Here is a 57479-nt window from a genome sequence, read left to right on the forward strand (position 1 = left end):
GCAGAAGAACGGCGTGATCTCCCGCGCCATGGGCGACGCGCTGGCCTTCTGCCCGCCGCTGATCGTCGAGAAGCAGCACATCGACACGATCGTCGAGACCACCGCCCGCAGCCTCGACGAATTGCAGGCGAGCCTCTGAGAGCACGCCCTCGCGCGCATGTGACAGGCGGCCCCGCATCCGATCCGGCGCGGGGCCGCCTGCGTATGGGCTTGTGTCAGGCGGCGTCGGCGAGGGGCTGCGAACGGCGCAACAGGTCGGCCAGCGCCTCGAAGTCGCGGCGGCGGGCGGTCGACGGGCGGAAGGCGAGGGCGATGGTGCGGTAGGGCGTCGGCGCCTCGAAGGGCAGGATGGCGATGCCGCCGCTGCGGGTCTCGTCCGGAATCGCCATCTCTGGAATCAGCGTGGCTCCGAGCCCGCCCGAGACCATCCGCAGGATCGTCGTCAGGCTGGTGGCGCCGAGCCCGGCCATCTCGCCGGCATCGGCAATGCGGCAGATGTCCAGCGCCTGCGCCCGCAGGCAGTGGCCTTCCTCCAGAAGAATCAGCCGCTCGTTGCGCAGCGCCGACAGCGGCACGGGCTGCGGCAGGCGCGAGGCCTCGGCGGCCGGCAGCGCCAGGTAGAAGCGGTCCTCGAACAGCGCGATCGATTCGAGCAACGGGTCGTCCAGCGGCAGCGCGACGACAGCGCAGTCGATCTCGCCGACCGCCAGATCTGCGACCAGCCGGTCGGTGACGCTCTCGCGAATCTCGCATTCGAGGCTCGGATACTCGCTCGCCAGGGCCTGCAGGAAGGTCGGCAGCACGTAAGGGGCGACCGATGCGATCATGCCGAGGCGCAGCCGGCGCGACAGCAGCGTCTCACCACTGGTGGCAAGGCTTTCCAGCTCCTGCATCTCGGCCAGGATGCGCCGTACCCGGGCGCCAATGAGCGCGCCGTCGCTGGTCAGGGTGACGCCGGAGGACGCGCGCTGGAACAGCGGGCCACCGAAGAACTCCTCCATCTGGGCGATCTGCGCCGAGAGGGCTGGTTGGCTGATGTTGAGGCGCCTGGCGGCCTGCCCGAAATGCAGGGTTTCGCTGAGCGTGTTGAAATAGCGGAGCTGTCGGATCGTGATCATGCGCGATAGGATAAGCTGATCGAGACCGCTTGGAAATACGATTGGAGATTATCGATCGCATCCCTATTATCGCTCTGGAAGAATTCCAAACATGGCGAAGGGAGGCCTCACATGGCTGATCGCGAGAGATTGACGACAACGGCTGGCGCGCCGGTGTCCAGCAACCAGAACTCCAAGACGGTCGGACCGAGGGGTCCTGTGCTGCTCGAGGATTTCCAGCTGATCGAGAAGCTGGCGCATCAGAACCGCGAGCGCATTCCCGAGCGCGTGGTCCACGCCAAGGGCTGGGGTGCCTTCGGCACGCTGAACGTCACCGAGGACGTTACCAAATACAGCTGCGCCAAGGTATTCCGTCCGGGTGCGAAGACCGACATGCTGGCCCGCTTCTCGACCGTCGCCGGCGAGCAGGGCGCCGCCGATGCCGAGCGCGACGTGCGCGGCTTCGCGCTGAAGTTCTACACCGAAGAAGGCAACTGGGACCTCGTCGGCAACAACACCCCGGTGTTCTTCGTCGGCGACCCGTACAAGTTCCCGGACTTCATCCACACGCAGAAGCGCCACCCGCGCACCAATCTGCGTTCGGCGACCGCCATGTGGGACTTCTGGTCGCTCTGCCCGGAATCGCTGCATCAGGTGACGATCCTGATGTCCGACCGCGGCATCCCGACCGACCCGAGCCGCATGAACGGCTACGGCAGCCACACCTTCTCGATCTGGAACGACCAGGGCGAGCGCTTCTGGGTGAAGTTCCACTTCAAGACCCAGCAGGGCCATGCGCACTTCGTCAACGAAGAGGCCGAGAAGGTCATCGCCAAGTCGCGCGAGAGCTACCAGGAAGCCCTCTACGGCATGATCGAGGACGGCCGCTTCCCGAAGTGGACCATGTACATCCAGGTCATGCCCGAGGGTGAAGAGGTCCAGTTCGAGGAGAAGACCGGCTGGAGCGCGTTCGACCTGACCAAGGTCTGGCCGCATGGCATGTACCCGCTGATCAAGGTCGGCGAGATGGAGCTGAACCGCAATCCGGAGAACTATTTCTCCGATATCGAGCAGTCGGCCTTCAACCCGTCCAACGTCGTCCCGGGCATCGGCTTCTCGCCGGACAAGATGCTGCAGGGCCGTCTGTTCTCCTATCCGGACGCGCATCGCTACCGGATCGGCACGCATTACGACGCGCTGCCGGTGAACAAGCCGAAGAGCCCGGTGCATCACTACCACCGCGACGGCGAGATGCCGTTCGGCCTGCGCACCAACCCGGACGCCTATTACGAGCCGAACAGCTTCGGCGGTCCGGTCGAGGATCCGAGCGTCGAGGAGCCGCCGCACCGCTATGCGGGCCAGGTGGGTCGCTACGATTTCCGTGGCGAGACCGACCATTACAGCCAGCCGCGGGCGCTGTTCGAAATGTTCGACGCCGGCCAGCGTGAGCGGCTGTGCGCCAACATCGCCGGTGCGATGCAGGGTGTGCCGCAGTTCATCGTCGACCGCCAGCTGGCGCATTTCGACAAGGTGCATGCCGATTACGGCGCAGGCGTCCGCAAGGCGATCGAAGTGCAGACGCGCGATGATGCCGAGGCGAGCCTCAGCACCAGCCACAGCGCTGCTGCGGAGTAACCGGACGCGATCGTTCGTGACATGAAACTCCGGCGCCGTGTGCGCCGGAGCGAGAGGGCCGGGAGCGATCCCGGCCCTTTTTGCTTGCGGGGTTGCCGTCGCGTGGTGCAGGACTGCGCTCAATCCGCGAGGCACTGCGACCGAAGACGACCCGTCGAACCGACGGGTCGTCGGCCGGCCATTCGGCCTTCGCACGGAACGCCCGGCATCGTCCGGCAAGACACAGCAAGGATATCACCATGCGCCTGGGCGGCAGGATGGCAGCGGCCATCGAGATTCTGACCGATATCGAGGCACGGCGCCGGCCGGTGGCCGATGCGTTGAAGGACTGGGGGCTTTCGCATCGCTTCGCAGGTTCCGGCGATCGCGCCGCCATCGGCAACATCGTCTACGACGTGCTGCGTCGCAGGCGCTCGCTGGCCTGGCGCATGGAAGACGAGACGCCGACGGCCATGGTCTTCGCCGCCGTGCTCGACAGCAAGGGCATGGGCATCAAGGACATGGCCATCGCGCTGGATGGCGACCGCTTCGCGCCCCAGATGCCGTCGACCGACGATTTCGCGGCCTTCCGCACACGCGAGCTGAGCGCGGCGCCCGGCGCCGTGCAGGCCGACGTGCCGGACTGGCTGGCCGACCGGCTGGAGGCGGCCTTCGGCGAGGCGTGGATCGCGGAGGCCGCGGCCCTGTCCGACCGCCCGCCGCTCGACATGCGCGTCAACACGCTGCGCGCCGATCGCGACAAGGTCGCCAAGGCGCTGACGCCGTTTGCGGCGACAGCTACGGCACTGGCGCCGCAGGGTCTGCGCATTCCGCCGATCGCAGGCGACGGACGCCATCCCAACGTGCAGGTGGAGGCCGGCTTCCAGAAGGGCTGGTTCGAGATCCAGGACGAGGGCTCGCAGATCGTCGCGCTTCTGGCGGGTGCCGCGCCGGGCATGCAGGTGCTGGACTTCTGCGCCGGGGCCGGCGGCAAGACGCTGGCGCTGGCCGCGTCCATGGAGAATACTGGCCAGATCCACGCCTATGACAGCGATCGCCAGAGGTTGGCGCCGATCCACGACCGGCTGAAGCGGGCCGAGGTCCGCAATGTCCAGGTCCATGCGCCGCGCGACGACATTGGCGAACTGGAAGGCCGCATGGATCTGGTGCTGGTCGATGCGCCCTGCACAGGCACCGGCACGTGGCGTCGTCGCCCGGACGCCAAATGGCGGCTGGCCGAACGCCAGCTCGACAAGCGGCTGGAAGAGCAGGACGCCGTGCTCGACGCGGCGGCGCGCTTCGTCAAGCCCGGCGGCCGGCTCGTCTACATCACCTGTTCGCTGCTGCCCGAGGAGAACGGCGCCCGCGTCGCGGCCTTCCTGGAACGTGATGCGGGCGCAGAGTTCAAGGTCGCCGATGCTGCGGGACGCTGGGCCGAGGCCCTGCCTGAGGCGCCGAAGGCTTATCACGCCAGCGCGCTCGGCGACGGCACGACGCTGACGCTGACGCCGCGTACCACCGGCACCGACGGCTTCTTCTTCGCGGTCCTGGAGCGTCGCTGATGCGGGGCTATGTGGCTCTGGCGCTGTTCCTCGCCCTGACCGTGGGTGGCGGCGCGCTGGTGGGTGCGGCGACGGCGCCCGGTGAATGGTACCAAGCGTTGCAGAAGCCCTGGTTCAATCCGCCGGGCTGGGTCTTCGGACCGGCCTGGGGCATGCTCTACGTCCTGATCGGCATCGCCGGCTGGCGCGTCTGGCACCGGGGCGAACTGCAGGCCGCGCGCGTCTGGTGGGTGCAACTCGGCCTTAACTTCATCTGGCCGTTCCTGTTCTTCGCCGCACAGATGCCGGGCCTTGCGCTGGTCGAGATCGTCGCGCTGTTCGCCGCGATCTGCGGCTTCGTCGCCTATACCTGGCGCGAGGATCGTGTCTCGGCACTGCTGTTCCTGCCTTATGGCGCCTGGGTGGCCTATGCGACGCTTCTCAACGCCGCCATCTGGTGGTTGAACTGAGCGGATCATCGCCGGGCGCGCACGCTCGGAGCACCGGACGGACGGCAGCATGAGCGACTACGACCCGACGAAGATCGACGCCGCGACGGAAGAGCTGGGCGGCGCCCGGGTGCTGTTCGTCATGGCGGCCTCGGCCGAATACGGCCCGGCGCTGCGCCGCCGCATCGCACCCCTGATGACCGGGGTCGGGCCGATCGAGGCGGCGCTCGGCACCGGCATCGCCCTGCATGCGCTGACACTGGCGGGCCATCGCCCGGACCTCGTGGTCTCGCTCGGCTCGGCAGGCTCGCGCACGCTCGAACAGGGCGAAATCTATCAGGTCTCGTCGGTCGCCTGGCGCGACATCGACGCGTCGCCGCTGGGTTTTGCGAAGGGCGTGACGCCGTTTCTCGACCATCCCGTCCACACCGCCCTGCCGACGCCGGTGCCGAGCCTGCCGACGGCACGGCTGTCGACGGGGTCCGACATCGTCTCGGGTGCGCGCTACGACGCGATCGACGCCGACATGGTGGACATGGAGACCTTCGCGGTCCTGCGCGCCTGCCAGCGCTTCGACGTCAAGCTGGTCGGCCTGCGCGGCATCTCCGACGGTGCAGGGGACATGCATCACTACGACGACTGGACGACGCTGCTGCATGTCATCGACGAGAAGCTCGCCGATGCCGTCGACCGGCTGGAGATCGCGCTCGATTCGGGACTGCTGGACGTCGGTTCGTCCTGACGACCGCCCGGTCCGGGGATCGGCTTCCCCGAGCCGGGCGACGATCGACCGGATCAGGCGGCCTTCTTGTTGACCTTGACGTCGGCGAGCTTGGACAGCTTCTCGTCGGTCGCCTTTTCCTGCTTGAGGGTTTCCTGCAGCTTTGCGACGGCGTCCTTGTGGCCGAGGGTGCCGGCCCAGGTGATCAGCGTGCCGTAGCGCGCGATCTCGTAGTGCTCGACGGCCTGGGCGGCGGCGACCATCGCGGCGTCGAGGGTTTCGGGATCCTCGACCTCGTCCATCAGCTCGGTCGCCTCGTCGATGATGCCGATGATCGCGTCGCACTTCACGGCACGCGGCTTCTTGCCAAGGCTCTCGAACACCTCCTCGAGCCGCGTGACCTGCTCCTTGGTCTCTTCCAGATGGGTCTCGAACGCGGCCTTCAGATCCTCGCTCGCCGCCTTCTTCGCCATCTTGGGGAGAACCTTGGCGATCTGTTTCTCGGCATAGTAGATGTCCTGCAGCGTGTGCAGGAAGAGGTCGTCCAGCGATTTGACGCTCATGTCAGTTGCTCCGGATCGCGGCATCAGTACCGCGGCGCCAGAACGGCCCTGCAGGACCGGCGTTCCGCCTGCCGGGTGCGTAATGCACAGGTGGCTACCGATGCGTCAGCCGCATACGGGCAATGCCGCGCGAGGTGCTGGACATTGCCGCCGTGCTTTTCTAAAGCCTCGCCATGACAGCGCACCCCGACACCGTCCTCATCGTCGACTTCGGCTCCCAGGTCACCCAGCTGATCGCGCGGCGCATCCGCGAAGCCGGCGTCTATTCCGAAATCGTGCCGTTCCAGTCGGCTGCCGAAGGCTTTCGCCGCCTGTCGCCGAAGGCCGTGATCCTGTCCGGATCGCCGGCCTCGGTGACGGACACCGATGCCCCGACGGCGCCGATGGAAATCCTCGAGGCGGGCGTGCCGGTGCTCGGCATCTGCTACGGCCAGCAGACCATGTGCGCCCAGCTCGGCGGCAATATCGAAGGCGGCCTGCACCGCGAGTTCGGCCGCTCCTTCATGGAGGTCAAGAAGGCCTCGCCGCTGTTCGAGGGCATCTGGGCCGAAGGCACCCGCCATCAGGTGTGGATGAGCCATGGCGACAGGGTCACGGCGCTGCCCGAGGGCTTCGAGATCATCGGCCAGTCGTCAGGCGCGCCCTTCGCGGCGATCGCCGACGAGGCGCGGCGCTTCTACGGCGTGCAGTTCCATCCCGAGGTGGTTCACACCCCCGACGGTGCCCGGCTTCTGTCGAACTTCGTCCACCGCATCGCCGGCCTGTCCGGCGACTGGACCATGGCGGCGTTCCGCGAGCAGGCGGTCGAGGAAATCCGCGCCAAGGTCGGCGACGGCAAGGTGATCTGCGGCCTGTCCGGCGGTGTCGATTCCTCCGTCGCGGCGGTGCTGATCCACGAGGCGATCGGCGACCAGCTGACCTGCATCTTCGTCGACCACGGCCTCTTGCGGATGAACGAGGCGGACGAGGTCGTCGCGATGTTCCGCGACCACTACAATATCCCGCTCGTCCACGTGCAGGCACAGGACACCTTCATCGACGCGCTGGAAGGCGAGATGGACCCGGAGGTCAAGCGCAAGACCATCGGCCGGCTGTTCATCGAGACCTTCGAGGCCGAGGCCAAGAAGATTGGCGGCGCCGATTTCCTGGCGCAGGGCACCCTCTATCCCGACGTGATCGAGAGCGTCTCCTTCACCGGCGGCCCGTCGGTGACCATCAAGTCGCACCACAATGTCGGCGGCCTGCCGGAGCGCATGAACATGCAGCTCGTCGAGCCGCTGCGCGAATTGTTCAAGGACGAGGTGCGCCTGCTCGGCCACGAGCTCGGACTGCCGGCGCATTTCGTCGGCCGCCAGCCCTTCCCGGGGCCGGGCCTCGCCATTCGCTGCCCGGGCGGCGTGACCCGCGAGAAGCTCGACATCCTGCGCCAGGCCGACGCGATCTATCTCGACGAGATCCGCAAGGCCGGTCTCTACGATGCCATCTGGCAGGCTTTCGCCGTCCTGTTGCCGGTGCAGACCGTCGGCGTGATGGGCGACGGGCGGACCTACGAATTCGTCTGCGCACTGCGGGCCGTCACCTCGGTCGATGGCATGACCGCGGATTTTTACCATTACGACATGGACTTCCTCGGCAACACCGCGACCCGCATCATCAACGAGGTGCGCGGCATCAACCGGGTGGTCTACGACGTGACCTCGAAGCCGCCGGGCACGATCGAATGGGAATGATGCCGCGCGCCTGACCGGGCCGCGATCGCCCGGGCCGGCGGACACCAGCCGACAGATGGACGAGACCATGACCGGAGCCAGCGCCGCCGCAACAGGCCGGCCGAGCACCAATACGCTCGGCATGGGGATCATGCTGTTCGGCATTTTCCTGTTCATGGTCAACGATACGCTCGGCAAATGGCTGGTCTCGACCTATTCGGTCGGCCAGGTGCTGCTGATCCGCTCGGTGGCGGCGTTGATCATCCTGGCGCCGTTCCTCGCGCGCACGGGGCTGAAACCCTTGGTCAGCCTGGAACGTCCCGGCATGCAGGTGCTGCGGGTGATCTTCGCCACCGTCGAGGTGCTCGCCTTCTACGGCGCCGTCGCCTATCTGCCGCTCGCCGACACCATGGCCTACTGGCTGGCCGCGCCGATCTATGTGGCGGCGCTCTCGCCGATCTTCCTGAAGGAGCGCGTCGGCATCCGGCGCTGGACGGCCATCGTCATCGGCTTCATCGGCGTGCTGGTGGTGCTGCAACCGTCGCAGGCGAGCCTGACCGCGCCGGCCTTCATCGCCATCGGCGGCAGCCTGACCTTCGCGCTGATGATGATCACCGCGCGCAGCCTGCGCGGCACGTCGGACAAGGCGCTGGTCTTCTGGCAGACGGTCGGCGCGCTCGTCGGCGGGGCGATCCTGGCGCCATTCGGCTGGGTGACGCCGGACCCCCTGGATCTGGGGCTGCTGGCGATCCTCGGCGTCGTGGCGATGGCGGCGCATATGTGCGTGACGCGGGCATTCAAGCTCGGCGATGCCGCCGACATCGCGCCGCTGCAATACACCATGCTCGTCTGGGCGATCCTGTTCGGCTACCTGGTCTTCGGCGACGTGCCGCGGCTGACCATGCTGTTCGGCGCGGCGATCATCATGGGGGCGGGACTGTTCATCTTCTTCCGCGAACGCCAGCTTGCACGCCGCGTGAGCTCGGCCCAGCCGGTGACGCCGGGCTGATCGCCCGGCGTTTGACGAGCCGAGGCGGGCCAACCGGGCCCGCAGGCGGATCAGCCGCAGCGGACCTGCGTGACCCGGTTGGCGTTGTCGGTTTCCATATTCAGCCGGCCGGAGACGAACTCCTGGGTGACCGGCTGGTTCGGATACAGAACCCGCACGGTCTCGGCGCCGGTGGCCGCCTTTGCCGCTTCCACCGTCTCGACATTGGCGATCTCGCCGATGAGATACCGGGCCGCTTCCGGATTGCAGCTGCCGATGGCCGGGCCGCCCGGCGCCAGTCGGCCGTTCGTGCCGGCAGTGCCGCCGCCCGGCATCGGAGGCAATGCGGTCCCGCCGCCCATGCGGCCATCCGACTGCGCCCTCAGGCCCGCCGGATCGAGGCGCTCGGAGGCGCAGCCGGCCACCAGCAGCGCGGCGCTCGTCAAAAGGGCGAGGGATATGGGGCGCATCATCGAAACATCCTTCATCATGTTCTTGCTCGGGCAGCGTCGAAGACCCGCCCGATTCTGGTCGATTCGCCGCAACCCTAGGGCAGGCACCGGCAGGGAAGGAAGCGGCAAGGCGGCGAAAACCGCGAAGTCGGCGGCAGGATCGCGTCAGATCGGGACATTTCTGCTAGTCTTCGACCGGCGCGCACGTCGTGCTCGCCGGTCCGCAAGAGGGAAAATTTCACATGGCCATTCTCATCCTCGGCCTGGTCATCTTCCTCGGCGTGCATTCCCTGCGGATCGTCGCGGAGCCGACGCGCGACCGGCTGCTGGCGCGGTTTGGCGAGAACCAATTCAAGGGCATCTACTCGGTCCTGTCGCTCGTCGGGCTGATGCTGATCATCTACGGCTATGGCGCCGCGCGCATGACGACTGTGCTGCTCTACGCGCCGCCGCCGGGCCTCGGCCATCTCGCGCTGCTCCTGGTGCCGGTGGCCTTCGTCCTCGTCGCCAGCGCGTATCTGCCGACCGGGCGGATCAAGACGGCGGTCCGGCACCCGATGGTGCTGGGCGTCGGCCTGTGGGCGCTGGGGCATCTTCTGGCCAACGGTATGGTTGCCGACGTGGTGCTCTTCGGCAGTTTCCTGGTCTGGGCGGTCCTCGATTATGCCAGCGCGGTCCGCCGTCCGATCCCGGCATCGGCGGGGAGGGCGCCCAGCCTGCGCGGCGATCTCCTGGCGGTCGTCGTCGGTCTCGGCCTCGCGGCGGCGTTCATCCTGTGGCTGCATCGTTGGCTCTTCGGCGTCGCGCCGATCGCTTAGCGGTTCATCACGGTGCGCACGCCCTTTCACCTGCGGCAAAAATCGTTAGAAGACCCCAAGTGTTCTTGCGTGCCGGGCCGATGGTCCCGGCGACGGCCGGTTTTCGAAGAGTGGATGGATGAGCGACGACAGTTTCTTTCGCGAAGTCAGCGAAGAGCTTCGCCAGGACAGGGTGAAAGCCATCTGGACGCGGTTCGGGACCTATATCCTGGCCGCGGTCATTCTGGTGGTCGTCATCACCGCGGCCGTCGTCGGCTGGGACCGGTACCAGACCGCCCAGGCCAACGCCTCGGGCGATGCCTATCTCGCCGCGCTGCAGCTGGCGCGTGACGGCAAGCCCGACGAGGCGATCACCGCGCTCGACGCGCTGGCGGCCGACAGCTACGGCGCTTATCCCGATCTCGCCCGCATGAGCATCGGCGGCGTCTATCAGGCGCAGGGCAAGTTCGACGAGGCGGTCGCCGCCTTCGACAAGGTGGCGGCGGATGCCGGCGCGCCCGATGCGTTGCGCGACATGGCCGCCGTGCGTGCCGCCTATGTGCTGGTCGACCATGGCGCGCTCAGCGACGTTCGCAGCCGTGTCGAACGGCTGACCGGCGACAGCGAGGCCCTGCGCTTCCCGGCCCGCGAAGCCGTGGCGCTGGCCGCCTGGAAGGCCGAGGACACCGAAACCGCGACGATGCTGTTCCAGCAGCTGGTCGACGATCCCGGCGCACCGAACGGCATCATCAGCCGCGCACGGCTGATGCTCGACCTGATCGCCGCCGGCAAGCCGATGCCCGAGGGCACCGTGATGCCGGAGGAGATCGGTGCTGCGACGGCGCCTGCAACCGACGCCGCTCCGGCGGACGCAACGGCGCCCGTCGCGGGCGTTGAAACGACCGCCCCGGAAGCTACGCCTGCGGCGCCGGCGACCGAGGCGCCGGCCGCTGCCAGCGACGGTGCCGCCACCGAGGGTGCAGCGAGCGGGGCTCCTGCGAGCCCGGATGCGGCTACGGACGCCGCGCCGGCTGCCCCCGCCGCCGACCCGGCGCTACCCGAGGGTGCTGCCGCACCGAGCGTCGCCGTTCCCACGACCGGGCTCGGCATCGCCGATCCCGCGGCCACCCCCGAGGCTGCTGCCCCGGAACAGGCCGAGCCGACCACGACCGACGCGCCGCAGAACGCGCCGGCCGCTCCGGCGCCAACCAGCGCCGACTGAACCGCTGCGGCGTCGTCGCCTGCGGCCGGGTTCACCCGGCCCGGACGTTGCCGCAAACCGATCGGATCGGGGCAGAGCTCGCACGTGACACACGGCCGGCGCCCCGATCGCAACCGGCCCCGGCTTCGTACCGGTGTGCCCCATCGCTCCGGAGGAGCGCGGAGACCGTCATGGTCACCATCGCCATTATCGGCCGACCCAATGTCGGCAAGTCCACCCTGTTCAACCGCCTCGTCGGCAAGCGTCTGGCGCTGGTCGACGACCGGCCCGGGGTCACCCGCGATCGCCGCACCGGCGACGCGACGCTGCTCGACCTCGATTTCGAGGTGGTCGATACGGCCGGCCTGGAAGAAGCCGGCGCCGACACGCTGGAAGGCCGGATGCGCACCCAGACCGAGACGGCGATCGCCTCGGCCGATCTCTGCCTGTTCATGATCGACGTGAAGGCCGGCGTCATGCCCCAGGACAGGGCCTTCGTCGAGATCATGCGCCGCACCGCCGGCAAGGTGATCCTCGTCGCCAACAAGTCGGAAGCCCGCGGGGCGGAAGCCGGCATGCTCGACGCCTTCGAGTTGGGGCTGGGCGAGCCGATCGGCATTTCCGCCGAGCATGGCGTCGGCATGGGCGAATTGCGCGACGCTATCCTCGAGGCCTTGGGCGAGGAGACCTTCGCCGACGACACGCCGGAGCCCGAGGAAGCGCTGGTGGACGTGCCGGTGGAGGATGACGAGGTCGAGCCCGTCTACGACGCCACCAAGCCGCTGCGGATCGCCATCGTCGGCCGTCCGAATGCCGGCAAGTCGACGCTGATCAACCGGTTCCTCGGCGAGGACCGGATGCTCACCGGCCCGGAGGCCGGCATCACCCGCGACTCCATCGCCAGCGAATGGGAATGGCGCGGCCGCACGATCAAGGTCTTCGACACGGCCGGCATGCGCCGCAAGGCGAAGGTCCAGGAAAAGCTGGAGAAGCTGTCGGTGGCCGACGGCCTGCGCGCGATCAAGTTCGCGGAGGTGGTGGTCGTCGTGTTCGACGCGACGATCCCGTTCGAGCGCCAGGACATGTCGATCGTCGATCTGGTGATGCGCGAAGGCCGGGCGCCGGTCATCGCCTTCAACAAGTGGGACCTGATCGAGGATCGCCAGGAGGTGCTGGCCGACCTGCGCGAGAAGACCGACCGTCTGCTGCCGCAGGCGAGGGGCATCCGCGCCATCACCGTGTCGGGCGAAACCGGCGAGGGCGTCGAGCGTCTGATGAAGGCCATCGTCGATACCCACGAGGTCTGGAACAAGCGGATATCGACGGCGAAACTGAACCAGTGGCTCGACCGTATGGTTACCAGGCATTCTCCGCCCGCCGTCGCGGGGCGCCGGATCAACATAAAATACATGACGCAGGTCAAATCGCGTCCGCCGACGTTCATGATCTCCACGAGCCGCCCGGATGCGCTGAACGCGTCGTATACGCGCTATCTTATCAATGGGTTACGCGAAAGCTTCGGGCTCTTCGCGGTGCCGATCCGCCTCGGTTTGCGCAAGCCGGACAATCCCTACGCCGGAAAACGCAAGCGTCCGTCTTGAAATCGCCATCGTCTGTTAACCAAGAAACAAGGTTAATGGGGGACGTTGGGTGACGCCCGTTGTATGACGCAGGCTTGATGGGGGAATGATGACGGCTGTTGAACAGCACGCGGGGACACGCCTGCAGAAACTGTCGAAGGCTCGCGCGGCCAAGGCCGTGGTTCTGGCCACCGGCTGTTTCGCTTCCCTCGCGATGGTGACCAGCCCGGTCGCCCGTCAGGACATGACCAGCCTTCTCGGCGGCTCCGGTCATGCAAACCAGTGGCGGGCCTATTTCGTTCCATCGAAAATCGGCACCACGGAAACGGCGGCCATCGCCTTCGCCGGTTCCGATCTGCGCGAGCCGATCCCCGCCGGCCTGAAGCTGCCCGAGGGCATGGAAGCCGTCGCCGCACCGCGGATCGAGGCGGCCATCGCCAAGCCCGAGGAAACCCGGATCATGCGTGAGGACAAGGGCGCCCGCGTCCTGTCGCTCGTTCCGGCCAGCAACCTGCCGCCGCGCGGCTTCTCCGCCGGTTCGATCCTCGAGCGCCAGTCGCTGCTCGGATCGCGCGTCGTCGGTGGCCAGGAGCGCATCCGCACCGCCTTCTCCAAGGTCACCCAGACGACCAAGGAGGCGATCACCGTCGCCATGAACTTCCAGCTTCAGGGCCCGCCGAAGATCCCGGGCGCTAAGACGCTGACGCCGAACGACAAGATCATGCTGGCCTCGCTGAAGCCCTCGGCCGGCGACACCAACGCCCTCGGCTACGCACCTTCGACGGGCAGCGCACGGACCTCCTCGCTGTTCGAGACGATCCTCAAGGATACGCCGGAAGCCTTCATCCCGCCGATCGGCGACAAGGACCATGCCTGGGCGGCAACGCCGCTGCCGGCGGAGACCATGTCGAAAAAGGAGCAGAGCTGCCTTGCCAATGGCCTCTATTTCGAGGCGCGCGGCGAGAGCACCATGGGGCAGGCCGCCGTGGCGCAGGTCATCCTCAACCGCGTCCGCAACCCGGCCTTCCCGAACACGATCTGCGGCGTCGTCTACCAGAACAAGAACTGGCGCAATCGCTGCCAGTTCTCCTTTGCCTGCGACGGCGCACGCGACCGCGTGTCCGACAGCGGCTCCTGGGCCAAGGCCAAGCGCATCGCCGAACAGGTCACGCGCGGCGAGATCTGGATCAACGAGGTCGGCTCCGCGACCCATTACCACGCCAATTACGTCCGCCCCCGCTGGGCCGACGCGATGGAGCGGGTCGACAAGATCGGCAAGCACATCTTCTACCGCACCTTCAACGGCGGCTGGTAAGCGACAGGGTCTTCGCGAAGGCCTGCTCGCCGCGGCAGCCATGACCGCGGTCCTGCGCTGGGAGGATTGTCTCCGCGGCGAGGTTTTCGACCCGAACCATTCCCCTTGGCGAAGCGATGCTGTAGAGCGCCGTTAAGACAGCGGTACGGTTCGGGGAAGACATCATGGCTCAGAACAGCAAGCGACTTCTGGAAATGCTGAGCGCGCAGCCGGTGGTTCCGGTGGTCGCCGTGGAATCCGCCGCCGAGGGCGTCGCGCTGGCCCGTGCGCTTGCCGCCGGCGGCCTGAAGGCGATCGAGGTGACCCTGCGCACCCCGGCCGCGCTGGAAGCGATCATGGCGATCGCCAGCGAAGTTCCGGAGACGCTCTGCGGCGCTGGCACCGTTCTCACCCCCCGCCAGTTCGACCGCGCCACCAAGGCCGGTGCGCAGTTCATCGTGTCGCCGGGGGCGACCATGGAACTCCTCGACGCTGCGCGCTCGTCCGAAGCGCCCATGCTGCCGGGATCGGCGACGCCGAGCGAGCTGATGGCAATGCTGGAAGAGGGCTACGAGGTGCTGAAGTTCTTCCCGGCCGAACAGATCGGCGGAGCGGCGTTCCTCAAGTCGATTTCGCCGGTGTTTCCGAGCCTGCGCTTCTGCCCGACCGGCGGCATCTCGATGAAGAATGTCCGCGACTATCTGGCCCTGCCGAACGTCATCTGCGTCGGCGGCTCCTGGGTCGCGCCCAAGGCGGCGGTCGAGGCCGGCGACTGGGATGCGATCACCGCACTCGCCCGTGAGGCCGTCGCGCTGCGCAGCTAGCGCTTGCGCCGTTGCCGTGTGACCCGGCTTCGCAAGGCGGGAACGGTCCCGGCTCATCGCGCCGATGATCGCACGGGACCTTGGCAAATCATCTTGACGCGGCAGCGTCCGGCGAGCATTGTCCCGCCAGCGCGGGCGTAGTTCAGTGGTAGAACGCAAGCTTCCCAAGCTTGATGTCGTGGGTTCGACCCCCATCGCCCGCTCCAGCCGCATCAGCACCTGTCCCGACATCGTTCCTGCCGCGCCGGCTGCTTTTTCGCAGTCAATTCGGCCGTCGAGCGCATGAAGCGGGTCGCGACGTAAAACGCCAGCCGCGAGGGCTGGCGTCTCGGGATGTCGGGGGGCGGCGTCGCCCGTTATCTGAACAGGCTGAGCGCAATGTCCGGGGTCGAATTGGCCAGCGACAGGCTCTGCACGGCCAGCTGGCGCTGGGCCTCGAGCGCACGGTAGCGGGTCGAGGTCTCTTCCATGTCCGCGTCGACCAGCCGCGAGATGCCCTGTTCCAGCGTCTGGGTGACGGTCCGGGTGAACTCCGTCTGCATCTCCAGCCGCTTGCTGATGGCACCGAGGACGGCAGCCCCGGACACGACGCGCTGCTGCATGGTGTCGACCTGCTGCAGATAGTCCTCGATCGCGTTCGGATTGGCGGCCACGTCCACGTCGAGAATGCCGATCGCGGTGAGGGGCTCGATGTTCACCTGCAGTCCGCTGACAACCATGCGCGACTTGGTGCCCGCCTCACGATTGGCTGCCGGATCGAGGCGCAGGACGATGTCGCCGGCCGTCTCCTCGATCAACAGGTCCGGAATGTCGTTCAGATCCGTCAGGATGGCATGCATGTCCGCGGCCGTGTTCACCCAGCCGTCGTCGGTGCCCAGCACCCGGTCCACGAGATCGCGGTCGATCAGATAGGACCGCGAAACGTTGTTGGCGGTCAGCGAGTACGAGACCTCGACGTCCCGGTAGATCCGGAAGGGCTGGAAATCCAGCGTGACGGTCGAGGCGCGCTCGCCATAGGTCGTTGCGGTGTTGCCGAGGCCGCCCGTGCCGGAGGCCGTGGTAGCGAAATTCTTGATGGCGAAGGAGGCGCCCGGCTTTCCGCTGGTCTCGCGGTCACGGAAGTTGATGGCGTTCGGGACGAGATCGTATGTCTGCGTGGTGGAATTCCAGACGGTGACATGACCGACCGAGACTTCATTGCCCGTTATCGCCGCGTCGAGGACCTGAATCATCTCGTGGTAGTCCGCGACCACGCCGTCCGTCCGTCCGGTCGTTGCGTCGACGAGGGCCCGGTCGATGACGACGGAGATGTCCTGGCCGGGATCGTAGGGGCCGGGCAGGCCGGGGGTGGCAGGGTTGTCGGCATCGACCGTCATGGTGAAGGTCATCGTGTCGCTGAGGCCGAAGGTCACCGGACCGCTGAATGTGAACGTGCGGTCGACCGAGCTGGCGGTGTTGTATGGGGAGCCGTAGTAGGCAGTGTTGCCGAAGCGCAATCCGCCGATGGTTCTGGGGCTGCGGGGATCGGGCTGCAGCATGCCGCCGCCATCGACGTTGAACAGGGACGTCTTCTGCAGATCGACGCCGATCGTGCCGACCGACAGCCCCGACGTGCTGGATCGCGACAGCGAGGCGACCAGCATGGTCGAGCGGCGGTCCACGGGCGTCTCGTAGATGTCGGGCAGGTTGGTCTGGAGCCAGTTCTGACCGGAGAAGCTCGCGGCCTGGGATGTGGCGACGATCGCGGCCTGAAGCTGGCTGATCTCGGCCTGCACCTTCTGGTGGTCGACGCCGGGCTCCATGGCGACCACCAGCCGCTCCTTGATGTCGGCCAGCATGTCGCCGACCTGCACCATTGACGTGTAGGCGACGTCGGTCGTGGCCGAGCCAAGGCCCAGCGCATCGGCGACCGCACCGAGCGCCTTAACGTCGGAGCGCATGCCGGTCGCGATCGACCAGTAGGACGCGTTGTCGGCCGCCGAGCCGACCCTGTAGCCCGTGGCCATCGCGGTCTGGTTCGCGTCCGATGCAGATTGCAGCGAACGCAGGTTTGCAAGCGCCGTCATCGCGGCGCCGTTGGTCCGGATACTGATCATGCGGAGGGCCTCGTAAGGCGGGCTTAGATATGTTTAACGATATAGGTTCCGGTTGCTTAACAGAGCCTTATCGCCATCAGCAGTGGTATTCGCGGAATGCATTGCCGGCTATCTCTCGACGCGGGAGTCTGCCAAGCGAAGGGGTTCGGGTCGGGCCCGCGGGGCGTCTCGGCGGCATTGCGCGGCTGGAGATGCAGGGGCTTGCTCGGGGCGCGCGACGCTGTGCGTCTGACCGGGATCGGGCTCCGCCCATCGTCTGCTAGTGACGTTCAGACGGGCGACCACACCGGGTCGTTAGCCTGCTCGGAGAAGACCGCGGGAAGGCGCTGGGGAGCAACGTGAGGTAGAGCAGGCGTCTGCGAGCGGCGGCGCCACGTGGCGCTGGGGCGGTGCCGATCGCGGGCGCGAGCAACACGGCGACAGGGCCGCGACGCGCCTATGCCTCGTCTTCCCGCCGCGCTTTGCGCGGCGGAGACCGGTATCGGGATTCGTCGTAAACGGTCTCAGACGACACGATCGTGTGCCTCGGGCAACCGGGTCAGGACGCCTGCTGTTGATCCGTCGCTGCGGCCGTGGCACGGGCGATGATCGCCTCGACGCGGCAGGCGATCGCCTGGCTGCGGGTCTCCGCGGCGTCGAGCGCCAGGCCCCAGCGGTCGAAATCCCGTGCATGCTCCCAAAGCCCGCTCGCGCAGGCTTCGAGGTGGTCTATCGTCGCCGCTGACAGCGGCGCGGCCGTGACCGGCCCGGAACGGGAATCGCGTCTGTCCTTCATGGCACGAGCCTAGCATGGGGGATCGCCGGGTGACTGCGGGGCGCCCGCAGTTTCCGGTGGACAAGTGGGGATAACGGGGAATGTCGCCGGGCTTGCCCGAGAGAGCGTTGCGTCATCTCCGAGGGCTAACCGCCTGCAATTCTTAACCATCCGTTAACAAAACGGTGGCCGACGAACCGCAGCCGTGCATATTCAATGATCAAGAAGCAATCCAGCGGCATTGCAGGAGAATAGCATGTCCACGATGACGGCAGCCAAGGATACCACCCCAGATATGACGGATTTTCTCACCGAGGAATTGTCGAGAGACTTTGCCGATCGCAACGACAAACCGAGTGCGGCGTCGAATGTGCTGTCCGGGCCGCCGCTGATCATGGACGAACCGGTACCGCGGCTGCCGCGCCGCATCGAGGGAGGCTTTACGGGTCTCGGCCATGATCTCGACCGGCACGGCCGCGATTGCCGCAACGCGGTGCGGCTGATGGAACAGCTGCGTCCGCTGCTCGAGACGGCGGAAGCCGAGCGTGTTCGCCTGAGCCAGGCGCTGACGCGGATCCTGCCGGAGATCGAGGAGCACGGCCGCGGACTCGCCACGATGATCGAAAGCGCACGCAAGGGCGACGTAAGCGGCGATCTGGCCGGCAAGTTTACCAAGAGCGCAGCCAAGCTCGACGAGCTGGAGAGCCTGGCCGAGGCGATGAACGTCAACCTCATGGCAGTCCGCTCCGCCTGGGAACAGTATGCCCGCGCAGCCATCCAGGCCCAGCGCCTGCGGGATGGGCTGAAGGGGCACTGACGCGATCTTGCGGCTGCGATCCCTCAGGGGCGCCGCAGGGGGCTTTCAAAAGACGGGCGGCCGGCATGGCCGCCCATCTTGCGTTGGGTGCGGCTCGCCCAGGGGGCCATTCACATTCCGGGGCAGAGACGCCTAGCTGGCGCTGAAATGCGGTTCGGTGCGGTAGCGCTGGTCGTGCAGATTCGCCCGGGCGCGGAGATCGTGATGGGTCTTCTCCCAGCGGTGGGGATCGCGCGCGAGCTGGCACACTGCGCGCAGCGACGCGAGCGCGATCAGCAACCAGTAGAGATGAACGAGCGCGTAATATTTTGGCAGGGTGGCGCGTTCCTCCGGCCGCAGCGCCGGCAGTGACAGAGCGACGAAGGCGAAGAAGCCGCCGGTCGCGTTGAACAGGTCGAGCGCGAAGATCATGCCGGCAAGGCCGCCGGGCAGGCCGTGATTCAGCGCCGACACCAGCGTCGACAGCACCAGCACGAGAAACACCGGCTGGATCAGCGCCGAGGCCAGCATGCCGACGAACAACATCTGGAACACCGCGAAGCTGATCGGACCGAGTTCACGCCACAGCCGGCGCGGCTGACGCATGTGGACCAGCCAGGTCTGCAGCCAGCCCTTCGTCCAGCGTGTGCGCTGGCGATACCAGACCGGCCAGCGTTCAGGCGCATCCTCCAGCGTCGGTCGTGTCAGCGTGCCGATCTTCCAGCCTTCGCGATACAGCCGCATACCGAGATCGGCATCCTCGGTGACATTGTGGGAATCCCAGGCGCCTACCGCCGTCAGGCAATGGCGGCGGAAATGGTTGGACGTGCCGCCCAGCGGCAACGGCAGGCGACGGCGCGCGAGCCAAGGCAGAAGCCGCCGGAACAGTGCCGCATATTCCAGCGCGAAGAGGCCTGTAAGCCAGTTCTGGTCGCCATTGCGCACGACGAGCGGCGCCTGCAGGCAGGCAAGGTCACCGGGGCCGTTGCGGAAGCCGTGGAACGCCTCGCGCAACTGTCCGGGGTCCGGTTCGTCCTCGGCGTCATAGAGCGCGACGAACTCGCCGCGGCATAGCGGTAGGACGAAGTTCAGCGCCTTCGGCTTGGTGCGCGGCTCGCCGGGCGGCACGGCGACGATCTCGAACTGCGGCAGTCCGGCCGTCGCGCGGCGCGCCTCGCCGATCGTCGCCGGATCGTCGGCCTCACAGACCAGCTTGATCTCGATGCGGCTGGTCGGCCAGTCGAGACGCGACAAAGACGCGACGAGGCGCTCGATCACTCCCGTCTCCTGATACAGCGCGACGAGCACCGAATAGACGGGCAGGGGACCCGCCTCCACGTCTGCTCCCTGCTCGGGCTCGGGCTCTGGCGGAGCCGGCAACGCCGCGACGATGCGGATGGCGAGACAGGCGGCAAAGGCGATGCCGACCAGCGGATGCAGGACCGTGACCGTTGCGGACGGGGCCATGGCGAAGGCTGCGAGAATGGCGCAGGCGGCGAAGGCCAGCAACGCCGCCTGGCCGGCCTCGACGACGGTCCGGGCCGAGCGACGCGGCGCGCTTCGGGCAAGGCTCAGCGTGGCATCCTCGATGCGCCGCGCGGCGCTGCGGGACGCCAGGGCCGCGGCGATGTCGGCTTCGGTGGTCAGTCGGGCCTTGCGACGGATGTCCGGTTGCTGGGCGAGCAATGCGGCGACCCGGTCGAGGTCTTCCAGTCGCGGCTGCAGGAACAGCTTGGTCTCCAGGTCCGTGCCGCAGGTCTTCAGGAGCCGTGGGGACGGGATGGGCTGGTGATCGGGAAGGCCGATAAGCCGTTCTTCCGCGGCGATGGTCTCGCATGGCAGATCCAGCGCTGCTGCCATGAGGCGTGCCAGCCGATCGGCGGTGACGTGCCGGCCGGCGATCAGTTCGGCCGCGAGGTCGGTCCGGTTGTCGGTTGCCGCGCGCCGGGCGTGTCCGAGGGCTTCCGCGGTCAGGCCCAGCCGGGCGATGACGCGGTCGGTGACGCCTCCGGTGAAACGGGGCCCACCCGGCGGTTGCGATGGAGCATCGTGCAGTTTCGGACGCGTGAAGCGGGCATTCTTGCGTATGGCCGGTTGCGGGCCATAAGGTCCCGCCGCATAAGCCGTTCGAGGATTGGTCTGATCGTCACGCACGCAAACGACCCGCTCCAGATGAAGTGTCGGGGCGCCGGCCGGCACCCAATTGCATCGTGTGCGAGAGATGACGCAAGGGAAAGAAATCTATGCGGGTATGTTTCGCGTCAGGGTTGTTTCTGGTTGGAATACTCGTGTCCGCCGCTGGATTCCTCGGGGATGCGGTGACCGGTGCTGCAACCGTGAAGGCCCAGGTGGCGACGCCGAACTTCTTCGATCAGCGCCAGCGCATGACCAAGCCCGATCTCGGCGCGCGCACGCGCATCCGCTTCCTGACCACGACCAACTACCCGCCGTTCAACTTCCTCGACCGGCGTGGCCGGCTGGCCGGGTTCAATGTCGATCTCGTCCGGGCGATCTGCGAGGAGCTGGATATCCTGCCGCGCTGCCAGATCGAGGCCATGGCGTTTCGCGACCTGGTGCCGGCACTGCAGCGCGGCGACGGGGAGGCGATCGTCGCCGGCCTCTCGATGACGCCCGACACCCGGCGCGACCTCGCCTTTACCGAACCCTATTTCCGGTATCCGGCACGCTTCGTGACCACAAAGGAGGCGCCGGTGAAGGAGCCGGTCGCCGACACGCTGGCCGGCAAGCCGGTGGGCGTAGCCGAGGGCAGTGCCCATGCGGCCATGCTGCGCAGCTTCTTTCCGCAGATCGACCGGCGGCTGTATCCCAACCGCGACGACGGACTGGCTGCTTTGCGCAAGGGCGAGATCGCCGCTTACTTCGGCGACGGCGTCGGCCTGTCCTTCTGGCTGGAGAGCAATGCCGCCGAGGATTGCTGCGGGTTCTCCGGCGGGCCGTTCCTGTCGGACCGCTTCCTCGGCGAAGGACTCTCCATCGCCGTGGCGCAGAAGGACGAGGAACTTGCCCGGGCCTTCGACTACGCGATCGGCCAGCTCGTCGAGAGCAAGCGGTTTTCCGAACTGCTACTGCGCTACTTCCCGGTCAGCGCGTTCTGACGGCGCTGCGCTAGAGGCGCCGGTAGCGCACCCGGGCGGAATGCTCGATCGCGCCCGCGGTCAGCCGGTCGAGCTCGAAGGCGTCGCGCAGCATTTCCAGGAAGCGCAGTTCCGGCTGGCTGGCGTGGACGTCAGAGGCGGCAACTTCGATCGCCAGCGCATAGGCCGTTTCGTACAGCTTTTGCGGCAGCGCCGACATCAGGTTGTCGATAATCGTCTGCAGCCCGTCTTCTTGTTCGAGGATATGGCTGCAGCGCTCGGAAATGCCGTTCAGCCGGCCCCGATCGAAGCCTTCGAAGACCGGCAGCGTGTCGAGGATGGCCTGCAGTTCCCGCAACTCGTGGTCGCTGATCGCGCCATCGGCCGCTGCCATCGACACCATGAGATGAACCAGGGCTTCGCGCGGTCCGAGATCCGACATTGTCTGCCTTCCTTGCTTCAGGGCTACCCTCGGCAAGCTATGCACCCGGGGCGGCCGCAACAAGCCGTCATTCGGCGTGGGCGGCTTTTGTTGACGCGCCGCCGGCTTCTTTCTAGACCGGGCGGCACCTGACGGTCCCCCGCCAATCTGCGCGTCCGCTTCGCAGTGCGCGCGGACGCCCGGGACCCGGATTTTCGAGGAATGCCTTCATGCCGAGCCCGCAGCCGGACACCGTCGACGTCGATCTCTTGCGGACCGAAGCCATGGCGTCGAATGCCTGGCCCTTCGAGGAAGCGCGCAAGCTCCTGAAGCGCTTCGAGAAGAGCGGCATGCCGGCGGAAGTCCTGTTCCAGACCGGCTACGGCCCATCCGGCCTGCCGCATATCGGCACCTTCGGCGAGGTCGCGCGGACCTCGATGGTCCGCCACGCCTTCACGGTCTTGACCGACGGCGCCGTGCCGACGCGGCTCCTGTGCTTCTCCGACGACATGGACGGCCTGCGCAAGGTGCCGGACAACGTGCCGAACCGTGAGATGCTGGCGACCCATATCGGCAAGCCGCTGTCGCGGGTGCCCGACCCGTTCTCCGACGATTATCCGAGCTTTGCCGCCCACAACAATGCGCGGCTGCGCGCCTTCCTCGACCGGTTCGGCTTCGACTACGAATTCGCCTCGGCCACCGATTACTACGCCTCCGGCCGCTTCGACGCGACGCTCCTGAAGATGCTCGCCGTCTATGACGAGGTGCGGGCGATCATCCTGCCGACGCTTGGCGCCGAGCGGCAGGCGACCTATTCGCCCTTCCTGCCGATCCATCCGCGCACCGGCATGGTCCTGCAGGTGCCGACCGTCGAGCGCGACGTCGAGCGGGGCATGATCGCCTATCTCGATCCGGAGACCGGCGAGCGGATCGAGACCACGGTGACCGGCGGCGCGGTGAAGTGCCAGTGGAAGGCCGACTGGGCCATGCGCTGGGCCGCCCTCGGCGTCGATTACGAGATGGCCGGCAAGGACCTGATCGATTCCGTCACCTTGTCGTCGAAGATCTGCCGGGCGCTCGGCTCGGCGCCGCCGGAGGGGTTCAATTACGAACTCTTCCTCGACCAGAGCGGGCAGAAGATCTCCAAGTCGAAGGGCAACGGCCTGACCATCGACGAATGGCTGTCCTATGCGTCGCCGCAGAGCCTGGCCTTCTACATGTTCGGCAAGCCGCGCGCCGCCAAGCGGCTGTTCTTCGATGTCATCCCGAAGGCGGTGGACGACTACTACCAGTTCGTCTCCGCCTATCAGCGCCAGGAACTGCGCCAGCAGTTGCAGAACCCGGTCTGGCACATCCACAACGGCACGCCGCCGGCCAAGGGTGTGCCGGTACCGTTCGCCATGCTGATCAACCTCGTCTCGGCTTCCAACGCGTCGAATGCGTCGACCCTGTGGGGCTTCATCACCCGCTACGCACCGGGGGTGACCGCCGAGACCGATCCCGAGCTCGATCAACTCGTCGGCTATGCGCTGCGCTATTACGAGGATTTCGTCCGGCCGGCGAAGACGTTCCGGGCCCCGGACGCGGTCGAGCGCGAGGCGCTGGAATCGCTCGATGCCGCCTTTGCGTCGCTGCCGGCCGATGCCGATGGCGAGGCGATCCAGAACTCGCTTCTGGATGTCGCCCGGCCGATCGAGCGGTATCAGGACCACAAGAAGTCGGGGCCGCAGGGCGGGCCGGGCGTCTCCGGCGAGTGGTTCCAAGCGCTCTACCAGATCCTGATCGGACAGGAAAAAGGTCCGCGTTTCGGCTCCTTCGCGGCACTTTACGGCCTAGCCGAAACCCGCGCCCTGATCCGCGACGCACTGGAAGGCCGGCTGGCTTCGGGCGCCTGACGCGCGGGGCTGTCTCCGCTCGAACTGAACTGCGGCGGGCATTCGCCGCCGTCTATCGCCAGATGCCGCGCTTCTCGCGCCGGGCTTCGGCCTCGGCGTCCTGATAGGGACCGCCGGGCGCCGCCTCGGCCCAGCCATTGCGCACGATCCATGCCCCGACATCGTCGCCGCGCAGTGTGCAGGCGCTGGTGACCGTCTCGTCACGGTCGCCGAAATCCTCCGGGACCTCGCAGCGGATCGAGCGCGAGCGCAGATAATTGCGCAACTCGGTGCGCGCCCGCATGCCGCAGGGCCAGGCGCTCGCGCCCTCGCCGCAGCTGCGCTCCAACGGGAGCGACGCGATGCCGGGCAGGGCGATCGTGCCACGGCCGATCGTCAGATGCGCGGTGTCCCGGGCGATCGGGCGGAGCAACAGGATCTGCCGGGTTTCGATGTTTTCAGGCTCGGCGGCCTGCTGCGGCGACGGGTCGGGCTCGCGCGGTGGCAAGCGGCGCAGCGGGCCGTCCGTCGCGGGGCCGCTGGTGATGCCATCGGGCGTGACGTTCCGACCGAGGCGGGGCGCGAGGCCGTCGCCGGCAGGGGCGAGCGCCGGCTGGGGCGCCTCGGGTGCCGCGGCCGGCTCGGCCGACCGCTCCGCCGTGGACGGGACAATGCGGGCCGGCTCCTCCGGTTCGCGGGGCGAAGGCAGCATCCAGAGCAGGAGAGCGGCCAGTGCCGCAAGGCCGAGGGCGACGAGCAGCGTGCGGATCACGCGCCGACGGCCGCCGATCCCGCGCAGGGCCCGCTCGTCCCGCCGCCGGGACGCGGCTGCAGGATCACTGGCTGGCCCACAGGATGCGCGCCATCCATTCCACCTCGTCCATCTGGAACTGGCGGTCGGGGAAATCCGGATTGGTGGAGGCCAGCTCGATGGTACGGCTGGTCTGGCGCTGCAGGATCTTGGCCATCACCTCGCCCTCGCGGGTGCGCACCACGACCCGGTCGCCGCGCCGGACGGCGGCGGCCGGCGAGACGATGAGAATGTCGCCGTCGCGGTAGAGCGGCATCATGGACTGGCCCGACACCTCGAGGGCGTAGACCGTTTCGTCGCCGGTCGAGGGCAGGGCGATCTCGTCCCAGCCCTGGCCGGCCGGAAAACCGGAATCGTCGAAGAAGCCGCCGCCGCCGGCCTCGGCAAAGCCGAGCAGCGGCACACTCATGGCGGGGCTGGGCGAGCGGGGAACGCCCGGCGTCTCGCCGCGCATCAGCGCCGCGAATTCCTCGATGCTGGTGCCGGTCGCGGCGATGACCTTGGCGATGGATTCGGTCGAGGGCCAGCGCGGGCGCCCGTCGCTGGCATTGCGCTTGGACTTGTTGAAGGTCGTCGGATCGAGGCCAGCACGCCGGGCGAGGCCGGAGGGCGACATCCGGTGACGGGTCGCCAGGGCGTCGATCGCCAGCCATATCCGGTCATGGGAAAACATCGTGTGCGAAGCCCGGTCTGCGTCAGAGGAATAAATACCTCTGACCGGTCTTAAAGCGCCATGGTGCCGCTGTCCATATCGTAGCGTCAAATTCTTCGGAAGCGGTCCGGCCCTGCTGTTGCGCACCGGTGCGCCGCTGGGCAGAGGCATGGCTGGTGCCATATGCTCTTCCAGCCTTATGGACGGGGCTGCCGACGCGCGGCGTATCGGTGGCGGCATAAGATGGCAGGAACGGAATGACGGCATGGATCTGAAGTTCGCGGCGCATACCAGCGAGGAAACCCGGCGCCGGGCCAGCGAGCCGGGACGCGGCCGCAGCGCCGGCGGACCGATGTCGATCCCCTGGAAGGGCTGGAAGGACATCTGCCTGCGCATCTACGCCTCGTTCTTCGACGATCGCGTCATGCTGATCGCCGCCGGCGCGACCTTCTACCTGCTGCTGGCGCTGTTTCCGGCCTTTGCCGTCTTCGTCTCGCTCTATGGCTTCGTCGCCGACCCGGTCTCGATCGGCGAGCATATCGCCTTCATCGGCCAGTTCCTGCCGACAGCCGGCACCGAGCTCCTGGAATCGCAGCTGGCGCGGCTGGTGAGCCAGGATTCCTCGTCGCTGTCGCTGGGCTTCGTCAGCGGCCTGCTGTTTGCGCTGTGGAGCGCCAACAACGGCATCAAGACCCTGTTCGAGGCGATGAACGTCGCCTATGGTGAGCGCGAGCAGCGCAGCTTCTTCAAGCTCAACCTCGTCGCCTTCTGCTTCACCCTCGGCGCCATCTTCATCGGCATCGTGCTGATCGTCACCGTCGGCGTCGTTCCGGTGGTCATGGCCGTCTTCGGCCTGCAGAGCTTTTCGGAGATCATGATCGCGGCGATGCGCTGGCCGGTGGTCTTCGGACTGATCGTCGTCGCCATCGCGATGATCTATCGGTATGGGCCGAGCCGCCGGCGGGCCCGCTGGAAATGGGTGGTCTCGGGCGCGCTCCTGGCGGCCGTGGTCTGGCTGCTCGCCTCGCTCGGCTTCTCCTGGTACCTGCAGAACTTCGCCAATTACAACGCCATGTACGGCTCGCTCGGCGCCGTCATCGGTTTCATGATGTGGGTGTGGATTTCCTCGCTGATCTTCATCATCGGCGCCGAGATCAATGCCGAGATGGAGCACCAGACGGCGCACGACACGGTGAACGACCCGCCCAGGCCGATCGGCGAACGCGGTGCCCGGGTCGCCGATACGCTGGGCAAGAGCTCGCGGCGCGACCCCGCCCCCACGGCGGAGAAGCGCGGCCTGTTCCGGCGCAAGCACAAGCATCCCGCCTGACGGCTTGCATGGCCGGCCAAACCAGTCTCTTTTTGCGAGGTTGAGGGGGAGGCCGCATGTCCATCAGCCTGTTCGAGCTGTTCAAGATCGGGATCGGGCCGTCGTCGTCCCACACGGTGGGGCCGATGTGGGCGGCGCGCCGCTTTCTCGACCGGCTCGACGATCGCGGGTTGAAGGGCGAGACTGCCCGGGTCGTCGTGCATCTCTACGGTTCGCTGGCGCTCACCGGCACCGGCCACGGCACCGACAAGGCGGTGATGCTCGGACTGGCCGGCCTGCAGCCCGACACGCTCGACCCCGACGATGCCGAGGACCTGTTCGCCTATATCCGCGACAAGGGCGAGCTGCAGCTCGACCGCGGCCAACGCGTGCCGTTTCGCGACGGCGAGGAACTGATCTTCCTGAAACGCGAACGCCTGCCGCACCATTCCAACGGCATGCGCTTCACCGCCTTCGACGCGGCCGACCGGGAGATCGACAGGGCGGACTATTACTCCGTCGGCGGTGGCTTCGTGATGTCGGCGGAAGACGCTGCCGGAGCGGCGCCGGTGCTGACCAATGCCCGCGCGCCCTACGAATTCCGCTCCGGCGACGAGCTTCTGGCGCTGTGCGAGGCGCATGGCCTGTCGATCGGCGAGGCGGTGCTCGCCAACGAGGAAACCTGGCGCTCGCGGGCGGAGATCCGCGACGGTATTCTGGGCATTCGCGATGCGATGCTCGATTCCATCGAGCGCGGCTGCCGGATGGACGGCATCCTGCCGGGCGGCCTGAAGGTGCGGCGGCGGGCCAAGCAACTGCACGGCGAGCTCCTGCGAAAGCCGGAAAAGGCGCTGCGCGATCCGCTGACGACACTCGACTGGGTCAATCTCTATGCGCTGGCCGTGAACGAGGAGAACGCCGCCGGCGGCCGGGTCGTCACCGCGCCGACCAACGGGGCAGCCGGCGTCATCCCGGCGGTGCTGGCCTATTACGAGCGCTTCGTGCACGGCGCGACGGACGACGGCGTCGTCACCTTCATGGCGACATCGGCGGCGATCGGCGCGCTCTACAAGCAGAACGCCTCGATCTCGGCGGCCGAGATGGGCTGCCAGGGCGAGGTGGGCGTTGCCTGCTCGATGGCGGCGGCCGGCCTCTGTGCCGTCCTCGGAGGGACGCCGCGACAGGTGGAAAACGCCGCCGAGATCGCCATGGAGCACAATCTCGGCCTGACCTGCGACCCGATCGGTGGGCTCGTGCAGATCCCCTGCATCGAGCGCAACACGATGGGGGCGGTGAAGGCGATCAACGCCGCGCGCCTGGCCCTGAAGGGCGACGGCACGCATTTCGTCTCGCTGGACAATGTCATCGAGACGATGCGCCAGACCGGCAACGATATGAGCGAGAAATACAAGGAAACCGCAATGGGCGGGCTCGCCGTCAACGTCACCATCTGCTGAGCGGCCGTGGCGGCATCACCGGCGGTCCCCATGCCCGTGACCGGGCATGGGGTGGCGTATCAGCCGCGTTGGTCGACGAAATCGCGGAAGACGAAGCCGCGCTGGCCATTCGCCGAAACCTCGCACCAGGAGGTGCAGGCGATGACGGTGACCGCCATGCCCTTTTCCAAAACGGCGACGATGGTCGCGTTGTTCTCCGGCTTGGCGCGCATGTTGACGCTGGCCGTGACGATGCCGCCGGGCCCTTCCTCCGGCTGTGCGGCCGCGAGCTCTTCCTGCGCCGGGGCGCTGTCGACAGGGACCGCGGGGGCAGTGCCGCGCAGGGCTTCCTCGACGGTGAGGGGGGCGGAATCGGTCGACGGCGGCGTCTGCGCGGTCGGGACCTGCGGGACGATCGGGCCGAGGGGCGCGACGGTGTCGAGATCGATCGCGCCGGGGCGTGGCGGTTCGATGCTGTCGGCGTCGGCGATGATCGGGCCGACGCTGCCGGTCGTGCTGAGATAATCGGGATTCTCGACGGCTGCGACGAGCTGGGCCGCATCGGGCGGCAGGCGCAGATTGAGTGCCGCGGCCACCGCGGCCTCGCTCATGGCAGGGGGGCGGGCGACGGTCTCGGGCATGGCGGCAACGGCGGGACGCAGGCGACTGCCGGTCTCGGCCGAGGCAATCCGTTCAACCACCGGCGCCATGGCATCGGCCATGCGCCGGGCGATAGCCGCGTCGTCGGATGTCGCTGGGGTGGACTGCGCGACCTGAGGGGCGTCGCCGGCCGAAGAGCTCGTTCGCAGGAGCGTCGGCATCAGCGCGGCGACGATGGCCACCGAGGCGATCGTCGCCAGAATATAGGCGGTAACGGGCCGCCGCCGCAGGCGCGTGAAGAAGCCGGGCGGCCGGCCACGGTTCGGCAGCCGTCCGCTTGGCTGCCTACCCTGGACCAGACGGTCGACCCAGCCGGTATCGGCCTGCCGGCGATCGTAATCCGAACGACGCTCGACGAGGCGCCTGCGGATCGCCTCCTCGCTCGGCCGATGTCGATTGCGCGGCCCCCTCGTCATCCTGCTTCTCCTCGTCGGCCGCGTGCCGCGCCGGGCGCCGATGGCAGCTCCGGGGCGCGCCTGCCGCAAATGTCCGCGCGCCATGGCTGGCGCGTCGGTGCGAACGTCCCTCGTCTTGTCTTAAAGCTTTAAATTATGGCCGTTCGGCGTTGCAAACCGTTTCGTCACTGAATGAAAAGCATTCGCCGCTTGTGCGCAAGAAAAAGGGGAGAACCGGTTCCGGTCCTCCCCTTGTCAGGTTGGCGTCGCAGGAAGCGCGATCAGGCGGCTTCGGCCTTCGAGCCTTCCGGCGGGAAGCGCCCGTAAAAGGTTTCGCCGGTCTTCGCCATCTCGCGCAGCAGCGGCGTCGGCTCGAAGCGCTCGCCATGCTTGGCGGCCAGCTTCTCGCAGAGCGCGACGAAGGCCTCGGTGCCCATGCCGTCGATGTAGCTGATCGTGCCGCCGGTATAGGGCGCGTAGCCGAAGCCGAGGATCGATCCGACATCGGCCTCACGCGGGTCGACGACGACGCCTTCCTCCATGGTGCGCGCCGCTTCCAGCGCCATGGTGGCGAGGAAGCGCTGCTTGAGCTCCTCGAAGTCGATCTGGTCGGCCGGCTGCTGCTCGAACATGTCCTTCAGGCCGGGCCACAGCGACTTCTTGGCGGGCTTGGCCGGATAGTCGTAGAACCCCTTGCCCGCCTTACGGCCGAGCCGGCCGTCGCCGTTCATCTGCTCGACCAGCTTGAAGTGGCGCGGATCGACCGAATCCTCGCCCATGTCGCGCATGGTCGCCTTCATGATCTTCAGTGACAGATCGACAGCGGTCTCGTCGTTGAGGGCGAGCGGGCCGACCGGCATGCCGGCGAACTTGGCGGCATTCTCGATCATCGCCGGCGGCACGCCCTCGACCAGCATGTCGTAGGCCTCCGACATGTAGCGGAGCACGCAGCGATTGGCGAAGAAGCCGCGGGTGTCGTTGACGACGATCGGCGTCTTCCTGATCGCCCGCACGAAGTCAAGCGCGACGGCCAGGGCCTTGTCGCCGGTCTTCTCGCCGAGGATCACCTCGGTCAGCATCATCCGGTCGACCGGCGAGAAGAAATGGATGCCGATGAAGCGCTCCTGGTCCTCGAAGGCCTCGGCCAAGCTGGTGATCGGGATGGTGGAGGTGTTGGAGGCGTAGATCGCGTCCTTGCGCAGGACGGCGGCGACCTTCCTGGTCACCTCGGCCTTCACGTCGCGGTCCTCGAAGACCGCCTCGACGACGAGGTCGGCATTCTTCAGGGCGTCGTAGTCCGGCGTGGCAGTGATCTTCGCCAGCACGGCCTCGGCCTGCTCCTTGGTGGCGCGGCCCTTGGAGACGAGGCCTTCCATCAGCTTGCGCGAATGGGCCTTGCCCTTGTCGGCGGCCTCCTGGTCGCGGTCGATGAGGACGACGTCGAGGCCGCCCTGTGCCGCGACATAGGCGATGCCTGCGCCCATGAAGCCGGCGCCGACGATACCGACGGTCTTCAGATCGCTGGCCGGCACGTTCTTCGGCCGGCGCGCGCCCTTGTTGAGCTCCTGCATGGAGACGAAGAGCGAGCGGATCATCATCGCCGCCTCGGTCGTCTGCAGGACCTCGGTGAAGTAGCGCTGCTCGATGGTCAGCGCGGTGTCCATGGGGACGAGAAGGCCCTCATAGACGCATTTCACGATGGCGCGGGCGCCGGGATAATTGTCGTTGGTCTCCTTGCGGTAGAGCGAGGCGACCGCCGGCCAGACCTGTGCACCCTGCGGCGAGTAGACCGGGCCGGACGGCAGCTTGAAGTCCTTCTGGTCCCACGGCTTCACTGCCGAGAGGCCCGACTTCAGCATCTCCTTGGCCGTGGCGACGAGATCGTCCTGCGACACGACCGCGTCGATCAGCTTCATGCCCTTGGCCTTGTCGGCGGTCAGGGTGGAGCCCTTGAGCAGCATCTGCAGGGCGCTCTGGGTGTCGGTCAGGCGCGGCACGCGCTGGGTGCCGCCGGCGCCGGGAAAGATGCCGACCTTGACCTCGGGCAGGCCCATCTTGGCGCTGGTGGCGGCGACACGGCCGTGGCAGGCGAGCGCCAGCTCGAAGCCGCCGCCCATGCAGGTGCCGTTGATCGCCGCGACGAAGGGCTTGCCGCAGGTCTCCAGCTTGCGCCAGATCCAGGACATGCGGCCGGCACCGTCGAAGAGCTCGCGGATTGCCTCGTCATGGTTCTCGCGCTTCTTCGCCTCGAAGCTCTCGAACATGCCGGACAGCATCTTCAGATCGGCACCGCCAGTGAAGGAGCCGGTCTTGCCGGAGGTGATGACGACACCCTTGACCGCCGCGTCGGCGACCATCTCGTCGACCATGGCGTCGAACTCACCCATGACCTCCTGGGTGAAGACGTTCATCGAGCGACCGGGCATGTCCCAGGTGACAAGGGCCAGGCCGTCGCCGTCGATCTCGATGGTGAAGTTCTCGCTGTTCATCAATTCGCTCCCAGATCGGACGCTTGCCGTCTATCATTTTCCGTGTCCCGCCAGGGCGTTGCCACCGGCAGGGGTGTGAAACTTTCAGGGTTGTTAAACCACTCGACCCTTACAATACGGGCCTTCATACGCACCGACGAGTTGCTGCCCATGTCCGACACCGCCTGCCCCGGCTGCCAGACTTCCCGCCCGCTGGACTTCCAGTTCTCCATGGCTTTCCAGCCCATCCTCGACATCGCGTCGGAGCGAGTCTGGGGCTACGAAGCCCTGGTGCGGGGCCTCAACGGGGAGGGCGCCTACAGCATCCTGTCGCAGGTCTCGGCCGACCAGAAATACCGCTTCGACCAGGCCTGCCGGGTGAAGGCGATCTCGCTGGCGTCGCAGCTGTTCCCCGCCGGGGAACTGCCGCATCTGTCGATCAACTTCCTGCCCAACGCCGTCTACGAGCCGTCCGCCTGCCTGCGCGCGACCCTTGCGGCCGCCCGCAAGAGCAGCTTTCCGCTGACCTCGATCATGTTCGAGTTCACCGAGAGCGAGCAGATGACCGATGTCGCGCATCTGCAGAACATCATCGCCGAGTACCGCAAGATGGGCTTCATCACCGCCCTCGACGATTTCGGCGCCGGCTATGCCGGCCTGGGGCTCCTCGCGGACTTCCAGCCCGACCTGATCAAGATCGACATGCATCTCGTGCGCGGCATCGACACCAGTCGCGCCCGCCAGGCGATCCTCGCCGCGACCCTGTTCGTCGCCCGCGAACTCGACATCACGGTGCTGGCCGAGGGCGTCGAGACGGCGGCCGAGTTCGCGGCGCTGAAGGCGGCGGGCGTCACCCTGTTCCAGGGCTACTACTTCGCCAAGCCGGCCTTCGAGACGCTGCCGGCGCTCCTGGTGCATCCGCATGAGATCGGTGTCCAGCACGTCGCCTGACCCCAGCCCCGGCAGCATGTGGCCTCAGACCCGCTCGATGATCGTGGCGGTGCCCATGCCGGCACCAATGCACAGGGTGACCAGCGCGGTCTGCTTGCCCTGACGCTCCAACTCGTCGAGCACCGTGCCGAAGATCATCGCGCCGGTGGCGCCGAGCGGGTGGCCCATGGCGATGGCGCCGCCATTCACGTTGATCTTGTCGTGGTCGATGTCGAAGGCCTGCATGTAGCGCAGGACGACGGCCGCGAAGGCCTCGTTCAGCTCGAACAGGTCGATATCGCCGATGGTCATGCCGGCGCGCTTCAGGAGCTTTTCCGTCACGTCGACCGGGCCGGTCAGCATCAGCGCCGGATCGGAGCCGACATTGGCGAAGGCCTTGATGCGGGCGCGCGGCTTGACGCCGAGGGCCTCGCCGCCAGCCTTGGAGCCGAGCAGGACGGCGCCGGCGCCATCGACGATGCCGGAGGAATTGCCGGCGTGATGGACGTGGTTGACCGCCTCGATCTCGGGATGGGCCTGGATGCCGACGGCGTCGTAGCCGCCCATTTCGCCATGCATGGCGAAGGAGGCGTTGAGGCTGCCGAGCGACTGCATGTCGGTGGACGGGCGCATGTGCTCGTCACGGTCGAGGATGGTCAGGCCGTTCTGGTCCTTGACCGGGACAACGGACCTGGCGAAGCGGCCCTCTTCCCAGGCCTTGCCGGCGCGCTTCTGGCTCTCGACGGCATAGGCGTCGACGTCGTCGCGCGAGAAGCCGTATTTGGTGGCGATCAGATCGGCCGAGACGCCCTGCGGCATGAAATAGGACGGAATGCCCACGGACGGATCCATGATCCAGGCGCCGCCGGACATGCCCATGCCGACCCGCGACATGGATTCCACGCCGCCGGCGATGACGATGTCCTCGGCGCCCTGGGCGATCTTGGCGGCGCCGAGATTCACGGCATCAAGACCAGAGGCGCAGAAGCGCGAGATCTGCATACCCGGGGCGGCGAAGTCGTAGCCGGCCTCGAAGGCGCTGGCGCGCGGGATCACCGAGCCGGCTTCGCCGACCGGATCGACGCAGCCGAAGATGATGTCGTCGACGGTGCGGGTGTCGATGCCGTTGCGGTCGCGCAGGGCTTCCAGCACCTTGGCGCCGAGGCGCACGGCAGGCACCTCATGCAGCGCGCCGTCCTTCTTGCCGCGGCCGCGGGGCGTGCGGACGTGATCGTAGATATAGGCTTCGGTCATTGATGTTCCTCCGTGTTCCGCGCGCCCAGGCCGCCTGCGGGCGGCGCGCCGTATGCCGCGATGAATTCCTCATGAACCCGGCCGTGCGTGGCCGGGTCGGCCCGTCGCCAGGGCGCGACGGGTGCAGTGTCCGGTCGCCTCCGACATGGCCACCCGGCAGCGCCAAGGCAATGGCCGCCGCTGCCGGACGCCCTCCCGGGCGGTCGCCGCCTAGAAGGCGTCGGCGTCCATCGCCATCATCGAGTCTGCGCCGGTGGAGATGCGCGCCAGATGGGCGGCGCTCTCCGGCATCACCCGCTCCATGTAGAAGCGCGCGGTCAGGAGCTTCTTCTCCATGAACTCCGAGCGGCCATTGGCGCCGGCGGCGATCTTCTCCTGCGCGACCTTGGCCATGCGGCCCCACATGTAACCCATGGCGACGAGGCCGAAGAGGTGCATGTAGTCGGTCGAGGCGGCGCCGGCGTTGTCGGGCTTGGCCATGGCGTTCTGCATCAGCCACATGGTGGCCTGCTGCAGGTCGTTCAGGCCCTTTTTCAGCGCCTTGGTGAGCGGGGCCATAGCCTCGTCGGCGCGGTTTTCCTCACAGAATTGCCCAACCTCGGCGAAGAAGGACTGCACCGCCCGGCCACCGTTGAGGCCGAGCTTGCGGCCGACGAGGTCGAGCGCCTGGATGCCGTTGGCGCCCTCGTAGATCTGGGCGATGCGGGCGTCGCGGACGAACTGCTCCATGCCCCATTCGCCGATATAGCCGTGGCCGCCATAGACCTGCTGGGCCATCACCGCGTTGTCGAAGCCCTTGTCGGTGAGGACACCCTTGATGACCGGGGTCATCAGGCCCATCCAGTCGTCGGCGGCCTGCCGGTCCTTCTCCTCGTCGGCGCGATGCGACAGGTCACCCTTCAGCGCGGTCCACAGGACCAGCGCCCGACCGGCCTCGTTGATCGACCGGATGGTCATCAGGATGCGGCGGATGTCCGGATGGACGATGATCGGATCGGCCTTCTTCTCCGGCGCTTTGGCGCCGGAAAGCGAGCGGCCCTGGATGCGTTCGCGGGCATAGGTGACGGCGTTCTGGTAGGCGACTTCCGAGATCGCCAGGCCCTGGACGCCGACGCCGAGCCGCGCCTCGTTCATCATCGTGAACATGGCGCGCAGGCCCTTGTCGGCCTCGCCGATGAGGTAGCCGGTCGCGTCATCGTAGTTCATGACGCAGGTGGCGTTGCCGTGGATGCCCATCTTCTCTTCGAGCGAGCCGCAGACGACGCCGTTGCGCTCGCCCGGATTGCCGTCGGCGTCGAGGACGAATTTCGGCACGATGAAGAGCGAGATGCCCTTCACGCCCTCCGGCGCGCCCTCGATGCGGGCGAGGACCAGGTGGACGATGTTGTCGGCCATGTCGTGTTCACCGGCGGAGATGAAGATCTTCTGGCCGGAGATGCGGTAGCTGCCGTCATCCTGCGGCACCGCCTTGGTGCGGAGGAGGCCGAGATCGGTGCCGCAATGCGGCTCCGTCAGGTTCATGGTGCCGGTCCACGAGCCATCGATCATCTTCGGCAGGTAGGTCTGCTTCTGCTCGTTCGAGCCATGAACCGAGATCGCGGCGATCGCGCCAGCGGTCAGGCCCGGATACATGGCGAAGGCCATGTTGGCCGAGGACATGTATTCCGACACGGCGGTGGCCAGCGTGTGCGGCAGACCCTGGCCGCCATATTCGGGGTCGAAGGGCAGGCTGCCCCAGCCGCCCTCGCGGAAGGTGTCGTAGGCGGCCTTGAAGCCCTCCGGCGTCGTCACCGAGCCGTCGGAGGCGCGGGTGCAGCCCTCGATGTCGCCAACCCGGTTCAGCGGTTGCAGCACTTCGCTGGCGATGCGGCCGGCCTCGCCGAGGATCGCTTCGACGACGTCGGGCGACGCATCCGCAAAACCGGGAAGATTGTTGTAGCGGTCGAAGCCGAGCAGGTCGTTCAGGACGAACAGCGTGTCTTCGGTGGGGGCCTGGTAGGTCGGCATGCGATTCCTCCGTCTCGAGCGTCGGCGGCTTATCGCTAACTTTGACGTAAACGTCAATGGCCGATCGACGGCGACGGACCCCCATGATGTCGCATGGGGGTGACATGTCGATGTCACGGGACGGGATGTGGAGAGGGTGAGTGGATCCGCTGCGTGCGCGAAGCCGGAATCAGGCCAGATGCCGCCGGCGCGAAGCGCGGCGTCGGCCTGACGGGCCGGGTAGTGGCGGGCGGATCGTGCGACGCGCCCGCCGGATAGTTAGTCGGTGACTTCGCTCAGCCGGGCGCGGACGTAGTTGATCGAGACGTCCATGGCGTGGATCGAATCCTCGATCTCGCGCTTCTGGTCCTGCAGGATCTCCTGCTGCTCCTCGAAGCGCTCCAGCACGACCTCGAGCTGTTTCCGCTTGCCGTTGGGCTGATGATAGATCTCGATCATCTGCTTGGCTTCGGTCAGCGAGAAGCCCAGCGTCTTGGCCAGCAGGATCAGCCGCAGCCGGGTCCGGTCATGACGGCTGTAGAGGCGCGTGGTGCCGCGGCGCTCGGGCGCCAGAAGACCGCGATCTTCGTAGAAGCGGAGGGTGCGCAGCGTGACGCCGAATTCCTTCGACAGGTCGCCGATCTTGAACAGCTCCTTATCGGTCGCTGCCTGGTCGTCGAGGTTGAGCAGAAAGCCGATGTCGATCGACGTCGTGTCGTCTTCGCGTTCGGCGAGCTTCAGATTGGTCATGTCTTGAATTCCGTAACTGCGCATTCGTTTGAACGGCTCGTACCCGAGGGCCGGCGACTCATCCTGTTTCGGCTACATAGGCCATTGTGCGGCGAATAACGCGTGAATTGAGGCTGTTACAAGACGTAGCGTCAATTGACGGTCCAGCCTCGGGTCGGCTTCCGGTGTTATTCACTAACAAAGCGGTAATGGGGTTAACCCGCAATTAACCCTGTTGGACGAATTTGCTCCAGACACCAGCAGGCACCGGAGCCGGCCCAGCGAGGCTCAAGCCGATCGGGAATGTGATATGGCCGAGAAGAAGTCGAAACTGGCGCAAGGTGGATCGCCCCGCGACGATTCGTCCCTCGATACGCTCAGCCGTACCCTGGAAGAACTAGAACTCCGCTTGACCCAGATGAGTTCCGCCAAGGCGGCGCCGCGACCGGCTGCCGACGTCGCGCCGGAGCCCGCGGCCGCTCGGCGGACCGCAACCCGCCTGAAATCCGTCGCCAAACCCGCTGACGCCCAGCGGCCGAACCGGCCGACGCTGTCCGAAGCGGTGTCGCAGATCGTCATGCGCCAGCAGATGCTCGACCGCGAAAATGGCGACGTGCGTGACGGTGCGGCGGCGGCCGTTCCGGCCCCCCGCCGCCAGACCCGCGATGCGGCAACGGGCTCCGACCTCTCCCGCGACCTCGAGCGCCTGCGCACCGAACTGCGCGACGACATGGACCGCAGCCTGAAGTCGCGATTCGACGACATGCGGCACGCCTTCGATGACCTGCGCACCATGATCGCGGACCGCGCCAGCGCCGAGACGATCGACGCCGAGATCGCCCGGGTCGACGACGGGCTGTCGCGGATGGCCGATGGCGGCGCCGATCGCCAGGCCGTGCAGTCGCTGCGCAAGGAGCTGGAAGCCATGCGCTCGCTCGTCGGCGAGATGGCCCGCGAGGAGACCGTCAAGGATCTCGGCCGGCGCTGGGACGCCGTCGGCACCGAATTCAACGACCGGGCCGAAGAGGACACCCGGGCCCGCCGCGACCTGAAGGACGAGCTGGAGCGCATCCGCGTCTCGCTCGGGTCGCTCGCCAGCGAGGATCACGTCAAGTCGGTCGAGCGCCGGCTGGACGAGTTCGAGGCGCGCCACACGGCGGTGTTCCAGGAATTTGCCGAGGGCGGCATTTCCGACATGCTCAAGACCGAGATCAACGGTCTGCGCGGCAAGCTGGAGACGCTGGCGTCCGAAAAGTCGATGCGGGCCGTCGAGGAACGCTGGGACGCGCTCGAGGACAAGTTCGCCTCGCGCGAGATCGAAGGCAAGATCGAGGCGATGTCGGGCCGCATGGAGCAGCTCGAGGCCGCGCTTGCCAAGCTGCCCGAGACGCTGGCCATTGCCCCGCTTGAGCAGCGGGTGCATGCGCTCGCGGTCGGCATCGAGGCGATCGCCAAGCAGCAGCAGGACGAATTCGAACTCGACCATTTCGCCCAACTCGAGGAGCGCCTCGACGAGATTTCCCGCGCCATCGTCGCGGCGGCAAGCCGGGCGCCGGCGATCGACATGAGCCCGGTCGAGCGGATCGAGGCCCGGCTGCAGAGCCTGACCGCCCGCGTCGACCACCTCGCCGAAGAGGGCGATACGCAGGTGCTGTCCGGCCGCATCGGCGAATTGTCCGATCGGATCGAATCGCTGGCCGACGGAACCGCCGCCGCCGATCTGGCAGAACGGATCGAGCGCTTCTCGACGCGGCTGGAACATCTCCTCAATGCCAGCGAGGATTCGTCCCTCGAAGCGGTCGCCATCGAGAACCGGCTGCAGACGCTGGCCGAGCAGATCGAGACCACCTCCGCCTCGCGTGTCAACGACGACATGGTGCGTTCGTTGGGCGCGCAAATCGCCCGCCTGTCGGACCAGATCGGCGAAGGCGGCATGTCCGGCGCCATGGTCGATCCGGAACTCGACGAGCGCCTTGCCGACATCGAGCGTCGGCTGGACGAGAACCGCGACGCCATCGTCGTCTCCGCCCGGGCCGCCGCCGACGAGGCGATCCGGCAGATGATGGAATCCGGCGATCTTCGCCAGGGCCAGCACGTGGCGCAGCTGTCCGAAGACCTGCGGTCGCTGGAAGCCCTGTCCCGGCAGACCGGCGAGCAGTCGCAGGAATTCTACAAGACGGTCCATGCGACGCTGATCCGGCTGGTCGAGCGGATCGACACCATCGACAACGAGATGCAGCGCAGGGATCGCGGCGAGGACGGCGCGGGCGCCGCTGTCGGCGAGGCGCGCTTCGTCCAGGCCGAGCCGAAGGTCGCCGCTGCCGCCGAACCGCAGGCGCCGCGTGGCCTGCGCGGGCTTCTCGGGCGCAAGCTCGGCGCCGGCAAGGCGGCGGTCGACGCCGATGCCGTCACCGGGCGTGCCGACAGGGCACGGCAGGCAGACGACCCGGAAGTCATGGTCGCCGAGTTCCCGGGGAACCATGACGCGTCGTCGGGCCCGGTGCCGCCGGTCGAGGCCCCGTCGCTGGACGCTGCCGACATCTTCGAATCCGACGAGGCCAACCGGCCGCTCGCCATCGGCTCCGGCACGCCGGACATCGCCGCGCTGCTGCAGCGGGTGAGGGCCCAGCAGGCTGGCCAGACCGGCGAGGCTGACGAGGGCGGCCGCGCCGACTTCATCGCCGCCGCACGGCGCGCCGCCATGGCCGCCGCCTCCGAAGCCGAGGGCCTGCGCTCCGGCGAGGCCGGCGACGACGGCGACGAGCGTGGCGGGGGCGTCACTGATTTCATCGCGCGCCGCCGCAAGCCGATCCTGATGGCGATCGGCGCGGTGCTCCTGGCCCTGATGGCGCTGCCGCTCGGCCAGGCGCTCAACGCGCCCTCCGATGGCGACGAACTGGTCGCCGGCACCAGCCAGCCCGGGATTCTCGCCGAACAGGCGACCACGACACCGCTCGTCGCGGGCAGCACCCCCGAGGCGGCCGCGCCTGCCGCTGCCGACAGGACCGATGGCACCGCACCCGCGACCGCCGGGTCGGACGACACGCGCACTGCCGAAGCGGGCGCCGACGGCAGCGATGCCCTGATGTCGCCCGCGGCGCTGTCGCCGACGCCCGCCGGACCGCGTGCGATCGACGACGAGGTTGCGACGGCGACGCCGGCCAAGGCCGCCGACACGCTGATCAGCCGTTCCCTGTCGGGCGCACCGGGCGCTGCCGGCTTCACGCCGACCAGTGGCGCCGACGTCGCCAATGCCGGCGCCGCTGCGGCCATGAGCTCGGTCGGCCCGGTTCCGCCGATCCCGGACGGTATCGGCAATGCGGCCCTGACCGATGCGGCCGAAGCCGGCGACCCCAAGGCGATCTTCGAGATTGGCCTGCGGCTGATGGAAGGGCGCGACTCGGAGCCGAAGCCGGCGGTCGCGGCGGAATGGTTCGCCAGCTCCGCCGAGCGCGGTTTCGCGCCGGCCCAGTACAGCCTCGGCACGCTCTACGAGAAGGGCAACGGGGTCGAGCGCGACACGATCGCGGCGCGCGACTGGTATCTGAAGGCCGCCGAACAGGGGAACGTGCGCGCCATGCACAATCTGGCGGTGTTGTTCGCCACCGGCGTCGACGGCAAGTCGGAGCCGAAGCTGGCGGCGCAATGGTTCGAAAAGGCCGCCGAATACGGCATGACCGACAGCCAGTACAATCTCGGCATTCTTTATGCCCGCGGTGCCGGCGTCGATCAGGACCTGACGGAATCCTTCAAATGGTTCTCGATCGTCGCCACGGCTGGCGACGAGGATGCCGGTCGCAAGCGCGACGAGGTCGCCAAGTCGCTCACGCCGGAACGGCTGAAGTCGGCGGAGGAGAAAGTGGCGGGCTTCACGCCGAAGCCGCGCGACGAGGCGGTGAACACCGTGGACGTTCCGGCCGACTGGGCAGAGAACACCGCACCGATGCAGACCTCGGCCATCGACATGAAGCGGGCGATCCGCAACATCCAGGCCATCCTGATCAAGCTCGGCTATGAGCCCGGGGCGCCGGACGGCGTCGTCGGCCAGCAGACCACGGCCGCCATCAAGGCCTTCCAGAAGGAAGCCGGACTGACCGCCGACGGCAGCATCGACGAGACGCTGATCCGGGCCCTGCTGGCGCGCAAGGACGGCTGAGACGCCCTGCTGCAGGGCGCTTCGCCAACATCGCGGATTTGACAGGCAAGGGGGTTCGGGCCAAGACGGTTCGGCCCCCTTTTCCTTGGCTCCATCAACCCCTTGAGCCGGACCGCACGTGAACCTCTATCTCCCGATCGCGGAACTTTCGGTCAATCTGGTCGTCCTGTTCGGGATGGGCGCTGCCGTGGGATTCCTGTCGGGCCTGTTCGGGGTCGGCGGCGGCTTTCTGATCACCCCGCTGCTGATCTTCTACAACATTCCCCCGGCCGTGGCCGTGGCCACAGGCGCCAACCAGGTGATCGCGTCGTCCTTCTCCGGGGCGCTTGCCCACTACAAGCGCGGCACGGTCGATTTGAAGCTCGGCACGGTGCTGCTGATCGGTGGCACGGCGGGCTCGGCGGCGGGCGTTGCGCTGTTCACGCTGCTCAGGCGGATCGGCCAGCTCGATCTGGTCGTGTCGCTTCTCTACGTGGTGTTTCTGGGCGGCGTCGGTGGGCTGATGCTGGTCGAGAGCATCCAGTCGCTTCGGCGTTCCAGCGGCGGATCGGGCGAAATCCGCCGCTCCGGCAAGCACAACTGGATCCACGGCCTGCCGCTGAAGATGCGCTTCCAGCGCTCCAAGCTGTTCGTCTCGGTCATTCCGGTGCTGGCCATCGGCTTCCTGATCGGCACGCTGGCCGGCATCATGGGGGTCGGCGGCGGCTTCATCATGGTGCCCGCGCTGATCTATCTCCTGCGGGTGCCGACCAACGTCGTCATCGGCACATCGCTGTTCCAGATCATCTTCACCGCGGCCGTGACCACCGTGCTGCAGGCCTCGACCAATCACACGATCGATGTGGTGCTGGCCTTCTTCCTTATGCTCGGCGGCGTGATCGGCGCGCAGTTCGGGGCCGAGGCCGGCCGCAAGCTGCGCGGCGACCAGTTGCGGGCATTGCTGGCGCTGCTCGTCCTGGCGGTCGCCCTGCGCCTCGGCTTCGAATTGGTGTCGACGCCGACCGAGCCCTATTCCACCAGCATGCCGAGCGGAGAGATCGGATGAGGGCGGTCGTCTCCTCACTTCTCGGTCGCTGCCCCCGGTTTGCGGGCCGACACTTGACCGGCCTCGCCGCGGCATGCGCCCTGATGGTGACCGTGCCCGGTCCCGTGGCGGGGCAGGCGCTGGAAACCTTCGAGATCGGACTCTCCACCGACCGCATCGGCATCACTTCCGACTTTTCCGGAACCCGGCTGGTCATCTTCGGTGCGCTCGACAATGCCGATGCCCGCATCCTGCGCCAGCAGCGCTACGACATCGTCGTCTCGCTGGTCGGCCCGCGCCAGCCGGTGGTGGTGCGCAAGAAGGAACGCACGCTCGGCCTGTGGATCAATCGCGGATCGGAGACCTTCGACATCGCGCCGGCCTCCTACGCGTTGGCCTCGACGCGCCCGCTCAGCGACATCACCCGCGAGAGCTTCCGGGTCAGCCTTTCCATGGGCATCGACGATCTGCGGCTGAGCACCAGCGAGGGCGGGCGCTCGCACGTGTTTCCGGAGCCGGAAAGCCTGGTGATCTCGGCGCCGACCGACGATGCGCCGGCGCTGGTGCCCAACCGCGACGAATATGCGACCGCGCTGCGCCGGATCCGGCGCGAGCGCGGCCTCTACAACCAGACGATCGGCAGCGTCGAATTCGTCAGCGCGACGCTGTTCCGGGCCGATCTGCAATTGCCGGCCGATCTGCCGGTGGGCAACCACACGGTCCGTGCCTTCCTGTTTCGCAACGGCGTCTTCATCCGCCAGAGCAGCGAGCCGCTGCTGGTCATCAAGACCGGCTTCGAGGCCGTGGTCGACGATTTCGCCCGCAATTATGCGTTTCTCTACGGGCTGTTCGCCGTCGCGCTGGCGATCTTCATGGGCTGGTTCGGCCGCGTCGTGTTCAAGCGCGACTGACACCCGGCCAGCGCTTTACGCTTTTCACCTTCCTGACCTAGTTGGATCGGCATGACGGATATCGATCGACACGGCGACGCGCCGACCCCCGACGCGGCGCTGGCGGCAACGGACATCACCCACAAGACCGCGTGGATCCTCGGTCTGGCGGGGCTGATCCCCTTCGTGGCGATGACCGCGGCGCTCGCCTATGCGGGCCGCGCCTTCATCGCCTATCCGCAGCTGGTCCTCGCGCTGTCGGGCTATTCGGCGACGATCCTCGCCTTTCTCGGCGGCATCCGCTGGGGCGCGGCGCTGTGGCGCGACGAGGGCCAGCGCTACATCCTCGTCCTGTCCGTGCTGGCGTCGCTGATCGGCTGGGCGCTGCTGTTCGTCCCGACGCCATGGATGTTCGCCGGCTTCGCCATTGCCTTCGCGCTGGTCGGGGTCTGGGACGTGCTGGCGGCGCGCCACCGGGTGCTGCCGGACTGGTTCGGCCGGCTGCGGCTGGTGCTGACGATCGTCGTGGTGCTCTGCCAGCTCGTCGCCTTCGCCTCGACCTTCTAAAGCCCTATCCGGGGCTGAGCGAGCGAAAGCCGATCGGGTAGATGCGGGCCAGGCCGATCACATAGGCCTTGGCCGTCGCCAAATCGAACAGGCCGTGAAAGGCCCGGTCGAGGACGTTGAGGCCGCCGGTCGTCACGCCGAAGGACGGCATGATCATCCGCGATCCGTCGCTGGCAAAGCAGGCGCCGCGGGTCGAGCGTGCGCCATTGGCGACGCGGGCGACCGGATGCAGGTGGCCGGCGACCTCGCCGGCGCGATAGGCGGCGCTGGGCTCGTGCCGGAAGGTCCAGGGTCCGACCGCGATCTCCTCGCGCGTCTCGCCCCCGACGAAGGCTGGCGGCTCGGGGTCGTGATTGCCGGAAATCCAGATCCAGTCGCGGCCCGCCATCAGCCGGCGCAGGGACTCTCGGGAGGCCTCCGGCATCAGCGCCGCGCCGGTCCGGTCGTGGAAGGAATCGCCGAGGCTGATGACCCGCTGCGGGGCGTAGCGCGTCAGGGCCGCCTCCAGCAGCGTCAGGGTCGCGGCGGTATCGTAGGGCGGCAGCATCATGCCGCGCCGGGCAAAGGCGGCGCCCTTCTCCAGATGCAGGTCGGAGACGATCAGCAGGCGTTCGTCCGGGGCATAGAGGACGCCGGACGGATCGCACACGATCCGGGCGCCGGCGAGGGACATCTCCACGCCGTCGCACTCCGTCTGCCGCAGCCGCCGCGCCAGCGCATTCATCCGCAAGGTCCCGTTTTGCTGTTTGATTCGCGTTTCGTTCTATCGAGCCGAGCATTCCGGCAAAGGCAAGGCGGATTTTGTCGCGGGTTGATTTGCCCGCCGCGATCGGCGATGTTTGCGCCGCAACATGGACCTGCCTTGGCAGGTGGCTATGCCGGGCGCCTATCCCTCGGCCAATCACATCTCGTGCCAGATCGCGCATGGCCGGCACCGCCGAAGCCACCGCAGCCGCACGACGTGCAGATGTTCCTGGAGCCGATGTTCTCGACTCGCACCCTTTCCGCCGACTGGCTTGGCAATATCCGCGGCGACCTGTTGTCCGGTCTCGTCGTGGCGCTCGCCCTGATCCCCGAGGCCATCGCCTTCTCGATCATCGCCGGCGTCGACCCGAAGGTCGGCCTCTACGCCTCCTTCTCGATCGCCGTCCTTACCTCGATCTTCGGCGGCCGACCGGGCATGATCTCGGCCGCGACGGCGGCCACGGCCGTCCTGATGATCACGCTGGTCGCCGATTACGGCCTGCAGTATCTCTTTGCAGCGACGATCCTTGCCGGCCTGTTGCAGCTGCTGGCGGGCGTCCTGAAGCTCGGCAATGCCATGCGCTTCGTCTCGCGCTCGGTGATGACCGGCTTCGTCAACGCCCTCGCGATCCTGATCTTCATGGCGCAGATCCCCGAACTCGTCGGGGTGCCGTCGATCACCTACGCCATGGTCGCTTTGGGTCTGGCCATCATCTACCTCCTGCCGCGCATCACCACGGCGGTGCCGTCGCCGCTGGTGACGATCGTCGTCCTGACCGCGCTGTCGCTGACCTTCAGCCTCGATTTGCGGGTCGTCGGCGACATGGGTGACCTGCCGTCCTCGCTGCCGACCTTCTTCATCCCGGACGTGCCGTTCACGCTCGAGACGCTGCAGATCATCCTGCCCTATTCGGCGGGCATCGCGGTGGTCGGCCTCCTGGAATCGCTGATGACGGCCCAGGTCGTGGACGATCTGACCGATACCGGTTCGAACAAGAACCAGGAATGCTACGGCCAGGGCATCGCCAACACCGTCACCGGCTTCTTCGGCGGTATGGCGGGCTGCGCGATGATCGGCCAGTCGGTGATCAACGTGAAGTCGGGCGGCCGTGGCCGGCTGTCCTGCTTCTTCGCCGGCGTGACGCTTCTGTTCCTGATCGTCGTTCTCGGCGACTGGGTGGCGGTGATCCCGATGGCGGCGCTGGTCGCCATCATGATCATGGTGTCGATCGGTACCTTCTCCTGGGAATCCATCGTCAATCTGAAGACCCATCCGCGGCGCTCGTCGATCGTCATGCTGGCGACCGTCATCACGGTGGTGTGGACGCACAATCTCGCCATCGGCGTGATCGTCGGCGTGATGCTCTCGGGCATCTTCTTCGCCTCTAAGGTGGCGCAGATCTTCTCGGTCACCTCGACCCTGTCGGGCGACGGCCGCGAGCGGACCTACCGGGTGATCGGGCAGGTGTTCTTCGCCTCGGCGGAGGATTTCGCCGCCGCCTTCGACTTCAAGGAAGCCCTCGACAAGGTGATCATCGACGTTTCGCGGGCCCATATCTGGGACCTGTCGGGGGTCGGCGCGCTCGACCGCGCGGTGATCAAGTTCCGCCGCGAGGGCACCGAGGTCGAGGTGCTGGGCATGAACGAGGCCAGCACGACCCTGGTCGACCGGCTCGGCGTCGCCGACAAGCCGGGCGCGCTGGACACGGCCCCGGGCCACTAATACCGATGGAAGCAGGCGAACCCGGCCGGTTCCCGTCAGTGTGGCGGGGGCCGCCCTGCGGGTTGCGTCCGAAGGACAGGCGAGAGCACTCGCCGCGCAAGGGAGGACCCAGATGACCAAGATCCTGGCACTCGTCGACGGTTCGCAATATTCGCAGAGCGTCTGCGACAACGCCGCCTGGGCGGCGGAACGGCTGTCGGCCGAGGTCGATCTCCTGCACGTCATCGGGCGGCGCGACACGGCGTCGGCGCCGGCGGACTATTCCGGCAGCCTCGATCTCGGCGAGCGCGAGCAGCTTCTGAAGGAACTGGCCGAGTTCGATGAGCAGAAGGGCCGGCTGGCCCGCAAGCGCGGCCGGCTGGTGCTCTCGGAAGGCGCCGCGCGGCTGCGCGACCGCGGCGTCGAGACCGTCTCGGAACGGCTCCTGTCGGGAGACCTCGTGGATACGGTTCGCGAGCAGGAGAGCGGCGCGGAACTGCTGGTCATCGGCAAGCGCGGCGAGGCGGCCGATTTCGCCAAGCTGCATCTCGGCTCCAACCTGGAACGCGTCCTGCGCGGTGCGACACGCCCGGTGCTGGTCAGCGCCCGGGCCTTCCGGCCGGTCAAGCGCTTCCTCGTCGCCTTCGACGGCGGTCCGAGCGTTGGCAAGGCGCTGGACCATCTGGTCGCCAGCCCGCTTCTGAAGGGCGCGGCCTGCGAACTCCTGATGGTCTCCGACAAGACCAGTGACGCGCGGCTCGACCGGGCCGTGGAAACGCTGAACACGGCCGGCTACGACGCCACCGGCATTCTGCAAAAAGGCGAGCCCGACGCCGTCATCGCCGCCCATGTCGAGCGCGACGAGATCGATCTCATCGTCATGGGCGCCTACGGCCATTCGCGCATCCGCAGCTATTTCATCGGCTCGACCACCAGCGAGATCGTCCGCTCGTGCCTGCGCCCGGTGCTGATGTTCCGCTAGGCCGAACTGGCTGCCCGCCGCGCCTGCTTCTGCGCAAGAACGATGCCTCGCCAAACCCCTGGCGAGCGCCTAGGGTTTGAAGAGGCTGGCCGAGCCCGCGCCGGCGGCGCCGGATCCGGCGTCCTGCTGCATGGCAGTGCGGCGCGCAACAGCTGAAGACCGTTGCCGCCGTGGCCGGGCGGAGCGGGATGGGCAAGGCTCGGGAAAAGGGGCGCGCATGCGCATTCGACTGGGCTGCGAACTGAATTACCAGTTCCCGATGCCGACGCCGATGATCATCAATCTGAACGTTCATTATTCGCGCGCCGGGTCGCTCGAACGGCCGGACCATCTGGTCACGACGCCGTCGGTGAACATCGAGAACTACCGCGACAGCTTCGGCAATTGGTGCAACCGGCTGGTCGCGCCCGCCGGAGCGTTCACGCTGGGCACTGACGGGATCATCCACGACGACGGCCTGTCCGATCCGGTCGGCCTCGACGCCGTGCAGCACGCCGTCGAGGATCTGCCGGCCGATACGCTGCTGTTTCTCCTCGGCAGCCGCTACTGCGAGACCGATCTCCTGTCGGAGGAAGCGTGGAGGCTGTTCGGCAACACGCCGCTCGGCTGGCCGCGGGTGCAGGCGATCTGCGACTTCGTCCACAATCATGTGCGCTTCGGCTACGAATACTCCCGGCCGACGCGCACCGCGGCCGAGACCTATTCGGAACGGGTGGGGGTGTGCCGCGACTACACCCATCTCGCCGTCGCCATGTGCCGGGCGATGAACATCCCGACCCGCTACTGCACCGGCTACATCAGCGACATCGGGCTGGCACCGCCCCATGGGGAGATGGATTTCGCCGCCTGGATGGAGGTCTATCTCGGCGGCCGCTGGTGGACCTTCGATCCGCGCAACAACGCGCCGCGCTGGGGACGTGTCCTGATCGCGCAGGGCCGCGACGCCTCCGACGTGCCGCTGACCCATACTTTCGGGCCGAACACGCTGACGGGCTTCAAGGTCTGGACCGACGAGATCCCAGCTTAGCCGAAATCGCCAACGCCGCGGCTCAGTCGAGCGCGGCGCGGACCAGTTCCTCTTCCGCCGCCTCGGCCAGGAGGTCGTCGCGCGCCTCGCCCATGACGCTCTCGCGGCCAATCTGCAGCATGATCGGCACGGCCAGTGGCGAGACCCGGTCGAGGTCCTTGTGGACGATGTGATGTTTGATCCGGCCGAGAAGGTCCGACACCCGCGAAACGTCCAGAAGGCCCGTCGCGGCGTCGGCCCAGGTGGCACGCATCAGGATGTGATCCGGCTCGTGGGCGCGCAGCACGTCGTAGACCAGGTCGGCCGAGACGGTGACCTGGCGGCCGGTCTTTTCCTGGCCCGGATGACGCTTCTCGATCAGGCCCGAGATCACCGCGCATTGCCGGAAGGTCCGCTTGAGCAGCCAGGAATCGGCCATCCAGGCTTCCAGGTCGTCGCCCAGCATGTCCTCGTCGAACAGCGCATCGAGGGACAGGCGCCCGTCCGCGATCATTGCGCCCATGTCGCCGCGGCCCCAGATCGAGATGGCATAGTCGGTGGCGACGAAACCGAGCGGCTTGGCCCGGGCCCGCTCCAGACGCCGGGTCAGCAGCATGCCGAGGGTCTGGTGGGCCAGCCGCCCCTCGAAGGGATAGGCGACGAGGAAGAAGCGCTTGCCGTTCGGAAAGGTCTCGATCAGCAGCTCGTCGGGGCCGGGGATCAGCGACTTGCGCTGCTGGATGGCCAGCCAGTCCGACACCTGCTCGGGCAGTTCGCCCCAGCGTGCCGGGTCGGCCAGCATCGCCCGGACCTGCGCGGCCAGAAAGATCGTCAGCGGAAACTTGCCGCCGGCATAGGTCGGGATCTTGGAATCCTCCGACACCGCCTTGGTGACGAGGCACTGGTTCTCGTGGATCGTCTCGAAGCGCAGCACCTGTCCGGAAAAGGAGAAGGTGTCGCCCGGCGCCAGCGCCTCGACGAAGCCCTCCTCGATCTTGCCGAGGATCGGCCCGCCGCGGGCAATGGCGCTCTTGGTGCGGCGCCGGATCAGTCGCACCTGCAGCGACGGCGCGTCGAGGATCGTGCCGGCATTCATGCGGTATTGCTGGGCGATGCGCGGATGGCTGACTCGCCAGGTGCCGTCCTCGGTGAGCACGATCTTGGCATAGCGCTCATAGACCCGCAGCGCGTAGCCGCCGGTGGCGACGAAGTCGATCACCCGGTCGAAGGTCTCGCGATCGAGGCTTGCATAGGGCGCGGCGGTGGTCACCTCGGCATAGAGGTCGTCGGCCCGGAACGGCTCGGCCACCGCCATGCCCAGGACATGCTGGGCGAGGACGTCGAGCGCTCCGTCGCGCATGGCGGGGGTGTCCTGTGCGCCGAGATAGTTGGCGTCGAGCGCGGCCTGGCACTCCAGCACCTCGAAGCGGTTGGCGGGCACCAGGATCGCCTTGGACGGCTCGTCCATGCGGTGGTTGGAGCGGCCGATCCGCTGGGCAAGGCGCGAGGCTCCCTTCGGCGCGCCGACATGGACGACGAGGTCGACATCGCCCCAGTCGATGCCGAGATCGAGCGTCGAGGTGGCGACGACGGCGCGCAGCTGGTTAGCGGCCATGGCGGCCTCGACCTTGCGCCGCTGCCCGACATCCAGCGAGCCGTGATGCAGCGCGATCGGCAGTGTCTCGTCGTTGATCCGCCACAGCTCCTGGAACAGCATCTCGGCCTGGAAGCGGGTGTTGACGAAGAGCAGCGTCGTCTTGTGAGCCTGTATCGCCTCGTAGATCTCCGGCATGGCGTAGCGCGACGTATGCCCCTGCCAGGGCACACGCTCGGAAGATTTCAGGATCGTGATCTCCGGCTTGGCGCCACCGGCGACGGTGATCAGCTCCGACAGGCGAGGATCAGCGTCGGGTGCGACGTCGGGCAGTACGCCATCCGCGTCCGCGATCTCCGCCACGTCGCCGCCGGGCGCCTGCGAGACCAGCCAACGGCGCAGGTCGTCGGGCTCGGACACGGTCGCCGACAAGCCGATGGTCTGGATGTCCGGGCGCAGCATGCGCAGGCGCGCCAGGCCCAGCGACAGAAGGTGTCCGCGCTTGGATGTGACCAGGGAATGCAGCTCGTCGAAGATCACGTAGCGCAGGTCCGAAAAGAAGCCGCGCGCGTCCTTGCCGGCGATCAGCAGGGCCAGCTGCTCGGGCGTCGTCAGGAGGATGTCCGGCGGTTTCAGCTTCTGGCGCTGACGGCGCACCTGCGAGGTGTCGCCGGTGCGGGTCTCCAGGGTCACTTTCAGGCCGATCTCGGCGACCGGCTTTTCCAGATTGCGGGCGATGTCGGTGGCCAGTGCCTTCAGCGGCGAGATGTAGAGGGTGTGGATGCCATAGGGCCGCGTGCCGGGCTTCGGCCGACCACGCCGGTGCAGATCGACCAGCGATGGCAGGAAGCCGGCCAGCGTCTTGCCGGCCCCGGTCGGCGCGATCAGCAGCGCCGACGCGCCAGATTCGGCCCGGGCCAGGAGGTCGAGCTGGTGCGGACGCGGGCTCCAGCCATTGCGCGCGAACCATTCCAGGAAGGGCGCGGGCAGGGGGAACGGCGCGGAGCCGGGCAGGAAGGGGTCGGGTCGGACTGTCACAGCGCTTCAGATAGTGTCGCGCCCTGCCGATGTCCCGTTTCAGCGTCGGCGTGTCGAAAGCGCGAAGGCGATGCCGCCAAGAACGAGACCGGCCGCGATGACGAAGCGCTGGCCGAGGTTCTCGGAGAGGAACAGGACTCCGCCCAAAGCAGCAATGATCGGTACGGACAATTGCACGATCGCCGCCGACAGTGCCGTCAGGCCCTTGAGCGCCCGGTACCACAGGACATAGCCGAGGCCGGAGGTGACGGCGCCCGAGACGATGGCGATGAGGAGGCCGGCACCGCCGATGCCCGTCTGGAACAGCGAGAGCGCAACGAGCGGCAATGCCAGCGGAACGGTGCGGATGAAATTACCGGCGGTGGCGCGGGTCGCGTCGGCCGCGCCTCGGCCGCGCAGCGAATAGACGCCCCAGGCGATGCCGGAGACGATCATCAGCGCGGTGCCCAGCGGATCGGGTCGGGTGAGGCCCGGGACCAGCCACCAGACGAAGGCCCCGGCCGCCACGAGGAGGCCCAGCGCCTCACGGGCACCGGGCCGCTCGCCCCGGATGAGGCCCCAGCCGATCATCGAGGCCTGCACCGCAGCGAAGAGGATCAGCGCGCCGACGGCGGCGCCGAGCTTCAGATAGGCAAGGGAAAAGGCGAGGGCGTAGAGGAAGAGCGCCAGCGCCGATGCCCAGCTTCCGTCAAGGGTGCGCCAGCGCACCGCCGTCTGGCCTCGTGCCTTCAGGAGGATGAACGCCAGCACCAGGGCGCCGGAGAGAAGCCGCAGGCCGGTGAAGCCCGCCGCGTCGATGGCGCCGTCGGCGAGAGCAAGGCGCGCCAGCAGCGAATTGCCGGCAAAGGCGATCATTGCCGCAACGGTCAGCCGAATGGTCGCTGTCATAAAATGCGCCGCCTTGTCTCGTCGGGCCGCGTCAGTCCGTGCACCGGTTTCGCGGAGAGGCTCCGGGGTGCCGGATCGCCGTTGCTGCAATTGCTAAGCTAGGCGAAGGGGCCCGGCTGCCTAGTTAGGCAGACTTCTCGACCACGAACCTTCATTCCGGGCCCGCCGATGCGCTTGCTTGCCGTCTTCCTCATCCTTCTCGCGACGCTGACCGGTGCCGCCGCGCAGGACAGTGCGCCGACCCGTTACTACGAGATCGACACGCTGAACAGCGGCCTGCCCCCGGCCGAGGCGTATATCGGTCACGAGACTCCACAGGGGATGATGGAGAGCTTTGTCGCCGCCGCCAACGCCAGGAACTGGGAGATGGCGGCCCATATGCTCGACCTTTCCGACATCGACCCGGCGCTGCAGGCCGAGATGGGACCGGTGCTGGCGAAGCGGATGTTCGACATCGCCGAGAACGGCATGTGGCTCGACTGGGGCGATCTGTCGGACCGGCCCGACGCGATGGCGACCAACGTCGCGGCTGAGAACCCGATGGCCGGAGAGCCACGCCGCAACATCCGGCTGGCGATCCTCGAACTGCCGGACCGGCCGGTCTCGGTGCGGATTGCGCGGGTCAAGCCTGCGGATGGCGAGCCGGTCTGGTTGTTCTCCCGGCAGACCGTCGGCAACATTCTGGCCCTCCACGAAATCTACGGTCCGACCCGCTTCGAGGAGTCGCTGCCGGGTTTCCTGCGGGAACGCGCCTTCTGGACGCTGGCCTGGTGGGAGGTGGTGGCGCTGCCCCTGGTTCTCCTGATCGCCATCGGCGCCGCCTTCCTGGTCCACGCCTGGGTCGGTCGGGTGAAGTGGCGGCAGCCCTCGCGTATTGCCCGGCGGATCCTCGACTCCATCCAGATGCCGGTCGCGCTGATGGCCTGCGTCGGCACCTTCTCGCTGGTGAACACGCTGCTGTTCACCTTCTCCGGGGCGGTGAACCGGTTCCTGACGCCGTTGCAGTCGACCCTGTTCGTCATTGCGCTGGCCATGATCGGCGTGCGGATCGTCGATGCCGTCCTCGACCGCGTCGTTCAGCGCAACGTCGAGGCGCTCGGCGATTCCGAAGCGGCCGAGCAGCGCGATCTCTACACCAACATCTCGGCGGCCCGGCGCGTCGCCATCGTGCTGGCGCTGGGCGCCGGCGTGTCGCTGGTGCTGATCCAGACGAATGCGTTCGAGTCCCTCGGTTTCTCGCTGCTGGCCTCGGCCGGGGTGATCGGCCTGGTGCTCGCCTTCGCCGCCCGTTCGGTGCTGGCCAATATCATGGCCAGCCTGCAGATCGCGCTGGCGAAGACCGCCCGCATCGGCGACGCAGTGCTCTATGACGACCAGTGGTGCTACGTGGAGAAGATCAACTTCACCTACATCCAGCTGCAGACTTGGGACAATCGACGCCTGATCGTGCCGGTCAACGAGCTCGTCTCCCACACCTTCGAGAACTGGACCAAGCAGGATTCCAGCATCACCAAGATCGTGGCGCTGCGGCTCGACCACCGGGCCGACGTCGACCGGCTACGCGAGGCCTTCCAGGAGTTCGTCCAGAACGACGAGGATGTCATCAACCGGGAGACGGCCGACGTCTATGTGGTCGACCAGGACCGTTCCGGCATGCTGGTCTGGTTCCTCGCGGCGGCCTCCGATCCGTCGATCGGCTGGACGATGCAGTGCCGCTTGCGCGAGGCGATGCTGAAGGCCGTGGTCCGGCTTGAGGCGGAGAATGGCGGGCCTGTCGCGGACCGGGCCGTCTACCTGCCGCGCGAGCGCGAGGAACTGGTGGCCGCCGTGGACCCGCGCGAGGGCGACGGTTCGCGTCAGGCGGCGATGTAGCGGTCCGGCCGATGGTTGACGGCGAGCCACAGGTTCAGAACCACGGCGCCGACGATCGAATAGACGATAGCGACGGGGTCGGCGACGGCGAAGGACACGGCGAGGATCACCAGATCGACGGCGAGCTGCGTCAGCCCCGCCTTCCAGCCCAGGCGGTCCTGCAGGTAGATCGCCAGGATGCCGACGCCGCCAAGGCTCGCGCGGTGCCGGTACAAGGCGAGGAGCCCGTAGCCGATCAGGACGCCGCCGAGCACGGCACCGACCAGCGGATTCACCGCGCCGAGCGTGAAATATTCCGGCTGCAGCGCCGTCAGCACGGACAGGCAGGCGACGGCGAGGAAGGTCTTGATGGTGAAGGCCCAGCCGAGGCGGGTGATCGCCAGGCCGTAGAAGGGCAGATTGATCAGGAAGAACACGATGCCGACGTTCCAGCCGGTGGCGTAGGAGACGATCAGCGCCAGGCCGGCCGTGCCGCCGGTGACGAAGCCGAGATGGGCCAGGATCGACAGGCCGATCGTGACCATGAGGGCGCCGGTCAGGATGCCCTGCGCATCCTCGAGCGGTGAATGGTGGGTGGCCGTTGCCGACCAGCGTCCGAAACCCGAGGTCATGGCTCAGAAGGTCGCCGCAGGGTTGCCGTTCCTCACCCAGAGACGGGCGATGTCATCGTCCGCAAGGGCAAAGGCCTTGATGTCGACCATGGGTATGGCGAGGTCCTGCAGCCCGACCAAGGAGCGCACCCAGCTCTTGTCGGTGACCACCGCGACGCGGCGGAAGCGCGAGAGGTCGCGGAAGCGGCCGAGGGAATATTGCAGGTCGCGGGCGATCGCTGCCGGGGTGAACATGCCGACCTCGCGCACGATGACAAGGATCGACAGCGCGCCGGGCCGTTCGGCGAGCTTGGTGTCGATGACCGCAATGACGCGTTCGACGTCATCCTTGTCGATGCGGCCGTCGATCTCGAAGGCGATGACGGCGTCGGATTCGGGAATGATGGTCAGCATCGGTCGGACTCGAATGGTGGTGGATCGCTCCTTCCAGCATAATCTGTTGCGCTGCGAAAGGAACCACGATGCACGCCCGGCGATTTGGCTTTGCCGGCGCAGCCGACCCTGCAGCATCGCCACGAGGAATTTCGCATGCGTCCCGACGAATTGCTGCGACCGACGCCGGAGGGGCTCTACTGCCCGCCGGGAGACTTCTTCATCGATCCGGTGCGCCCGGTTGAGCGGGCCCTGATCACCCATGGCCATGCCGACCACGCCCGGTCCGGCCACACCAAGGTCATGGCGACGCGCCAGACCCTGGCGATCATGGCCGTGCGCTACGGCGAGGAGTTCTGCGTCGAACGGCAGGAGGCGGCGATCGGCGAGACGGTCCGCATCCACGATGTTGCCGTGACGTTCCACCCGGCGGGCCATGTGCTGGGGTCGGCGCAGATCGCGGTGTCGCACAAGGGGCTGACCATCGTGGCGTCCGGCGACTACAAGCGGCGCGCCGATCCGACCTGCGCCGGCTTCGAGCCGGTGCCCTGCGACGTCTTCATCACCGAGGCGACTTTCGCCCTGCCGGTGTTCCGGCACCCGGACACGGCGGGGGAGGTGGACAAGCTGCTGGCCTCCGTGGCGCAGTTTCCCGAGCGCACGCATCTGGTCGGCGCCTATGCGCTGGGCAAGGCGCAGCGGGTGATCAAACATCTGCGCGATGCGGGCTACGACGCCCCGATCTACATTCACGGCGCGCTGAAGAAGCTCTGCGACTTTTACCAGAGCGAGGGTATCGATCTCGGGGAATTGCGCCCCGCCACCGTCGACGCCAAGGCGGGCACGGCGAAGGCGGCCTTTGCCGGGACGGTGGTGGTGGGGCCGCCCTCGGCCTTCGCCGACAAATGGGCCCGGCGGTTTCCCGATCCGGTCTCGTGCTTCGCGTCGGGCTGGATGCGGGTGCGCCAGCGCGCCCGGCAACGCGGCGTGGAGCTGCCGCTGATCATTTCGGACCATTGCGACTGGGACGAACTGACCGAGACGATCGACGAGATCGGACCGCAGGAGGTCTGGGTGACCCATGGCCGTGAGGAGGCGCTAGTGCGCTGGTGCGAACTGCGCCAGACGCGGGCCCGGCCGCTGCATCTGGTCGGCTACGAGGACGAGGCGGAATAGAGCGGGTTCGCGTAGATCGGGCTATCGACCAAAGAAGAGGGCGCTCCCGTCAGTGCCGGAGCGCCCTCATGCCGTTCAGTTCGGCCGACCGCCTCAGGCTCTCGGGCCGCGGCCGTAGATCCAGTAATGCGCGCCTTCCTCGGCGATGTAGCGGGCGTTAGGGATCTCCATCACCAGCCTGACGAGGCCTTCTTCCTCCAGCCGCCTGCTGACGGCGGCGTAGTCGGACGCGTCGAGATAGCTGTTGCGGGTCGAGATCACCATCAGGCCGTCGGCCTTCAGATACCGCGCCATCCGGGTCAGCGCGCGGGGTTCGACATGGCCGAGGGTGAAGACGCCGGCGCAGACGATGATGTCGTATTGCTGCTCAAGCGGGTTCTCGTGATCCTCGTTGAGGTCGATGCCGCCGGCGAGCTTGCCGTAGACGCCGGTCTTCGCCGCGATGTCGACCATCTCGTTGGACAGGTCGAAGCCGTCGACGTGGCGAAAGCCGCGCTTGCGCAGTTCCTCGCCGGCAAGGCCGGTCCCGCAGCCGGCGTCGAGAACCGACACCTCGCCGGGTGCCTTGTTGAGATAGGCCTCGGCCACGAGCAGCGCGGTCGAGGCGACGACGCGCGGACAGCCATAGTCCTGGTCGCCGACATCCTTGTCGTAGCGGCCGGCCCAGCCGGCATAATAGTCGTTCAGCTTGTCCGGATCCCCATCAAGGGCGTGCGAGGCATGAATCGTGCTGACGGAATCGTGCAAATGTCGTCTCCTGTCGATTGCGGTGCCATGACGCACTGCACATACCACGGGACGCAAATGGTTATAACCGTTGCGGCGCGAGACGGTGCCCGTTCAGCGAGTAATATCCGACCCGCGCCATCGATAAGCGATTGATCGCAAACCATTGATCGGTTTCTCGCAAATTTATCCGCGATCGCAAACGTCGCAGATGCAGTCGGTGCTCCGCGGCTCTGCGCGAATTTGCTGATGCGATATTAACCGGTTTACCGGCCGCGACATCCGTGTCTTTCCGATGACTGTCCGATCTGGCGCGATATGGTTTTATATCATCGGCTTAGCGTGCGTGTTCTCGCCCTGATCGGCGCGGGGTCACCCACTTGTCTTCGACGGGGGCCGGTGCTGCTCGGGCTGCACTTCGTACCAGCGTTTCCGGCGGGGGCGTCCGTCAGGATGCCGTCATGTCCGGCAGGCCGCCGGGTTGTAGATCGCGGCCGGTGCGGTCACACTCGTCCCTGTCCTGCCATTGGGGTGGGGAGGACAAGGCGGCATGTGGTCCTTTCGAACGGTTTTGACGTCGACACTCGTCGCGCTGCAGGTGGTTGCCCTGCTGGCGATCCTGGCGCTGACCTATTTCGCGTCACAGAGCGTGCTCCTGTCCTATGCCGAACAGCTGACGCAGCGGGTCGCCGACGACACCACGACCTTCACCCAGAACTTCCTCAACCCCGCGGACGATGCGGCCGCACTGTCCCAGCGTCTGGCGGAAAGCCCGGTTCTGGGCACCGCGGACCGCCCGGCGCTGGAGCGCTATTTCTACGAAATCCTGCGTTCGCGGATCGATTTCGCCGGCATCTTCTACGGCGCTGCCGATGGGTCGTTCATCTATGTCAGCCGCGACACCACCGTGGAGGGCGCCCAGTACCGGATGAAGCGGATCGCGACGCAGCCGACCCGGACGGTGGAACTGGTCTATCTGACGGAGGATCTGCGGCCGGTATCGCGGCGCCGCGACGATGCCGATACCTACGATCCGCGCACGCGGCCCTGGTACGTGAAGGCGTCGATGAGCCGCGACGTGGTCTGGACCGACCCCTACATCTTCTTCTCGTCGCAGCGGCCGGGAATCACGGTCGCGACACCGGTGCGAGCCGATGATCGGCTGGGCATGCGCGGCGCGGTCGGCATCGACATCGAGATCCATGCCCTGTCGAAATTCCTGGACGGTCTGAGGATCGGCGAGCGCGGGTCCGCCGCAATCGTCTCGCAGTCGGGCGAAGTGATCGCCCACCGCGACTCCTCCTTCCTGCTTGCCGAAGACGTGTCCGGCGGGCAGCGCTTCGCCCGGGTCTGGGAAATCGACGATCCGGCACTGGCTCAGGCGGTCAGCACCCTGCCCGGGGGGCTCGCCAACGTGAAGCCGGGCGAGACGCGGCTCACCCGCTTCGAAGCCGGTGGGGAGAATTGGCGCGGCGCGGTGAAACGGCTGGCCGGGTCGCGGACACCCTGGGCGGTCGTCACCTATCTGCCGGAGAGCGACATTCTCGGACCGATCTACAGCGTCCGCAACATCGGAATTGCCGTGGTCGCGGGCGTGGCGGCGCTGACCGCACTGCTTGGCGTGCTCCTGGCACG

The 57479-nt window shown here is 67.3% G+C and carries 48 protein-coding genes, 1 tRNA gene and 1 other annotated feature (2 of these 50 only partly in view); of the genes, 29 read left to right on the forward strand and 20 right to left on the reverse strand.

The annotated features are described in order from the left end of the window. On the forward strand, positions 1-139 hold the 3' portion of the coding sequence (locus SI859A1_RS03400; RefSeq protein ID WP_009208460.1) for an aspartate aminotransferase family protein. It extends 1226 nt beyond the left edge of the window; 139 of the gene's 1365 nt are visible here — the last part of the coding sequence; its start codon lies beyond the left edge, outside the window; it ends in the stop codon at positions 137-139. 76 nt (positions 140-215) lie between these two features. On the opposite strand, the gene SI859A1_RS03405 is transcribed toward SI859A1_RS03400, so the two are convergent. Next, positions 216-1118, reverse strand: coding sequence for a hydrogen peroxide-inducible genes activator (locus tag SI859A1_RS03405; protein ID WP_009208461.1), 903 nt, complete (start codon positions 1116-1118; stop codon positions 216-218). A gap of 111 nt (positions 1119-1229) precedes the next feature. Between SI859A1_RS03405 and SI859A1_RS03410 the strand changes: the two genes are divergently transcribed. From SI859A1_RS03410 to SI859A1_RS03425, 4 genes are all read left to right on the forward strand, one after another. Continuing rightward, complete coding sequence (locus SI859A1_RS03410; protein ID WP_009208462.1) at positions 1230-2732, forward strand: catalase; 1503 nt, start codon at positions 1230-1232, stop codon at positions 2730-2732. A gap of 239 nt (positions 2733-2971) precedes the next feature. After that, positions 2972-4273, forward strand: coding sequence for an RsmB/NOP family class I SAM-dependent RNA methyltransferase (locus SI859A1_RS03415; protein ID WP_009208463.1), 1302 nt, complete (start codon positions 2972-2974; stop codon positions 4271-4273). Then, entirely contained in the window at positions 4273-4722 is a 450-nt protein-coding gene (locus SI859A1_RS03420) for a TspO/MBR family protein (protein WP_009208464.1), read from the forward strand. The genes SI859A1_RS03415 and SI859A1_RS03420 overlap by 1 nt, the downstream gene beginning before the upstream one ends. Before the next feature lie 49 nt (positions 4723-4771). Continuing rightward, the gene (locus tag SI859A1_RS03425) at positions 4772-5443 is read left to right on the forward strand and encodes a 5'-methylthioadenosine/S-adenosylhomocysteine nucleosidase (protein WP_009208465.1); all 672 of its coding nucleotides are present in this window, start codon (positions 4772-4774) and stop codon (positions 5441-5443) included. Positions 5444-5496: 53 nt separating this feature from the next. Here the strand turns inward: SI859A1_RS03425 and SI859A1_RS03430 are convergent, their stop codons facing one another. Beyond that, the gene (locus SI859A1_RS03430; RefSeq protein ID WP_040325156.1) at positions 5497-5985 is read right to left on the reverse strand and encodes a YciE/YciF ferroxidase family protein; all 489 of its coding nucleotides are present in this window, start codon (positions 5983-5985) and stop codon (positions 5497-5499) included. Positions 5986-6158: 173 nt separating this feature from the next. Here SI859A1_RS03430 and guaA point away from each other — a divergent pair, with 173 nt between their 5' ends. Together guaA and SI859A1_RS03440 are read left to right on the forward strand one after the other, a co-directional pair. Continuing rightward, complete coding sequence (guaA, locus tag SI859A1_RS03435; protein WP_009208467.1) at positions 6159-7715, forward strand: glutamine-hydrolyzing GMP synthase; 1557 nt, start codon at positions 6159-6161, stop codon at positions 7713-7715. A 67-nt stretch (positions 7716-7782) separates the two neighbouring features. Then, entirely contained in the window at positions 7783-8703 is a 921-nt protein-coding gene (locus SI859A1_RS03440) for a DMT family transporter (RefSeq protein WP_050767661.1), read from the forward strand. Between the two features lie 50 nt (positions 8704-8753). Here the strand turns inward: SI859A1_RS03440 and SI859A1_RS20140 are convergent, their stop codons facing one another. Then, positions 8754-9155, reverse strand: coding sequence for an I78 family peptidase inhibitor (locus tag SI859A1_RS20140; protein ID WP_192847179.1), 402 nt, complete (start codon positions 9153-9155; stop codon positions 8754-8756). Positions 9156-9376: 221 nt separating this feature from the next. Here SI859A1_RS20140 and SI859A1_RS03450 point away from each other — a divergent pair, with 221 nt between their 5' ends. The 6 genes from SI859A1_RS03450 to SI859A1_RS03475 all read left to right on the forward strand — a co-directional run bounded on the left by SI859A1_RS03450 (position 9377) and on the right by SI859A1_RS03475 (position 15036). After that, the gene (locus SI859A1_RS03450) at positions 9377-9952 is read left to right on the forward strand and encodes an NnrU family protein (RefSeq protein ID WP_040325158.1); all 576 of its coding nucleotides are present in this window, start codon (positions 9377-9379) and stop codon (positions 9950-9952) included. A 118-nt stretch (positions 9953-10070) separates the two neighbouring features. Continuing rightward, complete coding sequence (locus tag SI859A1_RS22355) at positions 10071-11153, forward strand: tetratricopeptide repeat protein (protein WP_009208471.1); 1083 nt, start codon at positions 10071-10073, stop codon at positions 11151-11153. A gap of 170 nt (positions 11154-11323) precedes the next feature. After that, complete coding sequence (der, locus tag SI859A1_RS03460; protein WP_009208472.1) at positions 11324-12733, forward strand: ribosome biogenesis GTPase Der; 1410 nt, start codon at positions 11324-11326, stop codon at positions 12731-12733. Between the two features lie 85 nt (positions 12734-12818). Beyond that, positions 12819-14027, forward strand: a complete 1209-nt coding sequence (locus tag SI859A1_RS03465) for a cell wall hydrolase (RefSeq protein WP_009208473.1) — start codon at positions 12819-12821, stop codon at positions 14025-14027. Positions 14028-14191: 164 nt separating this feature from the next. After that, the gene (locus tag SI859A1_RS03470; protein ID WP_009208474.1) at positions 14192-14830 is read left to right on the forward strand and encodes a 2-dehydro-3-deoxy-phosphogluconate aldolase; all 639 of its coding nucleotides are present in this window, start codon (positions 14192-14194) and stop codon (positions 14828-14830) included. 131 nt (positions 14831-14961) lie between these two features. Next, positions 14962-15036: transfer RNA gene (locus SI859A1_RS03475), tRNA-Gly, on the forward strand. Between the two features lie 150 nt (positions 15037-15186). Here the strand turns inward: SI859A1_RS03475 and SI859A1_RS03480 are convergent. After that, entirely contained in the window at positions 15187-16926 is a 1740-nt protein-coding gene (locus tag SI859A1_RS03480; RefSeq protein ID WP_009208475.1) for a flagellin N-terminal helical domain-containing protein, read from the reverse strand. Positions 16927-17464: 538 nt separating this feature from the next. Next, on the reverse strand, positions 17465-17701 hold the full coding sequence (locus tag SI859A1_RS03485) for a hypothetical protein (RefSeq protein ID WP_040325161.1): 237 nt from the start codon (positions 17699-17701) through the stop codon (positions 17465-17467). Positions 17702-17936: 235 nt separating this feature from the next. Here SI859A1_RS03485 and SI859A1_RS03490 point away from each other — a divergent pair, with 235 nt between their 5' ends. After that, complete coding sequence (locus tag SI859A1_RS03490; protein ID WP_192847180.1) at positions 17937-18497, forward strand: hypothetical protein; 561 nt, start codon at positions 17937-17939, stop codon at positions 18495-18497. 132 nt (positions 18498-18629) lie between these two features. Here SI859A1_RS03490 and SI859A1_RS03495 read toward each other — a convergent pair whose 3' ends face one another. After that, a complete protein-coding gene (locus SI859A1_RS03495; RefSeq protein ID WP_148233716.1) occupies positions 18630-20630 on the reverse strand; it encodes a glycosyltransferase family 2 protein in 2001 nt (666 codons plus the stop codon). A gap of 164 nt (positions 20631-20794) precedes the next feature. On the opposite strand from SI859A1_RS03495, the gene SI859A1_RS03500 reads away from it, so the two are divergent. Then, positions 20795-21592, forward strand: a complete 798-nt coding sequence (locus SI859A1_RS03500) for a transporter substrate-binding domain-containing protein (protein ID WP_244400890.1) — start codon at positions 20795-20797, stop codon at positions 21590-21592. A 10-nt stretch (positions 21593-21602) separates the two neighbouring features. Here SI859A1_RS03500 and SI859A1_RS03505 read toward each other — a convergent pair whose 3' ends face one another. Continuing rightward, positions 21603-22013: a tellurite resistance TerB family protein gene (locus SI859A1_RS03505; protein ID WP_024349109.1), complete on the reverse strand. Its 411-nt coding sequence runs from the start codon at positions 22011-22013 to the stop codon at positions 21603-21605. 209 nt (positions 22014-22222) lie between these two features. Here SI859A1_RS03505 and SI859A1_RS03510 point away from each other — a divergent pair, with 209 nt between their 5' ends. Next, positions 22223-23887 (forward strand): lysine--tRNA ligase, encoded by a 1665-nt coding sequence (locus tag SI859A1_RS03510; protein ID WP_009208480.1) that lies wholly within the window; start codon positions 22223-22225, stop codon positions 23885-23887. A gap of 52 nt (positions 23888-23939) precedes the next feature. Here SI859A1_RS03510 and SI859A1_RS20145 read toward each other — a convergent pair whose 3' ends face one another. Beyond that, positions 23940-24638 carry a thermonuclease family protein gene (locus SI859A1_RS20145; protein ID WP_009208481.1) on the reverse strand — a complete coding sequence of 233 codons (699 nt, stop codon included), beginning with the start codon at positions 24636-24638 and terminating at the stop codon, positions 23940-23942. A gap of 64 nt (positions 24639-24702) precedes the next feature. Then, positions 24703-25350, reverse strand: coding sequence for a LexA family transcriptional regulator (locus tag SI859A1_RS03520; protein ID WP_009208482.1), 648 nt, complete (start codon positions 25348-25350; stop codon positions 24703-24705). 244 nt (positions 25351-25594) lie between these two features. Between SI859A1_RS03520 and SI859A1_RS03525 the strand changes: the two genes are divergently transcribed. Continuing rightward, complete coding sequence (locus SI859A1_RS03525) at positions 25595-26659, forward strand: YihY/virulence factor BrkB family protein (protein ID WP_050767422.1); 1065 nt, start codon at positions 25595-25597, stop codon at positions 26657-26659. Between the two features lie 56 nt (positions 26660-26715). After that, positions 26716-28095, forward strand: a complete 1380-nt coding sequence (locus tag SI859A1_RS03530; RefSeq protein WP_009208484.1) for an L-serine ammonia-lyase — start codon at positions 26716-26718, stop codon at positions 28093-28095. A 59-nt stretch (positions 28096-28154) separates the two neighbouring features. Here the strand turns inward: SI859A1_RS03530 and SI859A1_RS03535 are convergent, their stop codons facing one another. Together SI859A1_RS03535 and SI859A1_RS03540 are read right to left on the reverse strand one after the other, a co-directional pair. Then, entirely contained in the window at positions 28155-29150 is a 996-nt protein-coding gene (locus SI859A1_RS03535) for an SH3 domain-containing protein (RefSeq protein ID WP_040325163.1), read from the reverse strand. A 260-nt stretch (positions 29151-29410) separates the two neighbouring features. After that, complete coding sequence (locus SI859A1_RS03540; RefSeq protein ID WP_040325164.1) at positions 29411-31618, reverse strand: FAD-dependent oxidoreductase; 2208 nt, start codon at positions 31616-31618, stop codon at positions 29411-29413. 150 nt (positions 31619-31768) lie between these two features. Between SI859A1_RS03540 and SI859A1_RS03545 the strand changes: the two genes are divergently transcribed. Then, a complete protein-coding gene (locus SI859A1_RS03545; protein ID WP_009208486.1) occupies positions 31769-32548 on the forward strand; it encodes an EAL domain-containing protein in 780 nt (259 codons plus the stop codon). 24 nt (positions 32549-32572) lie between these two features. Here the strand turns inward: SI859A1_RS03545 and SI859A1_RS03550 are convergent, their stop codons facing one another. The 3 genes from SI859A1_RS03550 to SI859A1_RS03560 all read right to left on the reverse strand — a co-directional run bounded on the left by SI859A1_RS03550 (position 32573) and on the right by SI859A1_RS03560 (position 36517). Continuing rightward, entirely contained in the window at positions 32573-33781 is a 1209-nt protein-coding gene (locus SI859A1_RS03550) for an acetyl-CoA C-acetyltransferase (RefSeq protein ID WP_009208487.1), read from the reverse strand. A 210-nt stretch (positions 33782-33991) separates the two neighbouring features. Continuing rightward, the gene (locus SI859A1_RS03555) at positions 33992-35788 is read right to left on the reverse strand and encodes an acyl-CoA dehydrogenase C-terminal domain-containing protein (RefSeq protein WP_040325165.1); all 1797 of its coding nucleotides are present in this window, start codon (positions 35786-35788) and stop codon (positions 33992-33994) included. A 258-nt stretch (positions 35789-36046) separates the two neighbouring features. Beyond that, positions 36047-36517 (reverse strand): MerR family transcriptional regulator, encoded by a 471-nt coding sequence (locus tag SI859A1_RS03560; protein ID WP_040325166.1) that lies wholly within the window; start codon positions 36515-36517, stop codon positions 36047-36049. 289 nt (positions 36518-36806) lie between these two features. Here SI859A1_RS03560 and SI859A1_RS03565 point away from each other — a divergent pair, with 289 nt between their 5' ends. From SI859A1_RS03565 to SI859A1_RS03580, 4 genes are all read left to right on the forward strand, one after another. Continuing rightward, positions 36807-40652, forward strand: a complete 3846-nt coding sequence (locus tag SI859A1_RS03565) for a peptidoglycan-binding protein (RefSeq protein ID WP_040325167.1) — start codon at positions 36807-36809, stop codon at positions 40650-40652. Positions 40653-40770: 118 nt separating this feature from the next. After that, on the forward strand, positions 40771-41697 hold the full coding sequence (locus SI859A1_RS03570; RefSeq protein WP_009208491.1) for a sulfite exporter TauE/SafE family protein: 927 nt from the start codon (positions 40771-40773) through the stop codon (positions 41695-41697). A 53-nt stretch (positions 41698-41750) separates the two neighbouring features. Further along, complete coding sequence (locus SI859A1_RS03575) at positions 41751-42587, forward strand: TIGR02186 family protein (protein ID WP_161600105.1); 837 nt, start codon at positions 41751-41753, stop codon at positions 42585-42587. Between the two features lie 51 nt (positions 42588-42638). Next, complete coding sequence (locus tag SI859A1_RS03580; RefSeq protein ID WP_050767423.1) at positions 42639-43133, forward strand: DUF3429 domain-containing protein; 495 nt, start codon at positions 42639-42641, stop codon at positions 43131-43133. Between the two features lie 4 nt (positions 43134-43137). On the opposite strand, the gene pdeM is transcribed toward SI859A1_RS03580, so the two are convergent. Continuing rightward, positions 43138-43857 (reverse strand): ligase-associated DNA damage response endonuclease PdeM, encoded by a 720-nt coding sequence (pdeM, locus tag SI859A1_RS03585; protein WP_040325168.1) that lies wholly within the window; start codon positions 43855-43857, stop codon positions 43138-43140. 126 nt (positions 43858-43983) lie between these two features. Beyond that, positions 43984-44036, forward strand: a sequence feature (sul1 is cis-regulatory element that is thought to sense ions involved in sulfur or methionine metabolism; They are found in Alphaproteobacteria). A 79-nt stretch (positions 44037-44115) separates the two neighbouring features. Here pdeM and SI859A1_RS03590 point away from each other — a divergent pair. The 3 genes from SI859A1_RS03590 to SI859A1_RS03600 all read left to right on the forward strand — a co-directional run bounded on the left by SI859A1_RS03590 (position 44116) and on the right by SI859A1_RS03600 (position 47588). Then, positions 44116-45600 (forward strand): SulP family inorganic anion transporter, encoded by a 1485-nt coding sequence (locus tag SI859A1_RS03590; RefSeq protein ID WP_040326242.1) that lies wholly within the window; start codon positions 44116-44118, stop codon positions 45598-45600. Positions 45601-45712: 112 nt separating this feature from the next. Then, on the forward strand, positions 45713-46561 hold the full coding sequence (locus SI859A1_RS03595) for a universal stress protein (protein ID WP_009208496.1): 849 nt from the start codon (positions 45713-45715) through the stop codon (positions 46559-46561). Positions 46562-46778: 217 nt separating this feature from the next. Then, positions 46779-47588: a transglutaminase-like domain-containing protein gene (locus tag SI859A1_RS03600; protein ID WP_009208497.1), complete on the forward strand. Its 810-nt coding sequence runs from the start codon at positions 46779-46781 to the stop codon at positions 47586-47588. A 22-nt stretch (positions 47589-47610) separates the two neighbouring features. Here the strand turns inward: SI859A1_RS03600 and SI859A1_RS03605 are convergent, their stop codons facing one another. Next, positions 47611-50199 carry a ligase-associated DNA damage response DEXH box helicase gene (locus SI859A1_RS03605; protein ID WP_009208498.1) on the reverse strand — a complete coding sequence of 863 codons (2589 nt, stop codon included), beginning with the start codon at positions 50197-50199 and terminating at the stop codon, positions 47611-47613. A gap of 39 nt (positions 50200-50238) precedes the next feature. Then, complete coding sequence (locus tag SI859A1_RS03610) at positions 50239-51087, reverse strand: DMT family transporter (RefSeq protein WP_040325169.1); 849 nt, start codon at positions 51085-51087, stop codon at positions 50239-50241. 168 nt (positions 51088-51255) lie between these two features. Between SI859A1_RS03610 and SI859A1_RS03615 the strand changes: the two genes are divergently transcribed. Beyond that, on the forward strand, positions 51256-52959 hold the full coding sequence (locus tag SI859A1_RS03615; protein WP_009208500.1) for a mechanosensitive ion channel family protein: 1704 nt from the start codon (positions 51256-51258) through the stop codon (positions 52957-52959). Here SI859A1_RS03615 and SI859A1_RS03620 read toward each other — a convergent pair. Continuing rightward, positions 52944-53570, reverse strand: a complete 627-nt coding sequence (locus SI859A1_RS03620) for a YitT family protein (RefSeq protein WP_009208501.1) — start codon at positions 53568-53570, stop codon at positions 52944-52946. The two genes, SI859A1_RS03615 and SI859A1_RS03620, sit on opposite strands and share 16 nt — an antisense overlap. A gap of 3 nt (positions 53571-53573) precedes the next feature. Further along, complete coding sequence (locus tag SI859A1_RS21730; protein WP_040325171.1) at positions 53574-53963, reverse strand: SpoIIAA family protein; 390 nt, start codon at positions 53961-53963, stop codon at positions 53574-53576. Between the two features lie 135 nt (positions 53964-54098). Here SI859A1_RS21730 and SI859A1_RS03630 point away from each other — a divergent pair, with 135 nt between their 5' ends. Next, on the forward strand, positions 54099-55118 hold the full coding sequence (locus SI859A1_RS03630; RefSeq protein WP_040326245.1) for a ligase-associated DNA damage response exonuclease: 1020 nt from the start codon (positions 54099-54101) through the stop codon (positions 55116-55118). A gap of 93 nt (positions 55119-55211) precedes the next feature. Here SI859A1_RS03630 and SI859A1_RS03635 read toward each other — a convergent pair whose 3' ends face one another. Further along, positions 55212-55865: a class I SAM-dependent DNA methyltransferase gene (locus SI859A1_RS03635; RefSeq protein ID WP_148233718.1), complete on the reverse strand. Its 654-nt coding sequence runs from the start codon at positions 55863-55865 to the stop codon at positions 55212-55214. Between the two features lie 529 nt (positions 55866-56394). Here SI859A1_RS03635 and SI859A1_RS20150 point away from each other — a divergent pair. Continuing rightward, positions 56395-57479, forward strand: partial view of a sensor histidine kinase gene (locus tag SI859A1_RS20150; protein WP_081451322.1) — the 5' portion only. It continues 901 nt past the right edge of the window; 1085 of the gene's 1986 nt are visible here — the first part of the coding sequence; its start codon is at positions 56395-56397; its stop codon lies beyond the right edge, outside the window.

The organism is Aurantimonas manganoxydans SI85-9A1 (genome assembly GCF_000153465.1).
GTDB lineage: Bacteria > Pseudomonadota > Alphaproteobacteria > Rhizobiales > Rhizobiaceae > Aurantimonas > Aurantimonas manganoxydans.

Bases quoted from the DNA above. Each gene is read 5' to 3' on its own strand.
- SI859A1_RS03405 (WP_009208461.1), bottom strand. From the start codon at position 1,118: ATGATCACGATCCGACAGCTCCGCTATTTCAACACGCTCAGCGAAACC.
- SI859A1_RS03410 (WP_009208462.1), top strand. From the start codon at position 1,230: ATGGCTGATCGCGAGAGATTGACGACAACGGCTGGCGCGCCGGTGTCC.
- SI859A1_RS03415 (WP_009208463.1), top strand. From the start codon at position 2,972: ATGCGCCTGGGCGGCAGGATGGCAGCGGCCATCGAGATTCTGACCGAT.
- SI859A1_RS03420 (WP_009208464.1), top strand. From the start codon at position 4,273: ATGCGGGGCTATGTGGCTCTGGCGCTGTTCCTCGCCCTGACCGTGGGT.
- SI859A1_RS03425 (WP_009208465.1), top strand. From the start codon at position 4,772: ATGAGCGACTACGACCCGACGAAGATCGACGCCGCGACGGAAGAGCTG.
- SI859A1_RS03430 (WP_040325156.1), bottom strand. From the start codon at position 5,985: ATGAGCGTCAAATCGCTGGACGACCTCTTCCTGCACACGCTGCAGGAC.
- guaA (WP_009208467.1), top strand. From the start codon at position 6,159: ATGACAGCGCACCCCGACACCGTCCTCATCGTCGACTTCGGCTCCCAG.
- SI859A1_RS03440 (WP_050767661.1), top strand. From the start codon at position 7,783: ATGACCGGAGCCAGCGCCGCCGCAACAGGCCGGCCGAGCACCAATACG.
- SI859A1_RS20140 (WP_192847179.1), bottom strand. From the start codon at position 9,155: ATGATGCGCCCCATATCCCTCGCCCTTTTGACGAGCGCCGCGCTGCTG.
- SI859A1_RS03450 (WP_040325158.1), top strand. From the start codon at position 9,377: ATGGCCATTCTCATCCTCGGCCTGGTCATCTTCCTCGGCGTGCATTCC.
- SI859A1_RS22355 (WP_009208471.1), top strand. From the start codon at position 10,071: ATGAGCGACGACAGTTTCTTTCGCGAAGTCAGCGAAGAGCTTCGCCAG.
- der (WP_009208472.1), top strand. From the start codon at position 11,324: ATGGTCACCATCGCCATTATCGGCCGACCCAATGTCGGCAAGTCCACC.
- SI859A1_RS03465 (WP_009208473.1), top strand. From the start codon at position 12,819: ATGATGACGGCTGTTGAACAGCACGCGGGGACACGCCTGCAGAAACTG.
- SI859A1_RS03470 (WP_009208474.1), top strand. From the start codon at position 14,192: ATGGCTCAGAACAGCAAGCGACTTCTGGAAATGCTGAGCGCGCAGCCG.
- SI859A1_RS03480 (WP_009208475.1), bottom strand. From the start codon at position 16,926: ATGATCAGTATCCGGACCAACGGCGCCGCGATGACGGCGCTTGCAAAC.
- SI859A1_RS03485 (WP_040325161.1), bottom strand. From the start codon at position 17,701: ATGAAGGACAGACGCGATTCCCGTTCCGGGCCGGTCACGGCCGCGCCG.
- SI859A1_RS03490 (WP_192847180.1), top strand. From the start codon at position 17,937: ATGTCCACGATGACGGCAGCCAAGGATACCACCCCAGATATGACGGAT.
- SI859A1_RS03505 (WP_024349109.1), bottom strand. From the start codon at position 22,013: ATGTCGGATCTCGGACCGCGCGAAGCCCTGGTTCATCTCATGGTGTCG.
- SI859A1_RS03510 (WP_009208480.1), top strand. From the start codon at position 22,223: ATGCCGAGCCCGCAGCCGGACACCGTCGACGTCGATCTCTTGCGGACC.
- SI859A1_RS03520 (WP_009208482.1), bottom strand. From the start codon at position 25,350: ATGTTTTCCCATGACCGGATATGGCTGGCGATCGACGCCCTGGCGACC.
- SI859A1_RS03525 (WP_050767422.1), top strand. From the start codon at position 25,595: ATGGATCTGAAGTTCGCGGCGCATACCAGCGAGGAAACCCGGCGCCGG.
- SI859A1_RS03530 (WP_009208484.1), top strand. From the start codon at position 26,716: ATGTCCATCAGCCTGTTCGAGCTGTTCAAGATCGGGATCGGGCCGTCG.
- SI859A1_RS03535 (WP_040325163.1), bottom strand. From the start codon at position 29,150: ATGACGAGGGGGCCGCGCAATCGACATCGGCCGAGCGAGGAGGCGATC.
- SI859A1_RS03540 (WP_040325164.1), bottom strand. From the start codon at position 31,618: ATGAACAGCGAGAACTTCACCATCGAGATCGACGGCGACGGCCTGGCC.
- SI859A1_RS03545 (WP_009208486.1), top strand. From the start codon at position 31,769: ATGTCCGACACCGCCTGCCCCGGCTGCCAGACTTCCCGCCCGCTGGAC.
- SI859A1_RS03550 (WP_009208487.1), bottom strand. From the start codon at position 33,781: ATGACCGAAGCCTATATCTACGATCACGTCCGCACGCCCCGCGGCCGC.
- SI859A1_RS03555 (WP_040325165.1), bottom strand. From the start codon at position 35,788: ATGCCGACCTACCAGGCCCCCACCGAAGACACGCTGTTCGTCCTGAAC.
- SI859A1_RS03560 (WP_040325166.1), bottom strand. From the start codon at position 36,517: ATGACCAATCTGAAGCTCGCCGAACGCGAAGACGACACGACGTCGATC.
- SI859A1_RS03565 (WP_040325167.1), top strand. From the start codon at position 36,807: ATGGCCGAGAAGAAGTCGAAACTGGCGCAAGGTGGATCGCCCCGCGAC.
- SI859A1_RS03580 (WP_050767423.1), top strand. From the start codon at position 42,639: ATGACGGATATCGATCGACACGGCGACGCGCCGACCCCCGACGCGGCG.
- pdeM (WP_040325168.1), bottom strand. From the start codon at position 43,857: ATGAATGCGCTGGCGCGGCGGCTGCGGCAGACGGAGTGCGACGGCGTG.
- SI859A1_RS03590 (WP_040326242.1), top strand. From the start codon at position 44,116: ATGTTCTCGACTCGCACCCTTTCCGCCGACTGGCTTGGCAATATCCGC.
- SI859A1_RS03595 (WP_009208496.1), top strand. From the start codon at position 45,713: ATGACCAAGATCCTGGCACTCGTCGACGGTTCGCAATATTCGCAGAGC.
- SI859A1_RS03600 (WP_009208497.1), top strand. From the start codon at position 46,779: ATGCGCATTCGACTGGGCTGCGAACTGAATTACCAGTTCCCGATGCCG.
- SI859A1_RS03610 (WP_040325169.1), bottom strand. From the start codon at position 51,087: ATGACAGCGACCATTCGGCTGACCGTTGCGGCAATGATCGCCTTTGCC.
- SI859A1_RS03615 (WP_009208500.1), top strand. From the start codon at position 51,256: ATGCGCTTGCTTGCCGTCTTCCTCATCCTTCTCGCGACGCTGACCGGT.
- SI859A1_RS03620 (WP_009208501.1), bottom strand. From the start codon at position 53,570: ATGACCTCGGGTTTCGGACGCTGGTCGGCAACGGCCACCCACCATTCA.
- SI859A1_RS21730 (WP_040325171.1), bottom strand. From the start codon at position 53,963: ATGCTGACCATCATTCCCGAATCCGACGCCGTCATCGCCTTCGAGATC.
- SI859A1_RS03630 (WP_040326245.1), top strand. From the start codon at position 54,099: ATGCGTCCCGACGAATTGCTGCGACCGACGCCGGAGGGGCTCTACTGC.